Below are 57,671 nucleotides of genomic sequence, written 5' to 3' on the forward strand. Positions count from 1 at the left end.
TGCAAGAAATCAATGGTGTGCAATTTTTAGCAACCAAAGTGGATTTGGATGCCAATAGCATTAAAAATATTGCTTTTGGATTGGGGCAAAAACACCATAATTTATTTTTAGTTTTTGCAACTTCAAGTGGAAATGACAAAGCCATGATTACCTGCTATATTTCAAAAGAATTGGTAACCGAACGTGGATATGATGCTGGAAAAGTAGTGAGTGAATTAGGAAAACTCATTCACGGTGGTGGAGGTGGTCAAAATTTCTTTGCTACTGCTGGCGGAAAAAATCCTGGTGGAATTCCGAAAGTATTGGAAAGAGCAAAGGATTATTTAAGTTAGGTTTTAAACTTTTTTTTACTTTTAGTGTCTAAAGAAAATAGTTGACTTTATAGAATCGATTTGAAATAAAAAGATTAGATTTGGTTTACTGTAGGCAATTGATTATCAACAACCTAAACTATGCCCTATTTAGATACTTTTTCAGGAAACTGGACCTCAAAAGAGGCAAGGCATTTATTAAAAAGAACCTCTTTTGGAGTTACTCAAAATTTAGTTGAAACGGCAGTTTCATTAGGTTTGTCTGGTACAATCGAAAAACTTTTTGAAGAAAATTCGCTTCCAGAACCCCCTCTAAAATATCAATTAGATGGTGTTGGAGGTACCAAAATAAATGACCCTGGTGCAAATTATGGAGAAACTTGGGTGAATTCGCCTGTTTATCCTGATGCTGCTTCGACTCAAGATAGAACTCGAATCTATTTTTCTAGAAACCGATCTTTTTATGCGTGGTCTTTTTTACAGCTGCAAAATGCAGAAATGTCAATAAGAGAAAAACTTACGTTGTTTTGGCACAATCATTTTGTATCTGAAAACGCTAATCCACACAGGGAGTATTATTATATGGATGTTTTGCGAAGAAATTCTTTAAAAAACTTTAAAGAATTGGTAAAACAGATAACAGTAGATCCAAATATGCTTATCTATTTGAGCGGTTCACAAAATACAGTGAATGCGCCCAATGAAAATTATGCAAGAGAATTGTTAGAACTTTTTACCATCGGAAAAGGAAATGCTGTTGGAAATGGAGATTACACGAATTATACTGAAAATGATGTCATTGAAATTGCAAAAGTATTGACAGGATGGCGTGTTCGAAGTTTGCAAGATGCAAATACCTTGAGCTCTTTCTTTTCGAACTTTAATCATGCAAAAGGCACTAAACAATTATCACATAGATTTAACAATGCCATTATTTCAGAAAATGGGGCGAATGAATACAAAGATTTAATTGACATTATTTTTCAACAAGAGGAATGTTCAAGATTTATTGCTAGGCAATTTTATAGATGGTTTGTAAATGCTGAAATATCAACAGACATAGAAACCAATATTATTATTCCTTTGGCTACGATAATTAGAGACCATAATTATGATATTGTTCCTGCTTTAAAAGTGCTATTATCATCAAATCATTTTTTTGAAAGTACTTTTTGTATGGTAAAAAGCCCCATAGATTTATTGCTTTCAACGACAAAATCTTTACTGTTTTCAGCCCCAAAAACGTCCGTTAATGATGAGTATAATTTTGCATATATCTTATATTTAGCTGCAACAGATTTAAATCAATCTTTGTTTCATCATCCAGATGTTGCAGGATGGAAAGCCTATTATCAAGAACCATTATTCTATAAAAGTTGGATCAATAGTTATTTATTGCCTAAAAGATTGGAATACTGCAAAATTATTGTGACTGGTGGAGATTTAATTATTGATGAAAAAAAATATACAGTTCCACCATTAATTCCGGTATTAGAGGTTGCAGCAGGTATTGTAAATTCTCATGACCCCAACATTTTAATTACAGAATTATCAAATCAATTATTTAATTATCCAATTACCGAAAGTCAATTAACATCATTGAAAGAAATTTTAATTCCTGGATTACCTGATTTTGAGTGGACAGTAGAATACGCATCATATATAAACAATCCTACTGACAATGCCATGCGAATTTCTGTAGAAAACAAACTACGAAATCTTATTGCTGTTATGGTACAAATGTCTGAATTTCAAATTATGTAATGCTGATGAAGACGAACAAATTAAATAGAAGAGATTTTATAAAGCTAAGTGCTTTTGCTTCAGCTGCCTTGCCAATAACATTGAGTGGTTTTCCATTGTTTGCAAACGACAAACCAAAAGAATATCAATTTTCAGAAGACAATGAAAATATTCTAGTTTTAATTCAATTACAAGGAGGAAATGATGGATTAAACACCGTTTTTAATCTAAATCAATATGACAACCTACAAAGTGTTCGCTCAAATATTATTATTCCTGAAGCAAATTTAGTTTCCATTGATGGTGAAACGAGTTTTCATCCTTCATTATTAGGGATGAAAACCATTTGGAATCAAGAAAAATTATCAATCATTCAGAATGTAGGGTATCCAAATCAAAATAGGTCGCATTTTAGATCTACTGATATTTGGAATTCTGCATCAGCTGCAGATCAATACATTTCTTCAGGTTGGCTTGGACGCTTTTTCGATGAAAATCATGCAGCATATCCAGAAAATTATCCAAACACAAACAATCCACATCCATTTGCCATTACTTTAGGAAAAGTAGTTTCGGAAACGTGCCAAGGAACAAATTCAAATTTTTCAATGGCAATCTCTGACCCTACAAATCCAGGAACAGCTTTGGCGTCTAATACCGGTGAAATGCCTGCTAACTGTTATGGTGATTCATTAGATTTTGTTAATAAAACCATTGCTCAAACAAATGCGTATGCAGATGTAATAGTCAAAGCCGCAAATTCAGGTAATAATTTATCAACCAAATACGAAAATAGCAACAACAATAAATTAGCAGGAAAACTCAAAAATGTAGCCAAATTAATTTCTGGCGGATTAAAAACTAAGATTTATATTGTTCAATTGGGTGGATTTGATAATCATGACAATCAGGTAATTGCTGGAGATGTTACACAAGGAAAACACAGTGATTTATTAAAAGAATTATCAGATGCAATTGTTGCATTCCAAGAAGATTTAGAATTGTTAAAAATAGATCATAAAGTAATTGGATTGACCTACTCTGAATTTGGAAGAAGAATTCGTTCTAATGGTGCATTCGGCACAGACCATGGCTCTGCAGCCCCTTTGTTTTTGTTTGGTACTTGTGCAAAAAATCAAATTTTAGGTGATGCCCCTCAAATTGACACTCAAGTTGATGACCAAGAAGGTGTACAAATGCAATATGATTTTAGAAATATATATAGTACCCTTTTAACTGATTGGTTGGGTGCAACAAAACAACAATCTACCAATGTTTTATTTGATGAATTTGCTGCTTTACCACTTTTTAAAGAAGGCTGTGCTGCTTCATTATCAACCACTGATTTTATATTAAAAGAATTAGAAATTGAGGTGTATCCAAATCCAACAGTTCATACAATCAATATCCAATTTTTGGGGAATGACGAAAACATAAAAATTACATTGTATAATAGCATAGGTGCAATTGTAAAACAGGTTACAAATCAACGATTTAGTGCAATACAACACACCTTAAAAGTAGAGGTAACAAGCTTACCAAAAGGAAATTATTTTATACATTACCAATCAAAAGGAATTTCAAGAACCAAAAAGTTATTGAAGTATTAATTTATGAAACTTCAAACCAATGTTCAGTTAAAAAAACAACCTGAAAACCCAATCAATTACCAATCGAAAATAGTTTTGTTGGGTTCTTGTTTTTCTGAAAATATAGGAGCAAAATTTGATTTTTATAAATTTCAAGTGCTTCAAAATCCATTTGGAATTTTATTTCATCCAACAGCGATTGAGAAATTTATCCATCAAGTTGTTACTAAAAAAGTGTTTACAGTCAACGATGTTTTCTTTGAAAATGAACGTTGGCATAGCTTTGACGCACATTCTAGTTTGAGTTCTTCAAACAAAGAAACGCTTTTATCCAACCTAAATTCAGGAATTGAATCAACCAATTTGATGCTCAAAAATGCCACTCATTGCATCATTACTTTTGGTACTTCTTGGATATATCGTTTTTCTGAAACTGATGAAATTGTCGCCAATTGTCATAAAATTCCACAAAAGAAATTTACCAAAGAATTACTTTCCGTAAACGAAATTTCAGAAAGTGTTGAAAATATCATCTCTTCTCTGATAGCTATAAATCCTGAAATTACGGTCATTTTCACAGTTTCACCTGTGAGACATTTGAAAGATGGTTTTGTGGAAAATACCCAAAGCAAAGCGCATTTGATTGCAGCAATTCATGCCATTTCAAAAAATAAAAATGTTTTGTATTTTCCTTCGTTTGAAATCATGATGGACGAATTGCGCGATTATCGTTTTTATGGTGAAGACATGATTCATCCCAATCAAATTGCGATTCAATATATTTGGGAGAAATTCATAACTACTTGGTTTTCTGAGGAAACCATTCCAATAATGAATGACATAGAAAGCATTCAAAAAGGATTGTTGCACAAACCTTTCCATGAAAATTCAGAAAAACATCAAATATTTGTAAATAATTTGAAACAGCAAATTGCCCAAATTCAATTGAAATTTCCGTTTATAGAGTTTTAGTTTTTAGGTTTTGATTTTTTTTGAATCCTTTTAGAAATGAAATTAATTCATAAAGTTTACTCATTTATAACACAAAAAAATATCAATATTCGACCCCTATTGGGGTCGTCGTTGACAACCCAAAACCATTTGTTATAAATATGTAATCCCTAATGGGATTAAAAAAATTTATTGGTGATTAAGATGAATCCATAGGATTCAAACAATTATAGCAAATAAATATTCAGAAGGCAAAATGAATCCATAGGATTCAAATATTTATAAAAAAACGTAAAATACACCAAAATTTTTAAAAACCATCTGTAGTAAATATATAATCCCTAATAGGAATATTCAAAGGAAGATTAATTATTTTTACAAAAAAAATTATGCCTAATACCTATTCACAACTATATGTGCAAATTGTTTTTGCTGTAAAAGGAAGAGAAAATTTGATTCAATTGTCTTGGGAGGACGAATTATATAAATACATAACAGGTATTATTCAAAATAAAGGTCAAAAACTATTGGCTATAAATGGAATGCCAAACCATATCCATATTTTAATTGGTTTTAAACCCGATTGCAATATTTCAGATTTAGTTAGAGAAATCAAAAAATCCTCACATTCTTTCATAAATGAAAAGAAATTCTGTAAATCAAAATTTTATTGGCAAGAAGGTTTTGGTGCATTTTCATATAATCATTCAATGCTAAATAGAATTATATCATATATCAACAATCAAAAAAAACATCATAAAACAAAAACTTTCAGAGAGGAATACCTAGAAATCCTTCAAAAATTTAATGTTGAATTTAATCAAGCCTATTTATTTGAGTTTAATGAATAGAGAACAATTTGAAGTTATACATCATTAATGCTATTTAGCGATTATGCTATTACACCATAATAATAGTTTAATTATTAGAAATAGTATAAAAATCAAAAAAACAATTATTGCGTTTTTGAAAAATAGTAAAATGTCCTTGATTGATATTACTCCTTAAAATTTTATAAACCCTTGCAGAAAAAAAATACGACAAATTGCGTATTTGAAAACTTGCTGATTTTTTTCTTTCTTTACTGCAAAAATCAGGCATGATTAAAAATATATTTTACCCAACATCGCAAACTATTTTTATTTGGTTGAGCACCATTTACTTGTTTTTCTTATTGTATTTGGGAAAAATCAGTCCGTTAAGCATTCTTTTTGTCTATTTTTTGGAGACCATAATTATCGGAATTTTCAATGCTTTGAAAATGTTTTGCACTATCAAATTAGGCAATTCTAGTGGCTATGGAATGATTGTTTTTTTCTTATTTCATTATGGTTTTTTTGTTGCGATTCAATCCATTTTTGGGTTTGCAATGTTTAGTATTGGTGATGATGTTGTTTTTAAAGAACCTTTTCATTTGATTGATAATTACTCAAAAATTCTACAATTAGCCGACATTAAATATGCACTTCCAGCAATTGTTTTCACACACCTTGGAAAGTTTTTTACTGATTTTATTGCCAATAAAAAATACTTAAAATTTGGTATCAAAGAAATGATGGTTTCACCTTATGTGCGAATTATTATTCAGCAATTTGTAGTCATTTTATCGTTCTTTTTTATCATTTTTTCAGAAACTGGAATGGTTGCAGCCATCCTTTTAATCCTATTCCGATTTGGGATTGATTTGACATTGGAAGCCATTAAAGAAGATTCCAAAACCTTGGATTTTGTTGCCGAAAAACTAAGCAATGAAAAAACATCCAAAGAAACCATCAAAAAACAACTTATCAATTTTACGGAATAAAAAATCTACGACAAATGTCGTATGTACTGAAAATCAATATTTTATTATATTTGAACAGTAATTTTTATCTCATGGAAATTGAAAAACCACTTGTTGAATGGCAGTATTCAAAAGAAGAATGGAACGAATTTGTTGACATTGAAAAAGCCAATAAATTGGAAGATAATATCTATTTTGGAGTTGCCATTCTGATTATTGTTCCTTTTGGATTGATGTTTTACAGAAATACCAATTATTTGTTTTCGCTTTTATTTTCAATGCCTTTTGCGTTTTTAATTCCGTTTTTGCGAATGAAATTTGGTTATAAACATTTACAGAAAAACGTTTTACATCCTCATGTTTCCATTTTTAATGAGTATATGATGATTAATTATCACAAAATTGAAGTTGCTTCCAAAAAGAGAAGAATCAAAAGTTTGAAAATTATTGATGCAAAAAATCAAAAAAAATTACTGGAAGTTGATATTCAATGGGCTACCAGAAAGGGACCTACCAATGACGAGTTCCGAATTTTAATTCCCGAAAATAAACTAGCAGAAGCAGAAAAACTTATCGAAGATTTTTACAAATCAGACAATTGATTGAAAATAAGGCAGATGACGTATTTCAAAAAAAGGAAATACTTTGGACTTTTGAGGTCTTATGAAACGATTAATAACTGAAAGAGAATAAGTAGTATTTAGAAATTAACGGAGTGTGTAGCCCCCAATACACACTTCGATTTCTATTTAAATTTTTTTTTATTTAATCAATGTATTGTAAAATGGAATCATTCCTATATTTTTTAAGCTTTTTCTTGTTAATTTTTAGTATTTGGACATTTGTAAATGTTCAGAAATATCAACATGCAATTTCCCGAAAAAATACATTTTTAGAAATTGAAATTGAAAAAGAAAGAAAAAATGAAGTTGGATTGACTTCTGTTTCTGAAAAAATCAATGATTTAGAAAAAAATACTCAGCATCAATTTTTGAAAATTCGAGTTGCCATTGTAAATCTAGATTTTACATTGCAAGAAATTTTATAAATTTAAGCACTTATTTTTCACATATGAAACAAAACAGATTGCGTAATATTTTATTTAGGATTTTTTGTGTTGTTTCATTTGCGAATTTTGCGCAGCAAAAACAAATTGATGCTTTAAAAGAGCAACTTAAAAATCCTTCCATTTCAGATTCTCTAAAAATAAAGTATTGGGGCGATTTGGGTTGGTATTATTCTGGATTTTCCTCAGATTCTGCTTTTAAATATAACAAACTTGCTTTAGCACTTTCAAAAAAAACGAACAATTTGGGAGGAATTTCGCAAGCTTATAACGATTTGGGAATCATTCATTATCGTTTGTCGCAATTTGATTCTTCATTGGTTTATTATAGAAAATCATTAACTATCAGAAAAAAAATCAATGATAACGTTGGAATTGCAAGTTTGTATAATAAGATGGGGATTGCTCACAATCAATTATTTCAATTAGATTCTGCCATTCACTACGCTTATGAATCTTTAAAAATTTATGAAAAATTAGGTCAAAAAAGATTTGTAGCAGCCAATTTAAACAACATTGCAAACCTTTATAAAGACACCAAACAATTCCAAAAGGCATTTGAAAAACATCAAGAAGCACTAAAAATTAGAACTTCGCTAAACGATGAAAAAGGAATTTTAGAGTCGTTTGTAGGGATTGGAAATGTGCATATTTCCCTCAAAAATATTGATAGCGCCAAAGTGTATTATGAAAAAAGCTTAGGAATAGCTACAAAATTGAATGCTATCAATGAATTATCCACGATTTACAACAACTTAGGAACACTTTATAAAAGCGAAAACGACTTTGCAAAATCATTCGCAAACTTCAAAAAATCTTTGCAAATTCGGCAACAATTGCAAGACAATTATGGTATTGCAAGCACCTTATTAAGCTTGAGTGATTTGCAAATGAAACAAAAAAACTATGTGGAATCAGAAAGGTATTTGCATCAAGGATTGTCCATTTCAAAAACCATCAAAGCCAATGAATTGCAACAAGATGCTTACAAACAATTCATGGAGTTGAAAGCCTATTTGAAACAACCTGATAGTGTGAGTTTTTACAAAGAAAAATTCATAGAAATGCAAGAATTGTTGATTAATAATAAAGTAATTCAACAACTTTCTGAACTGGAAACCAAATACCAAACTGCGCAAAAAGAGGCTGAAATTGCAGCGCAAAAAGAAATCGTTTTAACGCAAGAATTGGCATTGAAAAACAAAAGTTTGTATGCAACCATTGTCACTTTTGCATTCCTATTTTTAGGATTGTTGTTTTTTGCAAACTACAAGAAAAATCAGTTTAAGCGCAAACAATTGCAAAAAGAAATGGACTTGAAAGACGCGCTTGCTACCATCAAAACTCAAAACAGATTGCAAGAACAACGTCTACGAATTTCAAGAGATTTACACGATAATATTGGAGCGCAACTCACTTTTATCATTTCGTCTTTGGACAATTTGAAATACCTTTCCAAAGATGCCAATAGTTCATTGAAAGAGAAATTAACAACGATTAGTTCGTTTACTTCTGATACCATTTTTCAATTGCGCGACACCATTTGGGCAATGAATAAAGCCGAAATTTCTATGGAAGATTTGCACACAAGAGTGTTGTCTTTTGTACAAAAAGCCAAAAATGCCGTTCCAGAAACAGCGTTTGACATCAATTATGATATTGACACGAACATTGGATTTTCGTCCTTGGTGGGCATCAATATTTTTAGAGTGATTCAAGAAGCGATTAACAATGCCATCAAATATGCTGACGCTACAAAAATCACGATTCATTTGTTTCAAAATGAAGACAATTTCACGGTTTCTGTTATAGATGATGGAAAAGGATTTGACCTGAAAGAAGTCGCTTTGGGAAATGGTTTGGCAAATATGGAACAGCGAATTTCCGAAATAAATGGGTCTATTTCAATTGATTCAATTCCGGAAAAAGGAACAAAAATCATCATTCAAGTTCCCTTAAAAAATTAAAATTTTTTGTATGATTTTGAAAATTTGCATTGCCGAAGACAATTATTTCTTGATGAAAACCATCAAAGAAAAGCTTTCTTTTTTTGAGGATATTTCGATAAAATTTACAGGGAATAATGGCGCAGAATTGATTGGGAAATTGGAGGAAAATCACAATATCGATGTTATTTTGATGGATATTCAAATGCCTGTGATGGATGGAATCAAGGCAACAGAATTGATCAAAAATAAATATCCACATATAAAAATCATTATGTTGACTGTTTCTGATGACGATGAGGATGTTTTCAAATCGATAAAAGCAGGTGCAAATGGCTATTTATTGAAAGAAATTGAAGCCGAAAATTTACATCATTGTATTTTAGAAGTAACAGCAGGTGGTGCCCCAATGACACCAAGTATTGCCTTAAAAACCTTGAATTTATTGAGAAATCCAGCGTTTGTTTTCTCAAAACAAGAGGAATTAGAAGAAATTCAATTGACAAACAGAGAAACAGACATTTTACTTCAATTGAGCAAAGGACTGAATTATAAAGAAATTTCGGAAAATTTGATTATTTCTCCTTCCACTGTTCGAAAACATATTGAAAATATCTACAAAAAACTGCAAGTCCATAGTAAAATGGAAGCAGTGATGTTAGCTCAAAAAAGGAATTTGATTTAGAAAAAATTACGAATTGGATATACTTAAATTTTAAAACTAATTTGCCACGAATTCACTAATTTTTATTACTATGAATTCAATAAATTCAAATTTTCATCAAAGATGAAAACAATTGTTGAGTGTCATTATTTAAAATTCGTGAATTCGTGGCAAAAAAGAATTTATGATGTAATTGAGTAAAATATCGCACTCAATACAGTACTATTTTAATTCTCTATCCACATTTTGCCAAGGACCACCATTGATAACATCTACACCATGTTGCTGCAAAAACTGAGTTGCTTGTCCACTTCTTGCGCCACTTCTACACACAGCAATGATTGGTTTTTTCCAAGATTTGATTTCGTCAATTTTTACGGGAACCAAGTTTAAAACAATGTGTTTTGCACCTTTGCTATGCCCTTCATTCCACTCTTCTTGTGTTCTTACATCCAAAATGACAGCGCCATTTTCTAAATACTCTTTAATATCTGCACTCATATCTTTTCTTTTAAACATGTCAAAAAAACCCATGTTGTATCTGTTTTTATTGTTGGCACAAAATTAAACCATTTTCAATCAATTTTGTGTAACTTTTATTACTTTTCAAATCATGCAATGCTTTTAAAATTTCATTTTGAATGGCATACTCTTTTTTGATGGCTATTTCATAGATTTCTAACAACAACAACCAATCCTTAGAAAATTTCGATTGTAGTTCATTAAAAATGAGGATTACTTTTTCTTCAGATACCAAATTTTTAGTTCGCATTTCACGCACTTGATGATACAAATTATACAATTCTCGTTCAGTAGCTGAATAGTTGATTTTATGCGTTTTTGTGTTTGACACTTTGCTCATATCATCAAATGAATTTACATCTGCAGCACCTGCATAGGCTGAAATCACTTCTTTTCCAATTGCCATGTCATAAATTCCCCATGCTGGTTGGAACAAAATTTCGTCTTTGAAAGTTACTGTACAATCATCCAAGGTGATTAATAGAATTTTTCCGCGCAAATCTCTAGTTCCAGTAATTGCTTTTCCTTTGACAACCACACCACTTTCAAACTCTAAGGTCATGAATTCTCCTTCGTAAATTCCGTATGCTTTCAAATCTCTTGGACTCATGTCTTCAATCGGTAAATTAATTCCTTTCAATTTTCCAACAGGGCTTCCAAAACCATTTGCATGATGGGATTTTCCATGACCAATCAACTCTTTATCTCTGTTTGACAACGCAGTTTCGCCCGAAGTTTGAAAATACGCAACTTTGTTATTTTTATCTTGAATTACGTTCGTAAAAACACCCGAAATTTGAATTCCTGTAGTCAATTCAATCGTTCCTAAACTCTTGGAATCTATCAATTTTTGAATCCCTTTGATTCCTCCAGTTCTTAATGCCATTGTGTTTGCAAATTCATCCAACACCAAGCTTAAATAGGCAAAATCAGGTGTTACAAACAATTGAGGTTGGGGTTTTGTGATGTCGAAATTTAGGTTTGCAGCATCTAAAGAATAGGACACTTTTTTCACTGTATCTTGCATACACCAAGCACTTTCACCAATAGATGACAACAATCCTGCACCATAAATTTTTGGATTTTCTAAGTTTCCAATCAACCCATATTCCACTGTCCACCAATGCAAATTTCTGATTTGAGCCATTTCCGATAATTCACCCATATTTTCTTGCAACCATTCTACTCTTGTTTGAGCAGCTTCAATGTCACTTTCACTTGAATTTGGGTCTTCTTTCAAAATAGACAATAATCTAATGGCTTCATACATTTCATAATCTTTGGCTGATGAAATGGCTTTGCTCCCAATCTCTCCAAATCGTCTTAAATATTCAGCATATTCAGGATTGGCAATGATGGGTGCATGACCTGCAGCTTCATGAATAATATCTGGTGCAGGCGTATATTCTATGTGATTTATCGTTCGCATATCAGAAGCAATCACCAAAACATTATACGCTTGAAATTCCATAAAAGCATTTGGCGGAATAAATCCGTCTACAGAAACTGCAGCCCAACCAATCTCTTTCAAAATCCGATTCATGCCTTCCATGTGCGGAATATTTTCGATAGAAATCCCCGTTTTTTCCAATCCCGCTAAATAAGAAGTATGCGCCACTTTGCTCAAATAATCCACATTTATTCGCATCACATAACGCCAAACAGCCTGATTTTGAGGTGTATATTCCTCATAAGGTTGTTTCACAATAAATTTGTGCAAATGTTTTGGTAGTTTTTTGGTGACTTCATTGAGTTCAAAATGGGATTCCATTGTATATTTCATAAAAATTACTTGGTAAAATTACGAATTTTGTAAATCATTCTTCAAAAAATACCTGTTAAAACTTAATGAACACTCTTTTAAATAAAATTTATTATATTTAGTTTTTTCAATATAATGGCTAAAGAAGGATTTGTTGCGCACATTTTTGATAGTATAAAAAGCGATAAAAGAAATCGTAGTTCTACTTACGAAAAAATCAAAAATTTTAAAAAAGGAAACAATATTCAAGTTTTTTTTAAGAAAAAAGCAACCGAAAGTCAACTCACCAGAATCAGAGAAAAAATTCAAGAGGAAAATAAAAAAGCGTTGCAAAAAAATATAATTCTAATTACAATTCTGATTTTACTACTCATCTACGTTATCGGTTTCGTAAAATTTTAAAAAAACCTTTGAAAACTTTCGTAATTTTACTCAATAATTTTTCAAAATGAACAAGAAAGTAATTTTAATGATTTTGGATGGTTGGGGAATCACTCAAGACCCAAAAGTATCTGCAATTTACAATGCAAAAACACCATTTATCAACTCATTATATGACAAATATCCAAATGCGGAATTGAGAACTGATGGAGAACATGTTGGTTTGCCAGAAGGTCAAATGGGAAATTCGGAAGTGGGTCACATGAATTTAGGCGCAGGAAGAATTGTGTATCAAAATCTGGCAAGAATCAACAAAGCTGTTAGAGAAAAAACGTTGGGAGAAGAAAAAGTATTGATTGACACCTTCACTTTTGCCAAAGAAAATAACAAAAATGTACATTTATTAGGATTGGTTTCTGATGGCGGAATTCATTCACACATCAATCATTTAAAAGGATTGTTGGATGTTGCTAAAGAAAACAATGTTGAAAATGTCTTTTTGCACGCTTTTACTGATGGACGTGATTGCGACCCAAAATCGGGCGCATTTTTTATCAATGAAATGCAAGAATACATGCAAAAAACTACAGGAGAATTAGCCACAGTGACAGGTCGTTATTATGCTATGGATAGAGATAATAGATGGGAACGTGTTCAAAAAGCGTACGATTGTGTTGTCAATGCCATTGGAACAAAAACGACAGATGCTGTTGCATCCATCAAACAAAATTATGCCAATAATATTACCGATGAATTTTTAGAACCCATCATCATTACTGATGAAAATGGCGTTCCAAAAACTAGCATCAAAGAGGGAGATGTCGTTATTTTCTTCAATTATAGAACTGATAGAGGAAGAGAATTGACGAATGCTTTGAGTCAGCAAGATTTTCCTGAATTTGGTATGAAAAAGCTGAATTTATATTTCACTACAATGACGTTGTATGATGATACATTTACAGGAATCAACGTGATTTATAACAATGATAATTTGAAAAATACCTTGGGTGAAGTGTTGTCAAATGCTGGAAAAAAACAAATCAGAATTGCTGAAACTGAAAAATATCCACACGTAACTTTCTTTTTTTCTGGAGGACAAGAAACCCCTTTTGAAGGAGAAAAAAGAATTCTTAGAAATTCTCCAAAAGTAGCAACCTATGATTTGAAACCCGAAATGAGCGCGTATGAATTGCGTGATGCTTTGTGTGAAGATTTAAAAACGGGTGAAGCTGATTTTGTGTGTTTAAACTTTGCCAATGGAGATATGGTTGGTCATACTGGAATTATGGAAGCTGCCATTAAAGCCTGTGAAGCTGTAGATATTTGCGCCAAAGATGTGATTGAAACTGGTTTGGCAAATGGCTATTCAACCTTGCTGATTGCCGATCATGGAAATTGCGAAACCATGATGAATCCTGATGGTTCGCCTCACACTTCTCACACTACAAATCCTGTTCCTTTTATTGTAATTGACAACGAAATCAAATCAGTAAAAAGTGGTGTTTTGGGAGATATTGCTCCTACAATTTTAGATTTGATGGGCGTGAAACAACCCGCAGAAATGACTCAAAAATCCTTGTTATCTTGATGAAAAAAAGTTTTCTTTTAGGATGTGTTGTTTGTTTCTTTGGATGTTCAACCAACAAGCCAACTATTGATAAAAAATCAACAGTTGTAACTCCTGTAATTGAAAAAAAAGAGATTATTACAAGAATTCCTTTTGAAACTATTGTAACTTCAAAAAAAGATGCTGATGGTTATTTGGTAGGCATTTCCAATAGATTTGATTTTCAGGATAGTGCTTACAAAGAATGGTTTGATAGTAGGTATCAAGAATATACCACTGACCAACAAGTGGTTAGTGAAATTTCAAAACACATTCACAAACTAACCATCAAAGCATTTATGGGAACTTGGTGCGAAGATAGTCAAAGAGAAATGCCAAAATTTTATAAGATTTTAGACCAAACAAAATTTGATGAAAATTACTTTCAACTAATTTGTGTTGACAGAACAAAAAAGCATGAAAACCTTGAAAAAGACTTGAATATCTTCAGAGTTCCAACAATTATTTTTTATAAAAACGGCAAAGAAATTGGACGATATGTTGAATATCCAAGAGAAACTATTGAAAAAGATATCTTAAAAATTGTTTCTGAGCAGCCTTATAAACATTCCTACGAAAAAGATTAACACTACCATTTATCAATAAATATAGTAACTTTGCACTTTATTTTTTGAAAATGATTGTAGTTAAAACCAAAGAAGAAATTGAAATCATGCGCGAAAGTGCATTAGTCGTTTCTAGAACTTTAGGAATGTTAGCCAAAGAAGTCAAACCAGGTGTTTCCACTTTATTTTTAGACAAATTGGCTGAAGAATTCATCAGAGAACAAGGTGCAATTCCAGGCTTTTTGGGTTTGTATGATTTTCCAAATACACTTTGCATGAGTCCAAATTCGCAAGTAGTTCACGGAATTCCCAACAAAGAACCTTTGAAAGAAGGAGATATTATTTCTATAGATTGTGGTGCCATCAAAAACGGATTTTATGGTGATCATGCATACACCTTTGCTGTAGGTGAAATTGATGCTGAAACTCAAAAATTATTAGAAATTACCAAACAAAGTTTATACGTTGGAATCAAAGAATTCAAAGCTGGAAACAGAGTGGGTGATGTTGGTTTTGCGATTCAGAATTTTACTGAAAAACATGGTTATGGCGTTGTAAGAGAATTGGTTGGACATGGTTTAGGACGTAAAATGCATGAAGATCCTGAAATGCCCAATTATGGCAAAAAAGGTGTTGGAAAAAAATTTATAGAAGGCATGACTGTGGCCATTGAACCTATGACAAATATGGGAACTCACAGAATAAAACAGCACAAAGATGGCTGGACAATCACTACTTTAGACAACAAACCTTCTGCGCATTTTGAACACAATGTGGCTATTGTAAACGGAAAACCTCAACTTCTTTCCACATTTGATTTCATTTATGCAGCCTTAGGAATTGCCTCCAATGAAGAAGACGAATTCAGAAAAAAAGACTAAAATACAATCAAAATGAATATTCTAGAAATCCCACAAAAAGAAATTGTAAAAGGCTATAAAGGCAGATTTGTGCACATGGAAACTTTTACCCTTGCTTTTTGGGAAGTGGAAGCAGGTGCAGAAATTCCAATTCATTCGCATATTCATGAACAAACCACTCAAGTTATTGAAGGTGAATTTGAAATGACGCTTGATGGTGTAACTAAAATCTACAAACCAGGAATGTTAGTTACCATTCCTTCTTTTGTAAAACACGGAGGAAAAGCAATTACTGCTTGTAAATTGTCAGATGTTTTTTGTCCTGTTAGGGAAGATTATAAATGATGTTTTTTAGACACAAATTTCACGAATTTCAAAAAAAAATAGTTTGGTCTTTTGACTAATTTGAAAGGATTATAAATGTTTTTTTAGACACAAATTTCACTAATTTCACAAAAATGAAATATGGATTCTTTACTATATAAGCAGGAAAGTTATAGCATTATTGGAGCTTGTATGGAAGTTTATAATGAATTAGGAAAAGGTTTTTCAGAAAATATTTATGGTGATGCTTTAGAAATTGAATTGATAAATACTGGTATTCCTTACAAAAGAGAGGTTAAATTTCATATTACTTATAAAGGAGATGTATTACCTCATTTTTACGTTGCTGATTTTATAATTGACAATAAAATAGTTTTAGAGATTAAAGCAATAGAAATGCTAACTAAAAGTCATGTAAAACAAACACTCAATTATTTAGCTGCTACAAAATTAAAATTAGGCATTTTAGTGAATTTTGGAGAAGATAGTTTAACCCACAAACGCATAGTTTTGTGAAATTAGTGAAATTCGTGTCTATCTTTAAAAATTAAAAAAATACTTTAATCAATAATCTTTTATTTTTGTGTAATTCGTGTCTATATTCAAATCCATTTTAAACACCGTCCCAAGACCATGGCTCATCAAAATGAGTTATTTGGTGCGTCCAATGATTGCTTTTTATTTGAAAGGAAATAAATTTACGGATCCAATTGACGGAAAAAGTTTTCGAAAATTTTTACCTTACGGTTATGGAAAACAGCGTGAAAATGCCCTTTCACCATCCACTTTATCCTTAGAAAGACACAGATTAATGTGGCTTTATTTACAGAATGAAACCGATTTTTTTTCATCTGACAAAAAATTGAAAACTTTGCACATTGCTCCTGAACAATGTTTTTTAACGTTGTTTAAAAAACAACAAAATTTAGAGTATATCACTTCAGATTTAGAATCGCCCATTGCAGATGTAAAAGCGGATATTTGCAATCTTCCTTTTGAAGACAATTCGTTTGATGTCATTTTTTGTAATCATGTTTTAGAGCACATTCCTGATGATACAAAAGCAATGCAAGAATTGTTTCGAGTGCTAAAAAAAGGCGGTTTTGGCATTTTTCAAATTCCTCAAGATATTTCAAGAGAAAAAACTTTTGAAGACAATTCAATTACCGATAAAAAAGAACGTTCCAGAATTTTTGGGCAATATGATCATGTCAGAATTTATGGAAAAGATTATTTTGACAAACTCCGTTCTGTTGGATTTTCTGTTCAAGAAATTGACTACACAAAAAAAATCGCTCCAGAAAAAGTGGAACGATTTTGCTTGATGAAAGGCGAAATATTGCCTGTTTGTTTTAAGTAAGAAGTTATTTTTGAGAGTATTTCTCAATAAAATCAGTCATTTTCTCTAGCTTTTCATTTCCAAGAATAATCAAATCATCCCTTTTCAATTGATAAGCTCCCGTATTTAATTTTACGATTTTTGATTTTCCATTATAGGAATCCGTTTGATTTTCAGCCTCAATCAACCCTCCTTTTTGGTCTATCCAATAATTCTGACCGTCTTTAATTGCTTGAGCATTGTCATTGTGAAAAGCTCCAATAAAATCAAAATCTGATTTTGTTCTTGAAAAACGACCATCAATGGAGTGCAAAAATCCTTCTAAATTATACCCTTCTTTTGCATAGATTGGATGAATTCCTCCTCCTAAATGGCCTCCAAAATAATACCACTCTTTTCCGATTTTTACCTCTCCATCATCATTAAATTTATCAATAAAATCAGCTTTTTTAAGATTTTTCAACACGATTTCTTTATCAGAAATTTTTAAGATTTTTCTTTCAATTAAATCAAATACGAAAGCTTCATTTGCGTTATTTGGGTAAGTAACCAATTTCCCATTGGCTCTTGGAAACATCACAACTCCATAATTTGTGGAAAGCATGTTAAAATCTGAAACATTGGGAATTAAAAACCCTGAGTTGTCTGTAGAATTGTAACAATATAATTTGGTTGGATTTTCAATCGCGTTTTTGAGAATAAAAAAGCCATCAAAACTAACTACATCTTTATATTCGTCCGCCTCAATCAGAATTTTTCCAACATCATTGATGAGTCCAAAAAAATCTTTTTTCTTAAATAAGGCAATATTATTTGAATTGAAATTATAAATCGTATCCACTTTTATTGAGAGCAGCTCTGCTTTCTTTATCCAAATGGCTTTTAAAGAATCTATTTTTCTATATTCTTTCTCTTTTCGGATTTTTTCTTCTTCTATTCTTTTTTTCTCAATTTGTATTTTTTCTAAGAATTCGTTTATATCAACAGAAAGTGTCAACATTTCAGTATATTCTTCACTTTTTTTATTTTTGACCAAATTAAAATAATACCCGGAATATTTTTTGGCTTCTTCATAAATTTTTAGCTCATAATATATGAAGGTTCCAAGTCTTGCAACTTCTGGAGTGTTGATAGAATCCATATATTTCATGGCCTTTTCAAAATGATTTTTGGCAATTTCTACATCAAAATTATTCAGACTTTCGTTGGCTCTTTTTATATAAACCCCAGCAATTTCTATATTTGATTGCGCATTTGATTGCAGAAAACTAAGAAGGCATAAAAGGAAAATTAACTTTTTCATGATGATTATTTTTTTAATTTTTAGCAATTTATAAAAAATGTAAAACAACTAAAATCAAAATTATTTAATTTTTAGTAAATGTATCAAAAACTTGCACATTTTTAGCATCATCACTATAAATGAGAATTACTTTGACATGCGTATTCTTTTCTAAAAATAGTTTGGCTTCTTCAAAACCCATAGCCATAAAAGCAGTAGCATACGCATCAGCATCTGCACAATCTGATTTTACAAATACAGAAGCACTTAACAAATTACTTTCTGTTGCCAAACCCGTTTTTGGATTGATGGTATGAACATACTTTTTTCCGTCATCAGTTACTCTAAATTTCCTGTAATTTCCTGAAGTTGCCATTGAAATATCAGCAAGTTTTAAAATTGTAAATCCATTTTCATCTTGAGCATTTGATGGATTTACGATTTGAATTACCCAAGGTTTGTTGTCTTTTTTGGTGCCTTTGGTTCTGATTTCTCCACCAATTTCAATCAAATAATTATCCATTTTTTTTGAATCAAAAAAACGGGCTACAATATCAATGGCAAAACCTTTCGCAATGGAATTGAAATCCAAGTAAACAGCAGGATTATCCTTGATGATTTTTCTATTTTGTAGCGATATTTTTTCGAAACCAACGGATGTCATTAGTTGATTGACAATAGAATCTGAAAGATTTACGTGACTTTTTTCAGGACCAAATCCATAAGCATTGACCAAATTCCCAACAGTGGGATCAAAAAAACCATCAGTCTCTTGATGAATTCTTTTTGATTTTTCAAAAACTTCTACAAAAAAATCATCCACTACAATTGAGGTATCTCCATCATTTATTTTACTAATATCCGAAGTTGGAATATAGGTTGATAATGATTGATTAAACGCTAAAAATAAACTGTCAAGTGATTTTTGATAGTTTTTTGATGCATTTAAATAGGTAATTCTGTATGTTGTGCCAAAAACTTCCCCTTGTAAAACGAAGTCTTGTTTTTCAACTTTTGAATTACAGCCTGAAAAAAATGCTAAAAAAACAATAATTATGATAGTAATTTTTGATTTCATGAAAAAGACGATATTTACAACAAAAATAGTGTTTAAAATTTTCATAAAATAAAGAATAAACACCTATTTATAGCGAGTTTTTGTTAAATTTGCATACTGAATTTAATATGTAAATCATGAAAAAAATCATTATCGTATTCGTAACTGCTATTCTTGTTAGCTCTTGCGTAACAAAAAAAGAATTTGTTGAATTGCAAGCTAAACATGACAAAGCTCAAACTGAGTTGGTTGATGTAAAAGCAAATTTACAAAAGTGTTTGATTGAAAAAGAAAAAGAAGATTCAAAAATGTTTGCTTTGACTGAGCAAGTAAAATATCTTCAAGAAGATAAAAAAACGGCTTTAAAACAAGTTGAAAACTTGACTGTTTTAACGCAATCTTCTTCAGATAATATTAAAAATGTAATTTCTCAATTGAGTGAAAAAGACAAATATATCAATGGAATCAGAAAAGCAATGACTGCAAAAGATTCTTTGAATTTAGCGATTAAATATCACTTAACTAAGAATTTAACGGATGGAATTCAAGACAAAGACATTGAAGTAAACGTTGAAAAAACGGTGGTAATGATTTCTATTTCTGACAAATTTTTATTCAAAAGTGGAAGCTACAACATTTCTGAAACTGCTTACACTGTGTTAGAAAAAATCGCCAAAGTAATCAATGATCAACCTAAAATGGAAGTGATGATTGAAGGTCATACTGATTCAACGCCAATGAAAAAAGATTTGATTCAAGACAACTGGGATTTATCAGTATTGAGAGCTACTTCAATCACAAGAATTTTACAAACAAAATATAGCGTAAAACCTGAGAGATTAATTGCTGCTGGAAGAAGTGAATACATTCCATTAGCGCCAAATGATACCGCTGAAAACAAAGCTAAAAACAGAAGAACAAAAATTATTATCATGCCTAAATTAGACCAATTTTTCAGTCTATTAGAGCAAGATGGAAAATAATTTTTAATCCATTTTACCTTAAAAAACCATCTGAAATTCAGATGGTTTTTTTATGGAATTGATTTTATCAAAATTAAATTAAAAATTATGCTGTTAAAAAAGTAAAAATAGTTACATTTATTTTTGAATAATACCTTCAAAATCAATTTAATTTATATGCAAAAAGGTCGTGTTGAAGCTTTTAGTGACGGGGTTTTAGCCATTATCATTACCATTATGGTATTGGAAATTAAAGTGCCTCATGGAGACAACTTTACTGATTTGATTCCATTAATTCCCGTAATTTTAAGTTATGTATTGAGCTTTATTTATATCGGAATTTACTGGAACAATCATCATCATATGATGCAAACTGTAAAAACCGTCAAAGGCACTATTCTTTGGGCGAATCTTCACTTGCTTTTTTGGCTTTCCTTAATACCTTTTGTGACAAGTTGGATGGGCGAACATCATTTTAGTTCAAAACCTATGGCACTGTACGGTTTTGTATTACTGATGGCAGCAATGGCTTATTTTATGTTGCAAAACGAAATTATCAAAAGTCAAGGAGAAAATTCTATTTTAGCGAAAGCTGTAGGAAAAGATTTTAAAGGAAAAATATCTCCGATTTTATATTTAATTGGAATTGGTCTTAGTTTTGTTCATTCTTGGTTGGGAGGTGCCATCTTTATTTTAGTCGCTTTTATTTGGCTTATTCCTGACAAAAGAATAGAAAAAAGTTTGTAAAAAGACTAGCCTTTTATCATTCCAAAACCTTCACAAAATCCTCAAAAGCCACATAGTAAGGTTGGTCTTTAAAAACCGGATTTTCAACACTTTCTGCATTGGCAATTCCAACACCAGCAAACCAAACTTTGGCATTTTGTTGTTTGGCATGTGAAACAAAAGTTTCCATCCAAAACACATCATATTCATTGGGATTTTGCAAATTATTAGTCGCTTTTACCAACACAAAAATGGTGGGTTCACCTTTTTTGAACAATACAAACTGTGGATGTCTTTTCAATTGACTATTGATTGCTTGAAATTCATAGCCCATTTCCACCAATTTTTCTCCCACAATATTCATTGCCAAATTATGCAATTCTTGCTGCGTTAAAATCTGCATTGCTATTTCTTATTTCGTTTGTTGTAGTTCTTATCCCCTCTTGTTTTGGGTTTTTTATATTTTTTGGCAATTTCTCTGCGATATGAACCACCTAAATTTACTTTGCTGTTTTTCTCACTTTTCTCGTGAAAAGCTTCCCCAGGAACATATTCAATGCCTGTTCTGTTTTTGGATTGTTCATGCTCTTCTTTTGGACGCTCATCTTCCGTTAACATTTCTGAAATGGCAACTTCTTGTGGAAGTTGAAGCAAGGGAATCTTGTAATCCATCAAGGTTTCAATTGCCTCTTTGAATTTTTGTTCTTTTTCTGTGGACAATAAAATGGAATTTCCTTGTTTTTCAGCACGTCCTGTTCTACCAATTCTGTGCATGTAATTTTCCGGAAAATCGGGCGTATCAAAGTTGATGACATGACTCACATTGTCAAAATCCAACCCACGTGCCATCACATCTGTAGCCAATAAAATTCGGTTGAAACCTTCATCAAATTGCCTAATAGAACGAATTCTATAATTCTGTGTTTTATTGGAGTGAATCACACAAGATTCGTTTCCAAAAACAGGCTCTAAATGTTTGAATAACAAATCTGCGGTTCGTTTATAGGCAACAAAAATTAGTACTTTATGAAAGGTAGTTTTGTCTTTTAATAGATGATGTAATAAATTTACTTTGGTGAAAAAATTAGGAACATGATACGAAACTTGCGATATGTTTTCCAATGGTGTTCCACTCACAGCAATGGAAATCTTCTCAGGATTTTTGAAAAAATCATCTATTAAAAACGAAACATCTTCCGTCATTGTTGCGGAAAATAAAATGTTTTGTCTTTTTTCTGGTAGCAAATCAAAAATATTCATCAATTGAAATCGGAAACCCAAATCTAACATCACATCCACCTCGTCAATCACCAATTTTTGAATGGTTTTTAGTTTCAATACATTGCTCAACGCCAAATCATACAAACGCCCTGGAGTTGCCACAATAATATCTTGACCTAGCGCAATTCCTTGTTTTTGAGTATTGATATTGACACCTCCATAAACCCCTAAAACACGTATATTGAGATATTTAGCTAATTTTTCAACATCTTCTACTACTTGAAGTACCAATTCACGAGTGGGCACCAAAATCAACACTCTAGGATGTTGCGTTTTTAAAAAATTCAAATCTCTTAAAATCGGTAATAGATAGGCAATTGTTTTCCCAGTTCCAGTTTGTGCAATTCCAACCACATCTTTTCCTGATCTGATAATGGGAAATGCTTCCTGTTGAATGGGTGTGGGCGTTTTAAATCCTACATCGTCAATGGCATATTGCAATTGGTTGGAAAGGTCGAAATCTGCAAAAGTCATGGTTCCTATTTTTTGCAAAGATACGTTTTTAAAATATGGGTTTCAATAGTATTCTACATTGGTTTTTAGTAGTTTTGCTGATGAAAATTAATTGAAAAAATGATTACGGATACACATACTCACCTCTATTCAGAACAGTTTGACGAAGACCAAAAAGCGATGATGCTACGTGCAAAAAATGCGGGTGTTTCTCGTTTTTTTATTCCAGCAATTGACTCAACCTATACTAAAAGAATGTTTCAACTAGAGAAAGATTTTCCTAAAGATGTTTTTTTGATGATGGGTTTGCATCCAACGTATGTCAATGAAAATTATTTGGAAGAATTGGCGCATGTAAAAAATTGGATTCACAAAAGACACTTTTATGCCATTGGCGAAATTGGGATTGATTTGTATTGGGACAACACTTTTTTAACCCAGCAACAAGAAGCTTTTAAAACGCAAATTCAGTGGGCAAAAGAAAAGAAATGGCCTATTATCATTCATTGTAGAGAAGCTTTTGACGAAATTTTTGAAGTATTAGAATCTGAAAAAAGCGAAGATTTATTTGGGATTTTTCATTGTTTTACAGGAACAAAAGAACAAGCTGAAAAAGCAATTTCCTATAATATGAAATTGGGAATTGGTGGTGTTGTTACGTTTAAAAATGGTAAAATTGATCAATTTTTACATGAAATAGATGTAAAACATATTGTTTTAGAAACAGATTCCCCGTATTTAGCGCCCATTCCCTACAGAGGAAAAAGAAATGAAAGTGCCTATATTACACACGTTATTGATAAATTAGCCACCATTTATGGACTTCCTTTTGATGAAATTGCGGCAATAACCACACAAAATTCTAAGGATATTTTTGGCATTTAAATGACAAACGAAACTGCTTTTTTAGAAACTCCTATTGGAACCGCAAAAATTGTTGGTGATGAAAATGGCATTCAATCTGTGACTTTTTTGGATGAAAAAATACCAACTTCCATCGAAATTGCCCCTTGTTTGCAAGAGTGTGTTTCGCAATTAACCGACTATTTTGAAGGAAAAAGAACCGAATTTGAGTTGACACTCCATCCAAAAGGAACTTATTTTCAAGGGAAAGTATGGAAATCTTTATTGCAAATTCCTTTCGGAAAAACGACTTCTTATTTGGAACAAAGTACGCTTTTAGGTGACCCAAAAGCCATCAGAGCTGTAGCTTCCGCCAATGGAAAAAACCCAATTTTAATCATCATTCCTTGTCACAGAGTGATTGGTTCTGATGGTTCATTCACTGGTTTTTCAGCAGGAATTTGGCGTAAAAAATGGTTATTAGCGCACGAAAATCCTGTAAAACAGGAAACACTTTTTTAAGCTGAAAAACGGGAATGAAAGGAAGAAATGTGTATGCGTTTTAGATTGAATAACCAAAGGGCAGATTTGCGATCCGCGCCAATCCTAAATACCAATCTATACATAAATCACATTCACTATAATCCTGTGAAACAAAAAAGAGATAGGGCAAGATGATTATTAGGTAAGGATTGCAAAAAATAGGGTTGTGAGTAAGGATTGCAAATGCTCGCAAACGGCTATTGAAAAAATTACACAACACATCTCTCATTTGACAGGAAATGACATTGAAAAAAGTTACCTATAAAAAGTAAGGTTTTTTTATAAAATTTGATAAATTTAAAAAATTTTATAAAATACAATCTTTACTATATAAGCATTTAAAAAATGAGACTTTAATTTTATTTTTGTAGTACATGAAATTTAAATTAAAAATTAATAAAAACGGGAAGTTAGCTATACTATTCTCAGCAATATTATCACTATTTGCTGTAATTACCAATAATATGGCTACTTCAAATTTTAACTTATTTTTGATTTTTCCAAGTTGGCTATTAGTATTTAATTTTCTTTTAGTTGCATGGTACTTTAATTCAATTATTACAAACCTGTTTCTTTTCAAGTATAAAAAATGGAACCATATCATTAAAATTTTTATTATAATTTTTTCAAATAGTCTGTTATTAGTATTATTTATTTTTTTGAGTGCTTTTATTTCCCAAACCTTCCATCTTGAAAAAGAATACAATTACCTGTTATTGATAGTCAGGGGTATTATAAGTATATCCATAATATACCTTATTCAATATACGTTGAACATGAACGCAAAAAACCAGGCTGTTCTATTGCAAAATCAAATGCTTAAAACTGAAAATATTCGAGCACAATTTGAGATTCTAAAGCAGCAAATTAGTCCCCATTTTTTATTTAATTCTCTTTCCTCACTGCGTTCAATGATACGCTCATCAAATAAAAATGCAGAGAATTTTCTAATAAAGTTATCCGATATTTATAGGTTGTTATTAGCAAACAAAGAAATAGTCACCATTACTTTGAGAGAAGAACTAGAATTTATTGAAAATTATTCGTTTTTGCTATTTGCTAGGTATGAGGACATGTTACGCATAGACATTGAAATTCCTCAAGATGTATTGAATTTTAAAATCCCAACTTTTACATTGCAGTTGCTTTTGGAGAATTGTGTAAAGCATAATATCGTTTCCAAAGAAAATCCATTGAATATAAAAATTTATGAATCAGGAGCTAAAAGAATCACTATTGAAAATAATTTACAACAAAGAATAAGCATAGGGGAGGAATCTGGCATTGGTCTGCAAAACCTTACTAAAAGATACGATTTATTGGGTGTTTCTGATGGTGTTCAAATATTTTCTGATGAAACTGTTTATCGAGTAAATATTAAATTGCTTGACTCATGAAGATTTTAATCATTGAAGATGAGCCACATAATGCTCAAATATTGAGTGAAATTATTGTGCAGTTAAAACCGAATTCAATTATTCTTGAAACTCTAGAAAGTGTTGAACAAGCAGTAAAATATCTTTCTAATCATAACAATACACCCGATTTAATTTTTTCCGATATTCAATTGGCAGATGGGCTTAGTTTTGAAATATTTTCAAAAATTAAGATAAAGTGTCCGATCATTTTTTGTACTGCTTACGACCAATATACCCTACAGGCATTCAAAACCAATGGCATAGAATACATTTTAAAACCAGTAAAAGAGGAAGATATAGAGGCTGCATTTATAAAATACGACACATTAAAAGAATCGTTAAAGCCTGACAATGAAATTGTTCATCTTTTAAAAAAAACATTCAGTGAAAAGAAAAATTATAAAACATCAATCTTAGTTCATTACAAGGAAAGTTTTATACCTATTGCTGTTCATAAAATTGCTTTTTTCGTAGTTGAAAATGAAATCCTTTATATTCAAACATTGGATACTCAGCGATATCCTGTTTTTAAAACGATTTCCGAAATAGAGTCCTCTATTGACCCTTCCTTGTTTTTTAGAATTAACCGACAAGTTTTACTAAATAAGAATATTATCAAAGAGATTCAACCTTATTTTAATCGAAAAGTTATCATCATTACGGATAAAACAATCACAGAACAACTCATTGTAAGTCGATTAAAAGTAACCGAATTTATGAATTGGATTGAACAATCCTAGCGCAGTTCAATTCACCCTTCAATTTGTTCAATTCACACGTTTTTCATTTTTAACCACTTATTGGGTATTTAACTTTGTGTTAAAATTAAAATGCAAAGATGATGAAACACTTAGTACTGTTATTGTTACTAGTTGGCACATTGAATACTATTCAAGCCCAACAACAATCTGATAAAATTATTGGTATTTGGCTCAATGAGGATAAAACCAATAATATAGAAATTTACAAATTAGGGGATACCTATTCCGCTAAAATTGTTTGGCTTTCAAAAATGGAAAGCAATCCTAACCTGCAACCAAAAGATAAAAAAAATCCCAATAAGGATTTACGCAATAGGAATATTTTGGGGATGGATATTATTACGGGTTTGAAATTTTCTACCAACAAATGGGTTAATGGCAAGATCTATACTCCAAAAAAAGGAATGTACGCAGACTGTGAAATAGAACTACAATCCAATGGTCAACTGAAAATTATTGTTTCAAAATCTGGTTTTACAAAAACCCAAATATGGACACGAAAATGAAAAAGATAGTAAGCTTGTCATTTGTCTTAATTGCCTCGATAAGTTTGACAAAAGGTCAAAATACATTTCGTTCATTAAATGAGATTTGGTCTTATTCACTAAAAAATAACCCAGACAATTCGGTGTACCAATTGCAAGTAGAAAAAGCTTTAAAAGATAATTTGACTGCCAAAAGCTATCTGTATCCTAAAATAAATGCAGGATTTTCAGGGCAATATAACATGGAAATACCCGAAACTCCAATACCAGGCGAAATTTTTGGAAGACCAGGAGAAACCATTTTTGCCGAATTTGGGCAGACCTACAATTATACAGCAGGTCTTAGTACAAGTATCACATTACTGAACTGGCAATCGAAGTTTCAGTCAAAAATTGCGCAATCCAATGTAAATCTTGCAAAAGCAGAAAAGGATTTGTTTGAGCAGAACTTAAAACAACAACTAGCACAGGTATATTATGCAGTATTAACTTCAAAAGCAGCTGTTGATTTGTCTGAAAAAAATTTATCACTAGCCGATTCTACCCTAGTGCTAACTATAAACAGGTTTCAACAGGGATTAATTGACAATCTAACATTAAATCAGGCGAAAATTAATAAAAACAATGCTTTTGACAGATTGGAACAAAACAAGCAATATCTCTTTGAGAATGAAACCAATCTGAAAATCCTTTTAGGGATGCCCCCAACTGATACCTTTCTTTTGACCGAACAAATCCAATTTGATGAAAATGTCACTTTAGAAACTATTTCACCAAACGATTTAAATTTAACCCTTTATAAGATTCAGACTGAAAACGCTGTCTTTGCTAAAAAACAAGTCTTTTCTCGCTTTATACCTAAATTGGATATCGTTACTTACTTAGGTGGCATACAATATCAGGAAGATTTTAAATTTTCATTGAATTCAAAAGACTGGCAACCCAATAGATATATAGGTGTAAACCTTTCCATCCCAATATTTACCGGTTTTACCACCAAAAATCAATACCAATCTGCAAAGATTACCCAAAATATCGCCCAGATGAATTATGAGGAAGCGCAACGAAAATCGTCATTGAATGACAGCATTTTGTTTAACAACTATATCAATGCAAAGCATTCGGTGGAAACGGTAACTCAAAATTTGAAATTAGCAAATGAAAATGTGCAACTTGCTTACAGCAAATATTCAGAGGGGATTATAGGTCTTGATAATTACTTATCAGTATTTGACGATTATCTCACTATTGAAAACCAATATTTCAGCCGTCTGTCTGATTATTTTATAAATAAAGGAATCATTTTATCACGAAACAAATAACTAAAAATGAAAAAAGTACTCATAGTTTCGATTGTATTAATTACCATTTCTATTACTGGTTGTAAACAACAAGGATCAATACAATTATCAAAAAAAAATATTGTTGAAGCTGTTTTTGCTAGTGGTAATATTACCACAGAGCACCAATATATTGTTACATCTCAAGCAGATGGCTATTTAAGTGTATCATTTTTCAATGAAGGAGACTCTGTGAATGCAGGACAAATTTTATTCCGTATTGAAAATGAAGCACAGCTAGAGCAGCTAGAAAATGCGGAAGCAAATTATCAATATGCTAAAACAAATGTCGGTAATAATTCACCTGTTGTGGAACAATTGATAGCACAAAGAAGACAACTGAAAAACAAACTGACAACAGATTCGCTAAATTTTGTCAGGTATCAAAAGCTTGTCAAGACTGGAGCAGTAAGCCAGGTTGATTATGAAAAAGCAACAGTAAGTTATGAAAACGCTAAGCAGGACTTGGTGTCAATAAACAATCAGATTTCGGATACAAAAAACAAGCTGCAACTAGAAGTAAGCAAAAACAAAGCAAATTTAGCAGTGCAACAAAATTCATCATCGTTTTACGAAATCAATACCGAAGTGAATGGAGTGATTTTTCAAATCCAAAAGAAACAAGGAGAGTTGATAAAACGAGGAGAGTCTATCGCTGAAGTTGGCTCGGGTAAATTCATTGCAAAACTTTTTATTGTAGAAGAAGACATTAACAAACTAAAACTAGGGCAAGAAGTGTATATTGAGTTGAATACCGAGAGAAAAAAAAGCTATAAGGCTTATCTTTCAAAAATATACCCCTATTTTGATAATAAGGAGCAATCTTTTATTGCCGAAGCAACATTCAATGAACCTGTTGCGCAATTAAAATCGGGAACGCAACTTCAGGCAAATATAAAAATTAATGAAAAGGTTGATGCGATAGTACTACCAACAGAATATCTTTTACCTGGGGATTTTATCATGGACAAAAAAAATGGAAAGGTGAAAGTTACAGTGGGCATCCGAACTACAGATTGGGTTGAAATTCTTTCAGGTGCTGATAATTCTACCACCATTTTACTTCCAAAATAAATAAATTAGGATGTCAAAAACAACAAATATTCAAATTGCAAAGGTTCACCTGACCTCAAAGATATGGCAAACCTTTGTAGCTGTTTTAGGGGTAACCTTCGGGGTTTCTATGTACATCTTCATGAACAGTTTTATGAATGGTGTAAATAATGCTCAAGACGATCTGGCATTTAGTGCATTATCCCATATCCGTATTTATAATTTGGATAACAAGAATGATTACAATCCAATAGAAAGCCATTATAAAGATTCAAAAACACTCGTTACTATTCTTAACAGAAAGAATATTCAATACACTACTGGTCTAAATAACTCATCAGCTATTGTTTCATCTGTTATGAAACAACCAGAAGTAGTGGCAATTGCTCGTCAAGTGAATGCCAATGTTTTTTTCAGAGGAGGTTCAAAACAAGTCAATGGAATTATTTCTGGTGTAGAACTCAAATCTGAGGATGAATTGTTTAATACCGCCGAAACCGTTATTCAAGGGGAATGGAATAATTTATTGACCTATAAAACAGGGATTATTTTAGGAAAATTGCTGGCCGAAAAACTAGGACTCCAAATCAATAATAGTGTTAATGTGTTGACCTCTGATGGGGTTTCTAAAAATTATATTATTGTAGGCATTTTTGAAAGCAACTTAAAAACAATGGACGAAACAAAAGCCTATTTGAATATTACTGCAGCTCGTCAATTGGTGGGCAAAAATTCTGATTTTGCCAGTGATATTATGGTCAACATTAAGGACAGAGACAATACAGCATCGTTCATTCAAAAAATAGCCTCAATGATTCCTTATCAAATAGAATCGTGGCAGGAAGCTAATGAACAATTGGTAGCTGGTTCGGAACTCAGAAACATTATTGCTGTTGCAGTTTCGCTAACCATTTTATTGGTAGCAGGCTTTGGAATTTACAATATTATGACAATGACCATCAATGAGAAAATTAGAGAAATTGCCATCCTGAAAGCACTTGGTTTTTCTGGCAATGACATCATGACCATATTTTTAACACAGGCTACTGTTATTGGGCTTTTGGGTGCGCTTGTTGGAGCAATTATGGGATATGGAATCTCTTTATTGATCAATATGATACCATTTACCATTGCAGGAATGGAAACGTTGCCGATATTTTTTCGGGCTCAAGACTTTCTACTTGCAATAGTTTTTGGGATTTTAACAACACTCATTGCTGGTTATTTACCGTCTAGAAAAGCGTCAAAAATTGACCCAGTAATTATCATTCGAGGATAACATGGAAAAAACAATATCAATAGAAATCAATAATCTAATTAAGTATTTTTATGAACCTGAAAAATTTCAGGTTTTAAAAGGTCTTTCATTTACAGTACAAAAAGGAGAGTTTCTGTCTATTGTCGGAAAATCGGGTTCGGGAAAGTCAACTCTCTTATACGTGCTTTCTACTATGGATACCGATTATGAAGGAACACTGAAAATAAATGGAGATGTACTTACCGGAAAAACACAAAATCAGTTAGCTGCTTTCCGAAATGAACATATTGGTTTTGTGTTTCAATTTCATTATCTCTTGCCCGAATTCACAGCGTTGCAAAATGTAATGCTTCCTGCACTAAAATTGGGCAAACTTTCAATCGAAGAAATTGAACACAAAGCCTACGAGAGTTTAAGATTGCTTGATTTAAAAGGTCAGGAACTGAAAAATGCCAAAAGACTCTCTGGTGGGCAGCAACAAAGGGTCGCTATTGCCCGTGCACTTATTAATAGCCCATCTGTCATCATGGGCGATGAACCTACAGGAAATCTTGATACAAAAAACTCAAGGGCTGTTCAGGATATCTTTAAGCAATTGGCACAAGAGCATGGACAAACTATTATTTGCGTAACACACGACCCCGATTTTGCCAATAATACAGACAGGATTATTGAAATGCAAGATGGGCTTATTCTATCTTAAAATGGCTGTTTGCCTGTTTTTTAAGCAGCTCTTTTTTATGATATCAAAAAAAAACAAGTGAATCGATTTCAAATTATTCTTTTGGTACTACTCAGTGTACCTCTTTGCAATATAAGTAATGCTCAAGAAAGCAATGTTTTAGCCGATAAGTATTCAGTGACAATTCCAGATAATTATCAGAATCAAGGAAAATCCTATTCTTTAATTGTATATTATAAAGACAAAGCTATAGAAAGTCTATTGCAACAATATGCAAATACGAATCAAACCATCATTTTGCAATTGAACGATAGTGCAGTAAGTACTTGGGTACCCGATACTCTAAAAGTAATCATTCAGAAAACAATACATGATTTTTCAATAGCTAGAGATAAAATTTACTTATTGGTAGTGAACGAAAACATAGAAAAAACAGTAGAAATACGTAAGTCACTCAACTACTATTTTGCGGCAACTACCTATATTACCAGCAATCAGCGCACTTTCAATTTTTTTAAAGATCGCTTAAAACTAAATGACAGCGTTAAACTTTATTTTTTTGATGTCATAGATTTCAATGTTTTGGTCACCATACACCAACATTTTCTCGATAATTACTTATGGGCAATTGATATAAAAAAAGTATCAGAAGATGCCATCAGGTTTAATTTTGACAAATCCAATGACAAAGAAAATAAAAACCAGCTATCGCTAAGTTATGGTCAATGGTATTTTGATAATGCTGCCAAATCCAACAATAATACTCTTTTAGAAATTCCTAATAACATAGGTTTTTGGAATTTGTCCTTTGCAAGATACCTTTCAAAATCATTGACAGTAAAATGTAAAGTAGGAATAATCACAAAAAAGATAGAACCTCCTCGTCCCGATTTTTTTTCAGTCATTAATGGAGTCAATGTAAATATTGAAGGAGGTGGCATATTATTAATGCCAATAAGTGTTGGTATGGATTCCTATTTTTTAAAAAAACGCTTTCGTCCATTTGCGGGCTTTAGTGTAGGGATAGTCCCTACTATGTATAAATATGTTGAAGCGAAAGGGAATATATCTAATGGAATCATCAGAAATGAAATTGAATTTAATAGTAACGCACCCTTTGTTGAAGTATCAACTGGTTTTATATATCGCACAGGAAAAAATATTCAGATGGGATTAAATGCCGACTATAATCAATCAAAAGAATTTAATGAAAATATTGGCGGATACAGGGAGTTTAGTGGATTTAAAATATCGATGTTATTTTCAGTCATGTTTTAGTGATTGATGTCTCTCCGAAAGCAAGGATTTGAGCCTTAAATCCGATATCGGAGTCATTTGATATAAGACCTCATTTCACAACCTGTGTAATCACTTCACCAAGAATTAAACTAAAAATCCTATAAAACAAGAAACACTCTTTTAATTTTAACGCCTAATAAACTTAAAATCCTATTTTTACGTTCATTAGATAGGGTTTTTATATGTTTCAAAAAGTACTATTTTTTACTGTTTTATTTGTTGGATTTTCTATCCAATCACAAACGATTTCTAGCGATTTTAGAACAAAAACTTTTGAACTCAAAAAAGACAGCCTTCAACTGGATTCTGTTGCCATCAATCCTCAAAAATTCTTGGTGTTGGACAGCTTGAAAAAACCAATTCCTACTCTTGAATATGTTATTGATTTTAGCAAAGCTTTATTAATTATCAATTCAAAAAAATATTCAATAATCACCGTGAGTTATTTCAGAATTCCTGATTTTATCACCAAAATTTATTCCCCTTTTGATGAAAATCGCATTTTGCCAAACACCAATAATAATGGCATTTTATACAGTGTAACCACCAATAAAAAACAAGAAGAAGTGGTCCTTTTTGAAGGTTTGCAAACTCGTGGTTTTATCACAAGAGGCATCACTTCTGGAAACAATCAAAATGCAGTGACAAATGCTTCTCTGGATTTAGAAATCTCAGGAAAATTGTCAGAAAACACCAGTTTAAGAGCGAAAATTTTTGACACCAATATTCCCATTCAACAAAATGGATATTCTCAAAATTTGACAGATTTTGACCGAATTTTCATTGAAATGTACAGCAAAAATTGGCGTGTAAAAGCGGGCGACATTGCACTCGAAAATACCGAAAGTATGTTTATGCCCATCAACAAACAAATTGCTGGTTTGCAGGTAGAAGCGAACATCAATGAAAATTTTAAAATTGCGGCTTCAGGGGCTGTTGTCAGAGGAAAATTTAACAACTTTCGTTTTACAGCTGTGGAAGGAAATCAAGGTCCGTATAAACTTTTTGGTGCCAATAATGAAGCCGCGATTTTGATTATTGAAGGTAGTGAACGCGTATTTGTAAATGGAGTTCAAATACAAAGAGGAGAAAACAAAGATTTCATCATCAATTATAATTTGGGAGAAATTATTTTCAACACCAAATTTCCCATCACCAATGACATGCGAATTGTGGTTGAATTTCAATATGCGGAACGAAATTACACACGATTTGTGACATTTGAAGAAGCTGTTTATAAAGGCGAAAAGTTTGAAATCAGTGGATTTTTCTATTCTGAAAATGACGCAAAAAATCAACCTTTACAACAAAGTTTGACAAATGAACAAAAGGAAATTTTAGCAAATGCAGGTAATGATACAGATGCCATGTTTGCAGAAAGTGCTTTTATAGACACGTTTGATGACAACAAAATTTTATACAAAAAAACGATTCAAGGAACTACTGAAATTTTCGAATATTCTCAAAATCCGAATGACGAGTTGTATTTTGTGAGTTTCTCAAATGTGGGTCAAAATAATGGTGATTATCAGTTAGATAGAACCACTGCCATTGGAAGTATTTTTGTGTTTGTGGGCACAAATCAAGGTGATTTTAGTCCAATAATCAAATTAATTCCCCCAAATAAATTTCAAACATTTGTGGTGAAATCAGCATATCAAGCTTCAGAAAAAACACAAATCAATACTGAAATTGCCATTTCTAACAATGATAAAAACTTATTTTCTAGCAAAGATGACAACGAAAATGTGGCTGTTGCAGCAACAATTGGCTGGCAACAAACCTATATTGATAAAAAATGGCAATTGAAAAGCAACCTCAATCATCAATTTGTGCAACGTAATTTCTTGACGATTCAACGTTGGGAACCAATTGAATTTAACAGAGAATGGAATATTTTGACAAATTTGCCTACCAAAAACTTCTTTCAATCTGAAATTATTTTGCAAAAAGCAGCACAACATTTTTTGTCCTATAAATTCCAAAATTTGCAATATACAGATGCTTATAAAGGAAATAAAAACGAAATTCTGGCAAAATTCAATCTAAAAAATACGACTTTTTACGCCAATGGAAGTTTTTTAACAAATACCTCAACACTTGAAGACAATGCGTTTTATGTGGCAAAAGCGAAAGTAGAACATCGTTTTCAAAAATCTTGGGTTGGTGCTTTTGTGAATTTCGAAAACAACTCACGAAAAGACATTACAACCAATCAATTTGTCAACACCAGTCATCGTTTTAAAGAATATGAAACCTATATTGGCATTGGAGATACTGCAAAGATTTTTAGTAAAATTGGTGTGAATTTTAGAAATAATGACAGTATAAAATCGAATCAATTTGCAGAAATCAATAACCGAAAAACGTTTTATATAGACAGCAAACTCATCAAAAATAAATTTACAAATTTGAGTGTTTTTGCCAATTATAGAATCACCCAAAATAATTTTACGGAAGATGAAAAAACATTGAATTCACGAGTGGTTTTCAATCAAAAATTGTTTGATAATTTCGTGAATGTAACGACCATTTATGAAACTTCTTCTGGAAATGTTGCCAGACAAGATTATGTGTATGTAAAAACGGAACCTGGTTTGGGTTTTTACACTTGGATTGATTATAATGAAGACGGAATTCAAGATTTTAACGAGTTTGAAATCGCCTTATTTCAAGACCAAGCTGAATATTTGCGCTTGCCAAAACCGAATTTGCGATTTATTGCCACTCAAAGAGCTAGTTTTCAGCAAACTTTAACTCTCAATCCAAAAAATTGGGCTGAAAAAACAGGGCTGAAAAAGTGGCTTTCTCATTTTTACAACAGCACTTTTTTAACGGTTGAAAACGAGCAAGAAAGAGTTGGAAATTCGTTTCAATTGAATCCTTTTGATGTGAATAGCAGTGCTTTGATTGGATTGAATTATAACTTCAAAAACAGTTTGTTTTATCACAAAGATTTGCAAAATCACAGTGTAACGTTTACCTATGGAGATTCGCAATTAAAACAACAGTATTTTATTGGAAATCAAGAAAATAAAATCAATTTGCATCAATTGGATTATGCGCATAAATTCGCTGATTTTTGGCTGATTGATTTGATGGGGAAACTCACAAATATTGATTTAATTACAGAAAATTTTGACGACAGAAATTATGAAATTGATTCCTATGAAATAGCACCAAGAATTAGTTTTTTATATAGCAAAAACAATCGTTTTTCAGCATTTTATCATTACAATAACAAGCAAAATAATCTTCCAAATTTAGAGCAATTGAAACAGCAGAAATTCGGAATTGAATACTTTTATTTGGGTGAAAATAGCAATCAAATTTCAGCCAATGTAACCCTGTTTTTGAATGATTTTCAAGGAAATGTAAATTCGCCAGTAGCGTATCAAATGTTAGAAGGTTTGCAAGCTGGAAAAAATTATACTTGGAATGTATTGTTTAATAAAAAATTGAATGCATTCTTAAATTTGCAATTAAATTATTTGGGAAGAAAAAGTGAGAATTCGAAAACAATCCATACTGGAAATGTGCAATTACGTGCGATTTTTTAGTTAAATTAACACAAACAATCATTATTATTCAATTATATTATTTAATTTTGAACCCGAAATGATAAGAATAATTGCAATTTTATTATCAAACTTAGTACTTCTACAAAGTTTGCACATTGATTTTAAAGATATTAACAAAGTTAGTGCCTTAATTGATCATGCGCAATTTCATCAAGAAAAATATGGTGATAGTTTCGTTGAATTTTTATACGATCATTATATTGATCAAGAAATTGCATTAAATCAAAATCATAAAGAACATCAAGACCTCCCTTTTAAACAAGGTGTTAACCATTTTAATCACTTAGTTTCCATTTTGGAAATAAATCCAACTGTATTTAAATTAAGAATACCTAACAATTCCTTTTCAAAAAAGAATTTTTTTTATAAGGAATCTTACTCTGAATCCGTAAAACCCGCCATTTTCCAACCGCCCAAATTCGCATAATTTATTTTAGAAAAAGGAACCTGTAAAATAATTCGGGTTATATTTATATCTATTATTTATTATCAATTATGTTAGAAAAAATTATCAAATTCAGCTTACAAAATAAGCTGATCATATTCATATTTATTGCGTTTGTCATTGGTTTCGGGATTTTTTCATTGACCAAAATTCCAATTGGTGCTGTGCCTGATATTACCAATAATCAAGTGCAAGTAATTACCACTTCACGAAATCTTTCTACGCAAGATGTAGAACAATTTATCACCTATCCAGTTGAATTGGAAATGGCAAATTTGCCTGGCGTTGAAGAAATTCGCTCGGTTTCAAAATTTGGTTTATCAGTAGTAACCATTGTTTTTACGGATGAAATTGGCACGTATTTGCCAAGGCAATTGATTGCTGAAAAAATAAAATCTGCCACTGAAAAAATTCCACAAGGATTTGGAACACCAGAAATGGGGCCAATTACTACAGGTTTGGGAGAAATTTACCAATATATTTTGGATGTAAAACCGGGTTACGAAAATCGCTATTCAACAGCAGATTTACGCACACTTCAAGATTGGATTGTAAAGCGTCAATTATCGGGAATTCCGGGTGTTGTTGAAATAAATACTTGGGGTGGGCATTTAAAACAATACGAAGTTGCCATCAATCCTGAAAAATTGACTGCGATGAAAATTTCTGTTTCAGAAATTTATGATGCACTTGAAAAAAATAACAGTGTTGCAGGTGGAGGTTATATCGAAAAAACCAATGAAACCTATTTTATTAGAGGTGAAGGTTTGGTAAAAAGCTTGGAGGATGTTGGAAATATTGTAGTAAAAAATGACGGAAATCCAATTTATATTAAAGATGTTGCCAAAGTAGGATTTGGAAGTGCCACTCGTTTTGGAGCCATTACTGGAAATGGTGAAGGTGAAAAAGTGTTGGGACAAATCATGATGCTGAAAGACGGAAACTCAAAGCAAATTATTGATGCTGTCAAAGAACGAGTTGCCGAAATTCAAGGTTCTTTGCCTGAAGGCGTTTACATCAACGGATTTTTAGAACGAAGCGAATTGATTGCAAAAACTACTTTTACAGTTTCCGAAAACTTGATTTTGGGTTCGTTGATTGTGATTTTTGTGGTGGTCTTATTGCTCGGAAATTTTCGTTCAGGATTGGTGGTTGCTTCAGTAATTCCATTGAGTTTATTATTCGCAATTTCGTTAATGTATCTTTTTGGAGTTGACGCCAATTTGATGAGTTTGGGTGCAATTGACTTTGGAATTATCATTGATGGAGCTGTGATTATTGTGGAGTTTATTGCCTTTCGGATCATGAGGGAAAGTGAGAAACTTGGCATTCTTTCTAAAGAAGCAAAACAAGATGAAATAGATGCAATTACGCTAAAAAGTGCTTCAAAAATGATGAACTCTGCGATTTTTGGACAATTAATCATCTTAATCGTATTTATTCCCATTTTATCTTTAAGTGGTGTTGAAGGAAAAATGTTCAAACCAATGGCAATGACTTTTAGTTTTGCTTTGATTGGTGCTATGATTTTTTGTGTGACCTATGTTCCTGTATTTTCCGCTTTGTTTTTAAAACCTGAAAAACCTAGTGATAAAAATATTTCAGTTCGATTGATGAAAATTTTATACACCTTGTATAAACCGTCAATTCATTGGGCATTGCTAAACAAAAAAATAGTAGTTGGTTTGGCAGCCTTTATGTTGCTTTCAAGTGTTTGGTTATTCAGCAGAATGGGAGGCGAATTTGTGCCGACTTTAGATGAAGGAGATTTTGTGATTCAACCCGTTTTAAAAACAGGAACATCCTTAGGAAAAACCATTGAGATTACCACAAAAATCGAACAAATTTTATTGAAAAATTTTCCGGAAGTTGACCAAGTTGTGAGTAGAATTGGTGCTGCAGAAGTGCCAACAGACCCAATGTCTATGGAAGAAAGTGATGTAATTATCAAACTAAAACCCAAAAAAGAATGGACAAGTGCTGCAAGTAAAGACGAATTGGCAAACAAATTTAAGGAGGCTTTATCTGTAATTCCTGGGTTGGAAATCGAATTTACACAACCTATTGAAATGCGTTTCAATGAATTAATTACAGGAGTTAGAGCAGATGTTGCTGTGAAAGTTTTTGGAGAAGATTTGTCAATTTTGGCAAAAAAAGCGGATGAAATCAAGAAATTAATTCAACATGTAGCAGGTGCTTCCGATATTATTGTGGAAAAAGTGGAAGGTTTGCCTCAAATGAGTGTTCACTATCATCGTAGTAAAATAGCAAGATATGGATTGAATATTGCTGACATCAATCAACTGATTTCTATGGGATTTGCAGGGCAAGTTGCAGGCAATGTTTTTGAAGGTGAAAAACGGTTTGATTTGGTGATGCGTTTTGATGAAAATCATCGAAAAAATTTAGAAAGTTTACAAAATTTATATGTTGATACGCCTACTGGAAACAAAGTTCCTTTGAGTGAATTGGCTAGTATTCAATACACGACAGGTCCTGCAAAAATTTCAAGAGATGATACCAAACGTAGAATTGTTGTCGGAATTAATGTGAGAGATCGTGATTTACAATCGGTAGTGGATGATGTTCAAAAAATACTTGATGAAAAATTGAAATTGCCTGTAGGTTATAGTGTTACGTATGGAGGGCAATTTGAGAATTTACAAAGTGCCAAAGCACGTTTGATGGTGGCTGTTCCTATTGCTTTGACATTGATTTTTTTACTGTTATATTTTGCATTTGGTTCCGTAAAAGAAGCATTGTTGGTGTATTCTGCCATTCCACTTTCGGCAGTTGGCGGAATTTTGTTGTTGTGGTTGCGTGATTTGCCCTTCAGTATTTCTGCTGGAGTTGGATTTATTGCGCTTTTTGGAATCGCAGTTTTAAACGGAATTGTATTGATTGAACATTTCAAAGAACTCAAAGAAGAAGGTATGGAAGACATTGAAGAACGGATTAAAAAAGGCACCAAAGAACGTTTGCGTCCTGTGTTGTTAACAGCTGCTGCTGCTGCTTTAGGATTTTTACCCATGGCTATTTCAACCAATGCTGGTGCAGAAGTGCAACGTCCGTTAGCGACTGTAGTTGTTGGAGGTTTGATTTCTGCAACTGTGTTAACGATGATTGTTTTGCCAGTTTTGTATGCTTGGTTTGAAGAAAAAAAATCAATAAAAGTGAATAAAAATCTACTGTTACTTTTCATTGGATTTTGCTCGTTTTTCCCAATAAATGCCCAATCAAAACTGACAATTGATGAAACGCTCCATTTGGCTTTAAAAAATAATGCCCATTTAAAAGCTGCATTTTCAAAAGTGAATGAAAATAAAGCATTGATTACGAGTGCTTTTGAATTCGATAAAACATCCATTTATTATAGTTTTGATGAGAATAATTTAGCTGTAAATGATTTGCCAATCAGAGTTTTTGGAATTGCACAAGATTTCAAATTCCCCACTTTTTATTTTGCAGATAAAAAAGTAAAAAAAGCACAATTGAGTATGGAGGAAACCAATTATAACATTGCTTTTCAACAACTGCAAAAAGAAGTGTATGCCAATTATTATCAATTGAGTTATGCAAAAAACAAAGCAAAAACCTATCAGTATTTAGATAGTTTGTATCAAGATTTTGCAAAAAAATCAGAAAGAAGATTTGAATTGGGCGAAACCAATTATCTAGAAATGATTACTGCAACATCAAAACAAAAACAACTAGAAACGCTTTACAAACAGGCTTTGCAGGAAGTAATTCTGTCAACAGAAAAGCTGAAAAGCGTGGTGCAAGTTGATACCGTAGAAATTGCAGATGGAATATTACAAAAAATTCCATTGCAGCAATTGACAATCAATGAAAATTTGGGGGTACAATATTTTGAAAATGCCAACAAATTTCAAAATGCTTTGTACAAAAAAGAACTCCAAAATTTATTGCCAGATATCAGTTTAGAATATTTTCAAGGAATCAATAAGCAATTGAATACTTCATTGAGAGGGTATCAAGTTGGCTTGAAAATTCCGTTGTTTTTCTCAGGAAATGCTTCCAAAATCAAAGCTTCCAAAATTGCTCAAAACACCATTTTTGAACAACAACAAGATTATAAAGTGAAATTGAACAGCAAATACAACTCACTTTTGGCAACCTTGAAACAGCATGAAGAAGCCATTCATTATTATGAAACGCAAGGAAAAAATCTGACAAAAGAAATCATCAAAACTGCCAATCGGACTTTTTCTGAAGGCGAAATTGATTTTTTTCAATACATCCAAAGTTTGGAAACTGCCAAAGATATTGAATTGTCTTATTTAGACAATTTAAACGCTTATAACCAAACCGTTATCAACATTAATCACCTTATTTTAAACCTATTTTAACGATGAAAAACACACTCATTTTCTTACTTTCTTTGGCATTTTTTGCTTGTGGAAAAAAAGAAATCAAAACAGATACAACTACTGAAAATTCAGCAATCAGCAATCAAATTGTCATTAACAAGCAACAATTTGAAAACGAAAAAATGGCATTAGGAACGTTCATTGAACACGAATTTATTTCATTTGTAAAAGCAAATGGAATGATTGATGTTCCACCAGAAAACAGAGCAATTGTAAGCACTTTTGTAGGTGGTTATGTTTCTAAAATTCCATTATTGATTGGAGATTATGTAAAAAAAGGGCAATTTGTAGCGAGTTTAACAAACACCGAATTTGTTGAAATTCAACAAAATTATTTAGAAATTTCGTCACAATTAAGTTTCTTGAAAAACGAATTTGAGCGACAAAAAACCCTTTATAACGAAAAAATTTCCTCTCAAAAAAACTATCTAAAAGCAGAAAGTGAATACAAAGGTAATTTGGCAATTTACAATGGTTTGCGAAAAAAATTGGAGATGATGCACATCAATCCATCAGAAGTTGAAAAAGGAAATTTCACTTCAAATATCAATATTTATGCGCCCATTGAAGGATTTATCAGCGATGTAAAAGTAAGCAATGGCGCTTTTGTTTCTTCAGCAAGTGAATTGATGGAAATTGTAAATACAAAAGAAATTCACTTAGAATTGAACGTATTTGAAAAAGATATTTTGAATATCAAAAAAGAACAAAAAGTCAAATTCAAAGTGCCAGAAGCCTCTGAAAAATATTTTGATGCGCGTGTTCATTTGATTGGAAATACCATTACAAATGACAGAACTGTGAATGTGCATTGTGATATTGATGAAAAAAATCAAAATTTTATGCCAGGAATGTTTGTGGAAGCAAAAATTATTTTTGAGAACAAAAATGAAATGGCGCTGCCAAATTCAGCCATTATTACTGAAGAACATCAATCGTATATTTTAGTGGTTAAAGAACAAAAAAATGAAGAAATTACGTTTGAAAAAATACTAGTTTCTATCGGTAAAAAAGACGAAGAATTTTCACAAATTATCAATTTTGAAGATTTTAAAGAGAAACAAATCCTTGTAAAAGGTGGATTTATGTTGTAAAAAAAATCATTTAAAAATAGTATTATCTAAACTTTTAGTATGTTTGTTTTTAAATTTAAACCTACATATATAAGATGAAAAAATTGATTTTTGCATTGGCATTGAGTTTTTTAACGCATTGTTTTATGGCACAAGAAAAAGAAGAATTCCCTCAAGACATTGATAAAAAAACAGAATTCAAAATAAATGTATTAACACTTATAGCTGGACCTTGGTTAGATGTTTCTTATGAAAGATTAATTGACGAAGAATCATCTTATGGTTTAGCCGTAACTTACAATACAAATACAAATGAAAGTAGCCTAAATTATGCTATAACACCTTATTATAGAAGATATTTTTCAGGGAAATTTGCGAGAGGTTTTTTTATAGAAGGATTTGGTGCATTATTTTCTGCAAATGAAGATGCTTTTTTTTACAATAATGATTTTGAAACTAATTTCGCAATGGGAGTATCTGTTGGAGGAAAATTTGTTTCTAAAAAAGGATTTACTACTGAGTTGTTATTGGGAATTGGAAGAAATTTAGTGAGAAATACCAACTATGAAGGATTTCCAAGAATAGGAATTTCAGTTGGATATCGATTTTAGTAAGAATCTATTTTAGTACATTTGTCATATAATTTAAAAAACATGAAAAAAATATTTTTAGCAATTACAATCTTAATAAGTTCATACGGATTTTCACAACAAGAAATCAAATTAGACATTGCTGACGCATTGATTATTAGAAGTTTAGAGTTTTCTTATGAAAAATATTTGACAGAAGAATCTTCTATTGGTGTTTCTGCATTATTTAATCTAACAAAACAAGACGTTGGTTTTCGATATAATGAAAACACTATGATTACACCTTATTATCGTCACTATTTCACTACAAATGCACAATGGAATTTCTTTGGAGAGGGTTTTTTAGGAATCAATTCAGGAAAGAAAGAAAGCATTAAAAATTCTGGAGATTATGATATAAAATATACTGATGGTGCTCTAGGAGTTGCTATTGGTATGAAATATATTGCAAAAGGCGGTTTGGTGATTGATGTATATGGTGGACTTGGAAGAAACTTATTTGGTTCAGATTCTCCAGTAATTGTCCCAAGAATTGGATTGAACGTTGGTTGGAGATTTTAGATGTCCTTAGGTAAAAATATAAAAAAGTCAAAAACGATGTTTTTGACTTTTTTTTTATTAATTTTATTGGGAATTTAAATTACATTATTATGAAAAAAAACATGGGCTCAACAGACAAAATCATTCGTATTTTGATTGCGATTGTGATTGCAGTATTATTTTTTACTGGAACAATTTCTGGGACTTTAGGAATGATATTACTCGTTTTTGGCGGAGTTTTTCTAGCAACAAGCTTTATCAGTTTTTGTCCATTATATCTTCCTTTTGGAATTTCAACTTGCAAAATGAAGCAAAAATAACTCATAAAAAAAGCATCTTTTTCAAGATGCTTTTTTTATAAATCTATTGAGTTTACATTTTCTGCAACCACGTTTTAACATCAACTTCTGCTTTGATAATTGCTTTCAATTCAGAAATTGCTACACGTTTTTGTTCCATTGAATCTCTATGTCTGATGGTTACAGCATTGTCTTGCAACGTTTCATGATCAACTGTGATGCAAAAAGGTGTTCCATTCGCATCTTGTCTTCTATAACGTCTTCCAACGGCATCTTTTTCGTCATAATCAACATTAAATTCCCATTTCAAATCCTCAAAAATTTCACGCGCAATTTCTGGCAATCCATCTTTTTTTATCAATGGCAAAATGGCGGCTTTGAAAGGTGCTAAAACTGCAGGCAATCTTAAAACGGTTCTTGTTGTTCCATTTTCCAAGGTTTCTTCTTGCAAAGAATTGGAGAAAACAGCCAAAAACATTCTGTCCAATCCAACAGAAGTTTCAACCACATAAGGCACATAACTTTTGTTTTCCTCAGGATCAAAATATTGTAATTTTTTTCCTGAATATTGTTCATGTGCTTTTAAATCGAAATCTGTTCTTGAGTGAATTCCTTCTAATTCTTTAAAGCCGAAAGGAAATTTGAATTCAATATCTGCAGCTGCATCCGCATAATGAGCTAATTTTTCATGATCGTGAAAACGGTAATTTTCTGCGCCCATTCCTAAACTCAAATGCCATTTTAAGCGAGTTTGTTTCCATTGTTCATACCACTCTTTTTGTGTTCCTGGCTTGATAAAAAACTGCATTTCCATTTGTTCAAACTCACGCATTCTGAAAATAAATTGTCTTGCAACAATCTCATTTCTAAAGGCTTTTCCTGTTTGAGCAATTCCAAAAGGGATTTTCATTCTTCCAGATTTTTGAACATTTAGAAAGTTCACGAAAATTCCTTGAGCGGTTTCAGGACGCAAATACACTTGTGTTGAATTTTCTGCAGAAGCTCCAATTTGTGTTCCAAACATCAAATTGAATTGTTTTACTTCTGTCCAATTTTTTGAACCAGTTAAAGGATCTACAATTTCCAATTCTTCAATCAAAGCTTTTACATCTGCTAAATCTTCAGTCGCCAAGGATTTTGACATTCTTGACAAAATAGCATTGATTTTCGCTTGATATTCCACCACTCTTTGATTGGTTGAAAGAAAGGTTTTTTTATCAAAAGCATCTCCAAAACGAGTGGCAGCTTTTTCCACTTCTTTATCGATTTTTGCTTCAATTTTTGCACAAAAATCTTCAATCAAAACATCAGCTCTGTATCTTTTTTTAGAATCTTTATTGTCAATTAATGGATCATTGAACGCATCAACGTGACCAGAAGCTTTCCAAGTTGTTGGATGCATCAAAATTGCAGCGTCAATTCCAACAATGTTTTCGTGCATTTGCACCATTGCTTTCCACCAATAATCTCTGATATTTTTTTTCAGCTCAACACCATTTTGAGCATAATCGTACACCGCACTTAAACCATCGTAAATTTCAGATGATTGGAATACATATCCATATTCTTTTGCGTGCGATAAAACTTTTTTAAAGTGATCTTCTTGTATTGCCATAATGAGCGCAAAGATAAACGTTTGACGGTTTTTTTCAAGAAAAAAATAGCCTAGTTTATTGAGAAACAATATCATTCTTTTAAAAAATCCTCTTTTGTAATTTTTTTAGTATTTTTAAACAAAAAAAATGCAACAAAATGAAAATTCTTACAGACTTATTCCGTCTATTTTATCCTGAAATGTGTTGTGGTTGTGATGAACAATTGATTCAAAACGAACAACTCATTTGCACCAATTGTAGGCATGATTTGCCATTGACATACTTTACAAGCCTGAGTGAAAACGACATTACACAATCATTTTATGGAAGAGTGAATGTAGAAAAAGGCTATTCATTATTATTTTTTAGAAAAGAGGGCATTACACAAAAAATAATTCACGAACTAAAATATCGTGGAAATGAACAAATTGGAACTTTTTTTGGAAATTGGTTGGGCGAAATTCTTCTCGAAAAAAGAGAATTTACGGACATTGATTGTATCATTCCTGTGCCTCTTCATCCTAAAAAATTGCAACAAAGAGGCTATAATCAAGTCACTAAATTTGGAGAAAGTTTAGGAAAACACTTGCAAATTCGGTTTTTAGAAAATGAATTGGTTCGTGTTTCTTCCACAAAAACGCAAACTTTCAAAGCTCGTTTTGAGCGATTTAGTAATGTGGATACCAAATTTTTATTGAAAAATCCTGAAATTTTCAATGACAAACATATTTTATTGATTGATGATGTCATCACTACAGGAGCCACATTGGAAGCCTGTGCGAATGAGTTTCAAAAATCTGAAAATTGCAAAATTAGCATGGTAACCATGGCTTGTTCTAATTTGATTCAGTAATATTTTCAAAAAATTGATGAAGAATTCCTGTTTTTACATTTAAAATTCCTAGAATAAATCGTTAATTTGTGACAAAATTCAGTTTTTGTGAAAATAGTTTACAGAGTCATTTTACTTTTTATGAGTGTCGCTTTTATAGCAAATTGCGCCAGAACAGGAAGACCTGAAGGTGGTCCAAAAGACGAAAATGCACCTTTATTTGTAAATTCAATTCCACCTTATAACACCGTAAAATTTGATAAAAAAGTTGTCAAAATCAATTTTGATGAATTTGTTACGTTGAAAGATTTGAACAAGCAATTGGTGATTTCTCCACCTATGAAAAATCCACCTTTAATTTCGCCTCAAGGTTCGCCTAGCAAAGAAATTAAAATTCAGATTTTAGATACATTGAAAGAAAATACCACCTACATTTTCAACTTTGGAAACGCAGTTCAAGACAACAACGAATCCAATGTTTTGGAAAATTTTAAATACGTTTTTTCCACAGGAACTTATATTGATTCTTTAGAAACAAAAGGAACCATCAATGATGCTATTTTACAAGAAATCCCAAGAAGCGTAAATGTATTATTGTATAGAATTGATACGGCTTACAAGGATTCTATCATCTATAAAAAGAAACCAAATTACATCACAAATACCTTGGATACAACCAATTTTAAATTCACCAATTTGAAAGAAGGAAAGTATTTTGTAGTGGCTTTGAAAGAAGAAGTGAGTGATTATTTATTCAATCCGAAAACCGATAAAATTGGATTTTTGACAGATACCATTCAACTACCAAAAGATAGTATTTTGGTAAAACCCATCACACTTTTTAAAGAAATTCAACCTTATAAATTTGTCAGAGGAAGAGAGGTTTCTAAAGGAAAATTGCAGTTTGCTTTTGAAGGAAAACAAAAAGACATGAAAATTCAAGTGACTTCAAAAGTTCCTGAAAACTTTAAAAGTGTTTCCAAATTCGAGAAAAACAAAGATTCATTGAATTATTGGTTTACGCCTTTTGAAGCGGATTCTTTAAACTTTATAGTGACCAATGATTTCTTTTCAGATACTTTGACGGTAAAATTGCGGAAAGAAAAAATGGATTCTTTATCCATTGATATTTCTCCAAAAAACGTGTTGAATTTTAGAGACACTGTTTTTGTAAGTAGCAATCATCCAATTATGAAGATTGATACCACTAAAATAAATTTGGTTGATAAAGATACGTTAGCGGTCAATTTCACCACCCTCTTTTCTGAAAAAGAAAATAAAATTGCACTTATTTTTGACAAAAAACCTTCTGAAAAATACACTTTAACAGCATTTCCCTCTGCATTTCAAGATATTTATGCTTTTAAAAATGACACTATTTCTGTAAAATTTGGAACAAAGAAAGTAGATGATTATGGTAAAATTACCCTGAATGTCAATAATTTCAACAATGAAAATTTGATTGTAGAATTGCTTTCGGGAAACAAACAAGACATTCTTGTAGAGCGCCAACTCATAAACTCGTCAACAAAAGTTATTTTTGATTTGTTAGAGCCCAAAAAATACACCATCAAAGTCATTATTGATAGCAACAAAAACAATGAATGGGACACAGGAAATTTCTTAAAAAAACAATTTCCTGAGCGAATTCTTTATCACAAAGAGCTCACAAATTTTGAATTGAGGGCCAATTTCTTTTTAGAAGAAACTTTTGATGTTGAGTAAATACTATTTTTGTAATAAGAATTAAGTAAACTTTTTAATTAGTTTTCCAACGGTCAATCCTTGAACTAAAATGGAAAATACAACAACAATATAAGTAATTACTAAAAACAAATCACGATACATATCTTGAGTTAAACTCAAAGCCAATGCAATGGAAATTCCTCCACGCAAACCTCCCCAAGTCATGATTAAATTTGTTTTTGGTACAAAACCTAGTTTTTTAGCGTATAATTTTATGGGTAATAAAAGTGATAAATAACGTGCAATCAACAAAAAAGGAATCACAATAAATCCTGCTAAAACGTAGGTGGTTTCTAGCGTTAACACTAAAATTTCCATTCCAATTAGTACAAATAAAATGGTGTTTAGCAACACATCAATCAACTCCCAAAATTTATCTACATATTGTTGTGTTATTTTACTCATTGAATTTTTCTTTAAGGAATCTTCTCCAATCAATAATCCTGCTGTAACCATTGCTAAAGGAGCAGAAACGTGCAATTTTTGAGCAAGTAATGAACCACCCATAACAACTGCCAATGTGATGATCACTTCTGTATCATAATCGTCTATTGATTTCATTAATCGATAACTTATCCAACCAATCAGCAATCCCAAAGCAAGTCCACCAACAACTTCTATCAAAAATAATTGAGTAATATCGGCAATAGAAACTGCTGTTGCACCTTTTGCAATTTGATAGATTGTTAAAAAAATAACGACTCCAACTCCATCATTGAATAAAGATTCTCCCACAATTTTGATTTCTAAATTTTTTGGAGCACCCACTTTTTTCATAATTCCTAAGACTGCAATAGGATCTGTTGGAGAAATTAAAGCACCAAATAACAAGCAATAAATGAAATCAACAGGGAAATCAATCAGTTGTAAAAGATAATAAACAAAAATTCCTGAAAGAAATGTTGAGATAAGAATTCCCAATGTTGCAAAGGCAATCACAGGTTTTCTTTGCGCTTTCAATTCAGCAAAATTGGTATGCAAAGCACCTGCAAAAAGCAGAAAACTTAGCATTATATCCAATAAAACTGTCTTAAAATCAATACTCGAAATAAATTCTTTTTCTTGTTGCAAAAGTGTATCATCAAAAAAACTAATGATTACTACTGATAAGGTAAAAAGAATTGTTATCAGCATCAATCCAATAGCACTTGGTAATTTTATAAATCGTTGATTGATATATCCAAAAATGGAAGATAGCACAATCAACACTGTTGCAATTGAAAAAATATCCATGGTTTATACTAATTTTTTAATCGCTCTAATAATGCCATAATGAATGCCTTCGTGAAAATTATTGAAGGCAATTGCTTCTTCAATAGAATGAATCACAAAGCCTGTACTTGTGGGATATTCTGAATAATTTTCGAAAATACCTGCTTCATAATCTTCTTGTAATGTATCTGGCAAACCTGCAAAAAGTTCTTTTACTTCCTCAAATTCCTCTTCTGTAAAAGTAACTGTTGGCGAAGTTCCTTTTTTATGAGTTTCAATCAAATCATCAGGACATAAACAGTTCAAATCTGATAATTTATAGTGTAATAATTGCTGCGTAACCAATACATGAGCCACATTCCAAGCAATATGATTCTTAAATCCTTTTGGAATTGTGTGCAATTGTGCTAACGATAATCCTTCTAATTCATTTAAAACAAGTTCTCTCGATTTTCGTAAAATATCAAAGTGTGTTTTCATTTTTAATTGTAATTTTGAAGTGTAAATATACTCCATAAATATGAAGAAAGTTTATTTTTTACAAACTTGTGACACTTGTCGTCGAATTTTAAAAGAGGTAAATCTAGAAGGTTTTGAGCTGCAAGAAGTGAAAGCAAAACCCATAAATGTAGCTCAATTAGAGGAATTGTATGCACATACAAAAAGCTATGAGGCGTTGTTTAACAGACGTGCAAAGTTGTATAAAGAGATGGATTTAAAGAATCAAAACTTATCTGAAAAAGACTACAGACAATTTATTTTGGATGATTATACGTTTCTAAAACGACCTGTTTTTATGGTTGACAATGAGATTTTTGTAGGAAATAGTAAAAATGTGATTGATGATTTGAAGGAGAAAATTGGCTAAAAATCAATTTGATTGATACATCTTCATCAATTCATTGGCTTCTTTTTCAGCACTCCAATTTTTGAGAATTTCAATTCTTGCTTCTTTTCCCAAAAATGGAATTTCTTTAGAAATTAATCTTTGTAAAATTATAGCAAGTTCGTCTGATTTTCCAGCTTCAAATAAGTAACCATTTTTTTCGTGAGAAATTAAATCATCATGAACTCCCACATTTTTTGTAGCGATTACAGTACATTCGCATGACATTGCTTCAGCTGTTACCAATGAAAATCCCTCTGAAAAACTAGGCACAACTGCTATTTTTGCAGCTTGATAATACCCAATAATTTCACGAGTTTCATCAATAAAATAGACTTGATTTTCAATACTGTGTTTTTGAGAAATGGCTTTTAATTCTGTCAAAAATTCAGGTTTATCAACTTTTCCAACAATCACTAAAGCCCAATCTTGATGGTTTTTTACTATGCTTGCAGCTTCCAATAAAATGAGTTGTCCTTTTGCTTTTCTAACTCTTCCTGCACATAAAATAATGTTTTTTTGCGCAATTTCAGAAATTGATTTTGAATGATTTGGCACAAATTCTTCCACATTTACACCATGAAAAACAAGGTCATTTTTTATTCCCAAATCTTGACTCATACTTGGAATTAAAGTGATGACTTTATCCGCTTTTTTTAATAAAAAAGAGGTCATTTTTGATGGTTTTGTGGCTGAATGACGCGTTGCAATCAATCTAAATTTTGCCCCCAAAAATCGAAAAAATAACATTCTGATGATTTCATTATTTCGGTGACAATGCACCACAATTTTTCTGTCAGAAAACAGCAGTTTTATGAATTTTGATGTTTTTATGAAATTTCCATCAATCGTATTTCCATACACATAGGTTTCAAAATTCGTTGAAAAAAAAGGCAATACATTTTCAATGCTTCTTGTTACTCCTGTTTTTCGGTGATGAAAATGTATATGGATTAAAATTGGTTTCAAAAATCAGTTTTTTAAGCAAATTTACGAGCAATAATCTCTAAAAAACGAATTTCCAACGCTTCCTGTTCTTTCCAATTGTAATCTGGTTTGACTACTTTTTCAATGAATTTTTTAGCTTCTTTTTCAGTTTCATACGAATTGAGTTGAGAAATTACTCTGTTAAAATCCTCTTGTTCGCCATTGAAAAGGTGTTTTACAAATGCAATTCTATCATTCAAACCAATTTGAATGCTGTTTACCAAACGATCATTCAAAGATTTTGGTGGCACATTTTCAAACAAATCAGCCATGATATCTACTGAAATAGTGTCTTGCAATTCGTCTTCTAAAGTTGAAATTTTACGCTCATCCATCAAAATTTTATCACTTTCAACTTCAGTTTCAGTTGTTTTTTCGGAGAAAATCATTTCCTCCAATTCATCAAAAGGTTGCTCAATAATTGGTTCAGAATGTGTGATTTCAGTTTCTTCCACTGTTGAAATTATTGAAATTTCTTCGATTGTTTCTATCACTGGTGTTTCTTCAATTGGAACAATTTCTTGATTTTCAGGCATTTTTTCGGCAACGAAATTGGACTCTTTCAACTCAAAAGCCTCTTCAAAAGTTTGAATTAATTCCTCTTTGGTAGTTTCCAAATTAGGGGTTGTATTTACATATTCCTCTACAAAAGCTAACATAGAAATGCGTTCAAAAACGGCTCTTGATTTTTCTTTCAACGCAAAAATATCATCACGATTTTTCATTTTGAGAATATCGTGCGCCAAACTGATTAAATCTTTTTCTAATTTTTTGTGCATAAGTTGTTTGTTGAAATCCATTTTTCAGTGTAAATATTTATAAATTTGTTGAAATTCAAAGTAAAATAAAATTATAAAACTAGAACGCTTAAAATTACAAAATGTTTCTTGAAAATACCGTAAATCATACAGAACAATTTGGTTGGATAGAAGTCATTTGTGGTTCTATGTTTTCTGGTAAAACAGAAGAATTAATCCGACGTTTAAAACGCGCTCAATTTGCAAAACAGCGTGTTGAAATCTTTAAACCAGCCATAGACACTCGTTATGATGATGATGAAGTGGTTTCGCACAATGACAGCAGAATTCGCTCAACTCCAGTCCCTGTGGCATCAAACATTCGTTTGTTGGCCAACGATGTAGATGTTGTTGGCATTGACGAAGCACAGTTTTTTGATGATGAAATTGTGGCAGTTTGCAATGATTTGGCAAATAGAGGAATTCGTGTGATTGTTGCAGGTTTGGATATGGATTTCAAGGGAAATCCATTTGGACCCATGCCTGCTTTGATGGCAACTGCAGAGTATGTTACGAAAGTTCATGCCGTTTGCACACATACAGGGAATTTGGCGCATTATAGTTTCCGAAAATCGCCCAATGATAAATTGGTAATGCTTGGAGAAACCGAAGAATATGAACCTTTGTCTAGAGCAGCTTACTACAAAGCAATAAAAAATCAACAACAAAATAGCCTAAAAAAAGACAGTTCTTCAGATACTGAAACAAGTGCAACATCTTATGAATAATCACGTAACTGTTCTAGAAATTGACGGAAAAGCACTAGAACACAATCTCCATCATTTTAAGAAAAAACTGAAACCAACAACCAAAATTTTGGCTGTTGTAAAAGCATTTAGTTATGGAAGTGATGATGTATTGGTTGCACAATTTTTACAAGACAAAATTGATTATTTTGCTGTTGCTTATGCACATGAAGGTGTTGCTTTAAGAGAGGCAACTATTCAAAAACCCATTTTGGTTTTACATCCTCAAATTGCAAATTTACAGACGGTTATTGACTATTGTTTGGAACCCAATTTGTATAGCTTTGAGATTTTAAATGCCTTTTTACAAATGGCAAAAGAAAATTCTTTAACAGCATACCCAGTTCATCTAAAGTTCAATACTGGATTGAATAGATTGGGATTTTTACCTTCGGATGTACCAAAAATAATTGATGAATTGAGAGGGAATCAGCATGTCAAAATTCAGTCGTTATTTTCGCATTTGGTGGCTAGTGAAGATTTGAATGAAAGCGTTTTTACACATCGCCAAATAGAAAGTTTTAAAAATATTGTTCAGGAGTTTGACGCTTTTTTAACGTACAAACCCATATTGCATATCTCAAATACCTCTGGAACAATTAATTATCCTGAAGCTCAATTTGATATGGTTCGCATTGGAATTGGATTGTATGGTTTTGGAAATGATGCTATTGAAACATCGCAATTGAAAAATACGCACAATTTGGTTTCTATCATTTCTCAAATTCATGAAATTGAACCTGGAAATTCTGTAGGCTATAACCGAGCATTTATTTCTACAAAAAAAACTCGTTCCGCCACAATTCCTATTGGTCATGCTGACGGAATTTCAAGAGCGCTAGGAAATGCGAAAGGTTTTGTAACTATCAATCATCAAAAAGCACCCATTTTAGGAAATGTTTGTATGGATATGATTATGGTGGACGTTACCAATATTGACTGTAAAGAAGGTGATACAGCAATTATTTTCAATCATCAAAAAACGATTCAAGAATTGGCAGATGCTGCAGGAACCATCACTTACGAGATTTTAACTGGAATTTCTCATCGCGTTAAAAAAGTGCTAAAGGATTGAAAATAATTGTTATTTTAGCGAAATCAACAATTTAAACTAATTAATTATGGGAATGCTTAAAGAATTTAAGGAATTTGCAATGAAGGGAAACCTCATTGACATTGCAGTTGCCTTTGTAATGGGTGCTGCTTTTAACAAAGTAGTGAGTGCTTTTACTGGTGGAATTGTCTCACCATTAGTGGGATTGATTTTTAAAGCGGATTTTAAAGATTTAAAATGGACAATCAAAGAAGGAATGGCTGATGCTTCAGGAACAGTTGTTGGTGAAGTGAGTGTAATGTATGGTGATTTTATTACCAATTTGATTGATTTTGTGATTGTAGCTTTCGTGATGTTTATGATTGTAAAAGGAGTAAATAGTACTAAGAAAAAAGAAGCTCCTGCACCTGCTGCACCAAAAGGACCAAGTCAAGAGGAATTGTTGGCTGAAATTAGAGATTTGTTGGCAAAAAAATAAGATTATTATTTATTGAAATAGCCTAAAATCCTGAGAAAAACTCAGGATTTTTTATTTAAAAAAACGAAAATCCAATTCCAAAAGAAACACTGTCTAGTCTGTTGTTTTCAAAACCAACAATTCCTTTTCTGTGAAAATCGATTCTAACAATAGTATTCCAACGACTTTCTCCAGCAATTTGCCAACCCAAACCAACACCATAATAATTTCCATTGGGATAATTATTAGAAGGACGCCACATTTTTCCATAACTCGTTTCTACAAAAAAGGCATCTCCTTCATTTTCAGTGATGTTAAAGCGCAACGTTCCATAAGTTGGGAAAGCGCTTGTGGCATAATTCCAATGAAAATCAAAACCTGCATTGACACTTAGTGCTACTCTATTAAAAAATTCATAGCCAAAACCTGCTCTAAAAAAAATAGCAGAAGGTTCTAAAAAAGTTTCATCATCGTCATTAAACAATGTATAATTTTCATTAATTCCAAGAGTTAAATTGGCTGAACCTGTAAAAAAAGGTCTTCCTAACTTTCTAGTATTTTCTTGAGAAAATGTCGTAAATGATGCAACAAAAAGGAGTAAGAGTAATTGTTTTTTCATAAAAAAGGTTGATTTTTCAACCGAGAATCAAAAACTATTCCGCAGTTAATTTTTCGATAAAACTTTCTACAGAAAAAGCATTATCCACTGAAAAATCACCAATTTTTGTTCTTCTTAATGCTGTTAAATGCGCTCCAGAATTCAACGCTTTTCCAAAGTCAAAAGCCAATGAACGAATGTAAGTCCCTTTGCTACAAACCACTCTAAAATGAAGGTTTGGTAAGTCAATTTTAGTAATTTCAAAATCGAAAATGGTAATTTCTCTTGATTTAATTTCAGCAGTTTCTCCTTTTCTAGCAATGTCATACAAACGCTTTCCTTCGTGTTTGATGGCCGAAAAAATAGGTGGTTTTTGTTGAATTACTCCTATAAATTGCTTGGTTGTTTCTTCAATTAAATGAGGAGTTATGTGCGAAATTTCGAACGTTTTATCAATGGAAGTTTCCAAATCGTAACTTGGAGTGGTTGCGCCAACTGTAAAAATTCCTGTATATTCTTTGATTTGCGCTTGATAAGAATCAATGTTCTTGGTTTCATTTCCTGTACACAAAATCAATAATCCTGTAGCAAGCGGATCTAAAGTTCCTGCATGACCTACTTTGATTTTTTTTAATTTAAATCGTTGTTTTATATGCCAACGCAATTTATTGACAACTTGAAAAGAAGTCCATTCCAAAGGTTTATCAATCAATAAAACTTGACCATTTTTGAAGCTTTCTTCGGTCATGAAATTCGTTAGAGAGTTAATTTGTAGACGAAAAAATGAATGAATAATAGTAAAATCCCAAAGAAAATTCGATAATATCCAAAGAGTTTAAATCCTTTTTTACTCAAATAATCAATAAATGATTTGATGGCGATTAACGCAACAACAAAAGCAACAATATTTCCAACTATTAAATAATTGATTTGATCAGCAGAAAGTTCAAAACCTGCTTTGTAATAATCGTAACTTTTCTTTAAAGTTGCTCCTAACATTGTAGGAACAGCTAAAAAAAACGAAAATTCAGCCGCTGTTTTTCTGTTGATTTTTTGCGTCATTCCACCTACAATACTTGCACCACTTCTTGATGTTCCTGGAATCATGGCCAAACATTGAAAAAATCCAATTTTTAAGGCTGTTAGATATGAAATTTCAGTATGAGCAGTTGGATTTTCAGCATCAAATTCTTCATTTGCTTTGAACCAATCATCCACTTTCAACAAAATAAATCCACCAATAATTAAGGATATTGCTACCGTAATTGGACTTTCTAACAAATTATCAATGACATCATTCAACAACAATCCTAAAACAACAGCAGGAATAAAGGCAACTGCCAATTTGAAATAGAAATCAATACTTTGAAAAAATCGTTTCCAATACAAAACCACCACTGATAAAATGGCACCTAATTGAATGACAATTGTAAAAAGTTTGGTGAAATCGTCTGTTGCAATTCGCATAAAAGAGGAGGCAATAATCATGTGGCCTGTTGAAGAAACTGGTAAATATTCAGTAATTCCTTCAATTACAGCTAAAATAATGGCTTCAATTAAATTCATTTTTATTTTTTTGGATTGACTAAAATAGCATAAATTTCAATTCCCAAACCAATAATAACCAATGTTGGTGCCAAACGAATGCGTTGCCAATTGTAAATCTCTTCATTAAAAACGTTTGGGTCATCACTACCTCCACCTGCCATAAAAATAAATCCTAGCGCAATGAATATAATGCCAATCATCATAAAAATATAGTTTCTTTTTCCAAAAAGGAATTCTTGTTGGGGAGTTGTTTCGTTTTTCATAAGTATTTTAATAATAAAGTTCGTCTGTTCGTAAATTCAAAAATCGCTGTGTTGCTAAAAATGTACTTATTAAAGTGATGATAAATGCCGTTAAAATTACACCAAGAGATAAAATGGATAAGGTTGCATAATCCTCTAAAATAGCTAAACTTGGGATGAATTTATCCACATAATAGACCACAAAAGCCAATGCAATCAATGCTAAAAAAGCACCAATCAACCCTAATTTTATACTTGTTAAAATAAAAGGTTTTCTGATAAAACTTTTTGTAGCGCCCACCATTTGCATGGTTTTTATGGTAAATCTTTTGGAATAAATAGTCAATCTAATTGCGCTATTGATTAAAATTGTAGCAATAATTGCAAAAAAACTACTCGCCACTAACAACCAAAAACTGATTCTTTTAATATTTTCCGTTAATAAATTAATCAACGGTTTGTCATAAGAAACGTCTGCAACAAAAGCATTTTTTAGGAATTTTTCTTCCAATTCTTGCATTTTTTCCGGAGTTACAAAATCGGCTTTTAGATAAATATCAATACCGTTTTTCAATGGATTCTTGCCTAAAAATTCTAAAAAATCCTCTCCAATTTCTTCACTATATATTTTTGCAGCATCTTCTTTACTTGTATAAATTGCACTATTTGTAAATGGTTCTTCTAAAAGATAGGCTCTAAAAGTAGCTATTTGCTCATCAGAAATTCCATCTTTTAAAAACAAAGTAATAGCCACTTGTTCTTTTACAATATTGGCAACTTTGGTTGATTTTAATAAAATCAATCCCAAAATTCCGACCATAAATAATACTAAAGCAATACTAACTACTACTGAAAAGTAAGAAGACTGTAAACGTCTTTTTTGATACGAATCAAACTTATTTGGCATTGTTTTTTCTAATTATAAACGCTTGCAAGATACAAAAATTTGATGGTAGATTTTTGTCAGATTTTAGCGTAAATTTTAAACTGTTATTGGATTTCTTGACACAATTCAATCAAGACTCCATTCGTTGTTTTTGGATGCAAAAAAACAACTAATTTATTATCTGCTCCTTTTTTGGGTAAGTCATTTAAAACAACAAAACCTTCATTTTTTAATCTTACAATTTCTGCATGAATATCTTGAACCAAAAAAGCAATATGATGAATTCCTTCACCTTTTTTTTCGATAAACT

General features: G+C 31.7%; 59 protein-coding genes (2 of these 59 cut by a window edge). 42 read left to right on the top strand and 17 right to left on the bottom strand.

Translation table 11 applies throughout. The features are described 5' to 3' along the window. The 10 genes from alaS to IU405_RS03700 form a co-directional block, all read left to right on the top strand. Positions 1-332: the 3' end of an alanine--tRNA ligase gene (gene alaS, locus IU405_RS03655; protein WP_197437251.1), read on the top strand. The gene continues 2,284 nt to the left of window position 1, outside the view; 332 of the gene's 2,616 nt are visible here — the last part of the coding sequence; the start codon falls outside the window, past its left edge; it ends in the stop codon at positions 330-332. Positions 333-452: 120 nt separating this feature from the next. Next, positions 453-2,075: a DUF1800 family protein gene (locus tag IU405_RS03660; protein ID WP_197437252.1), complete on the top strand. Its 1,623-nt coding sequence runs from the start codon at positions 453-455 to the stop codon at positions 2,073-2,075. 5 nt (positions 2,076-2,080) lie between these two features. Then, positions 2,081-3,664, top strand: a complete 1,584-nt coding sequence (locus IU405_RS03665; protein WP_197437253.1) for a DUF1501 domain-containing protein — start codon at positions 2,081-2,083, stop codon at positions 3,662-3,664. A gap of 3 nt (positions 3,665-3,667) precedes the next feature. Then, positions 3,668-4,615 (top strand): GSCFA domain-containing protein, encoded by a 948-nt coding sequence (locus tag IU405_RS03670; RefSeq protein WP_197437254.1) that lies wholly within the window; start codon positions 3,668-3,670, stop codon positions 4,613-4,615. 368 nt (positions 4,616-4,983) lie between these two features. Next, complete coding sequence (tnpA, locus tag IU405_RS03675) at positions 4,984-5,445, top strand: IS200/IS605 family transposase (RefSeq protein ID WP_197437255.1); 462 nt, start codon at positions 4,984-4,986, stop codon at positions 5,443-5,445. A 248-nt stretch (positions 5,446-5,693) separates the two neighbouring features. Beyond that, positions 5,694-6,398 carry a DUF6498-containing protein gene (locus IU405_RS03680; protein WP_197437256.1) on the top strand — a complete coding sequence of 235 codons (705 nt, stop codon included), beginning with the start codon at positions 5,694-5,696 and terminating at the stop codon, positions 6,396-6,398. Positions 6,399-6,469: 71 nt separating this feature from the next. Further along, positions 6,470-6,979, top strand: coding sequence for a hypothetical protein (locus IU405_RS03685; protein WP_197437257.1), 510 nt, complete (start codon positions 6,470-6,472; stop codon positions 6,977-6,979). Positions 6,980-7,161: 182 nt separating this feature from the next. After that, positions 7,162-7,425: a hypothetical protein gene (locus IU405_RS03690; protein ID WP_197437258.1), complete on the top strand. Its 264-nt coding sequence runs from the start codon at positions 7,162-7,164 to the stop codon at positions 7,423-7,425. A gap of 23 nt (positions 7,426-7,448) precedes the next feature. After that, the gene (locus IU405_RS03695; RefSeq protein ID WP_197437259.1) at positions 7,449-9,410 is read left to right on the top strand and encodes a sensor histidine kinase; all 1,962 of its coding nucleotides are present in this window, start codon (positions 7,449-7,451) and stop codon (positions 9,408-9,410) included. A gap of 10 nt (positions 9,411-9,420) precedes the next feature. Next, positions 9,421-10,074: a response regulator gene (locus tag IU405_RS03700; RefSeq protein WP_197437260.1), complete on the top strand. Its 654-nt coding sequence runs from the start codon at positions 9,421-9,423 to the stop codon at positions 10,072-10,074. Positions 10,075-10,275: 201 nt separating this feature from the next. Here the strand turns inward: IU405_RS03700 and IU405_RS03705 are convergent, their stop codons facing one another. Both IU405_RS03705 and IU405_RS03710 read right to left on the bottom strand, forming a co-directional pair. Next, the gene (locus IU405_RS03705) at positions 10,276-10,554 is read right to left on the bottom strand and encodes a rhodanese-like domain-containing protein (protein WP_197437261.1); all 279 of its coding nucleotides are present in this window, start codon (positions 10,552-10,554) and stop codon (positions 10,276-10,278) included. 46 nt (positions 10,555-10,600) lie between these two features. Continuing rightward, on the bottom strand, positions 10,601-12,346 hold the full coding sequence (locus IU405_RS03710; protein ID WP_197437337.1) for an aromatic amino acid hydroxylase: 1,746 nt from the start codon (positions 12,344-12,346) through the stop codon (positions 10,601-10,603). A gap of 126 nt (positions 12,347-12,472) precedes the next feature. Between IU405_RS03710 and IU405_RS03715 the strand changes: the two genes are divergently transcribed. From IU405_RS03715 to IU405_RS03745, 7 genes are all read left to right on the top strand, one after another. Then, the gene (locus IU405_RS03715) at positions 12,473-12,739 is read left to right on the top strand and encodes a hypothetical protein (RefSeq protein WP_197437262.1); all 267 of its coding nucleotides are present in this window, start codon (positions 12,473-12,475) and stop codon (positions 12,737-12,739) included. 46 nt (positions 12,740-12,785) lie between these two features. Then, complete coding sequence (gene gpmI / locus IU405_RS03720) at positions 12,786-14,306, top strand: 2,3-bisphosphoglycerate-independent phosphoglycerate mutase (RefSeq protein WP_197437263.1); 1,521 nt, start codon at positions 12,786-12,788, stop codon at positions 14,304-14,306. Then, on the top strand, positions 14,306-14,911 hold the full coding sequence (locus IU405_RS03725; protein WP_197437264.1) for a thioredoxin family protein: 606 nt from the start codon (positions 14,306-14,308) through the stop codon (positions 14,909-14,911). The genes gpmI and IU405_RS03725 overlap by 1 nt, the downstream gene beginning before the upstream one ends. Positions 14,912-14,961: 50 nt before the next feature. Continuing rightward, the gene (gene map, locus IU405_RS03730; protein ID WP_197437265.1) at positions 14,962-15,771 is read left to right on the top strand and encodes a type I methionyl aminopeptidase; all 810 of its coding nucleotides are present in this window, start codon (positions 14,962-14,964) and stop codon (positions 15,769-15,771) included. Positions 15,772-15,783: 12 nt separating this feature from the next. After that, complete coding sequence (locus IU405_RS03735; protein ID WP_231749515.1) at positions 15,784-16,095, top strand: cupin domain-containing protein; 312 nt, start codon at positions 15,784-15,786, stop codon at positions 16,093-16,095. A 120-nt stretch (positions 16,096-16,215) separates the two neighbouring features. Continuing rightward, positions 16,216-16,590: a GxxExxY protein gene (locus IU405_RS03740; protein WP_197437266.1), complete on the top strand. Its 375-nt coding sequence runs from the start codon at positions 16,216-16,218 to the stop codon at positions 16,588-16,590. Between the two features lie 130 nt (positions 16,591-16,720). Beyond that, positions 16,721-17,434 (top strand): class I SAM-dependent methyltransferase, encoded by a 714-nt coding sequence (locus tag IU405_RS03745; RefSeq protein WP_197437339.1) that lies wholly within the window; start codon positions 16,721-16,723, stop codon positions 17,432-17,434. Positions 17,435-17,438: 4 nt separating this feature from the next. Here IU405_RS03745 and IU405_RS03750 read toward each other — a convergent pair whose 3' ends face one another. Beyond that, positions 17,439-18,716, bottom strand: coding sequence for a hypothetical protein (locus tag IU405_RS03750; RefSeq protein ID WP_197437267.1), 1,278 nt, complete (start codon positions 18,714-18,716; stop codon positions 17,439-17,441). 64 nt (positions 18,717-18,780) lie between these two features. Continuing rightward, the gene (locus IU405_RS03755) at positions 18,781-19,773 is read right to left on the bottom strand and encodes an FAD:protein FMN transferase (RefSeq protein ID WP_197437268.1); all 993 of its coding nucleotides are present in this window, start codon (positions 19,771-19,773) and stop codon (positions 18,781-18,783) included. Between the two features lie 116 nt (positions 19,774-19,889). Between IU405_RS03755 and IU405_RS03760 the strand changes: the two genes are divergently transcribed. Both IU405_RS03760 and IU405_RS03765 read left to right on the top strand, forming a co-directional pair. Beyond that, the gene (locus tag IU405_RS03760; RefSeq protein ID WP_197437269.1) at positions 19,890-20,735 is read left to right on the top strand and encodes a flagellar motor protein MotB; all 846 of its coding nucleotides are present in this window, start codon (positions 19,890-19,892) and stop codon (positions 20,733-20,735) included. 156 nt (positions 20,736-20,891) lie between these two features. Further along, positions 20,892-21,461 (top strand): TMEM175 family protein, encoded by a 570-nt coding sequence (locus IU405_RS03765; RefSeq protein WP_197437270.1) that lies wholly within the window; start codon positions 20,892-20,894, stop codon positions 21,459-21,461. Between the two features lie 16 nt (positions 21,462-21,477). Here IU405_RS03765 and IU405_RS03770 read toward each other — a convergent pair whose 3' ends face one another. Continuing rightward, positions 21,478-21,843, bottom strand: a complete 366-nt coding sequence (locus IU405_RS03770) for a Na(+)-translocating NADH-quinone reductase subunit F (protein ID WP_197437271.1) — start codon at positions 21,841-21,843, stop codon at positions 21,478-21,480. 2 nt (positions 21,844-21,845) lie between these two features. Next, entirely contained in the window at positions 21,846-23,195 is a 1,350-nt protein-coding gene (locus tag IU405_RS03775; protein WP_197437340.1) for a DEAD/DEAH box helicase, read from the bottom strand. A gap of 99 nt (positions 23,196-23,294) precedes the next feature. Between IU405_RS03775 and IU405_RS03780 the strand changes: the two genes are divergently transcribed. From IU405_RS03780 to IU405_RS03860, 17 genes are all read left to right on the top strand, one after another. Further along, positions 23,295-24,059, top strand: coding sequence for a TatD family hydrolase (locus IU405_RS03780; protein WP_197437272.1), 765 nt, complete (start codon positions 23,295-23,297; stop codon positions 24,057-24,059). After that, on the top strand, positions 24,060-24,539 hold the full coding sequence (locus IU405_RS03785) for a methylated-DNA--[protein]-cysteine S-methyltransferase (RefSeq protein ID WP_197437273.1): 480 nt from the start codon (positions 24,060-24,062) through the stop codon (positions 24,537-24,539). It abuts the gene before it with no gap. A gap of 797 nt (positions 24,540-25,336) precedes the next feature. Next, the gene (locus tag IU405_RS03790) at positions 25,337-25,957 is read left to right on the top strand and encodes a sensor histidine kinase (RefSeq protein WP_197437274.1); all 621 of its coding nucleotides are present in this window, start codon (positions 25,337-25,339) and stop codon (positions 25,955-25,957) included. Then, positions 25,954-26,718 carry a LytR/AlgR family response regulator transcription factor gene (locus IU405_RS03795; RefSeq protein ID WP_197437275.1) on the top strand — a complete coding sequence of 255 codons (765 nt, stop codon included), beginning with the start codon at positions 25,954-25,956 and terminating at the stop codon, positions 26,716-26,718. Before IU405_RS03790 ends, IU405_RS03795 begins: the two co-directional genes overlap by 4 nt. Before the next feature lie 101 nt (positions 26,719-26,819). Beyond that, positions 26,820-27,245, top strand: a complete 426-nt coding sequence (locus IU405_RS03800; RefSeq protein ID WP_197437276.1) for a DUF2147 domain-containing protein — start codon at positions 26,820-26,822, stop codon at positions 27,243-27,245. Further along, a complete protein-coding gene (locus tag IU405_RS03805) occupies positions 27,242-28,546 on the top strand; it encodes a TolC family protein (protein WP_197437277.1) in 1,305 nt (434 codons plus the stop codon). Before IU405_RS03800 ends, IU405_RS03805 begins: the two co-directional genes overlap by 4 nt. Before the next feature lie 6 nt (positions 28,547-28,552). Next, entirely contained in the window at positions 28,553-29,638 is a 1,086-nt protein-coding gene (locus IU405_RS03810) for an efflux RND transporter periplasmic adaptor subunit (RefSeq protein ID WP_197437278.1), read from the top strand. Between the two features lie 10 nt (positions 29,639-29,648). Beyond that, on the top strand, positions 29,649-30,896 hold the full coding sequence (locus IU405_RS03815) for an ABC transporter permease (RefSeq protein WP_262894630.1): 1,248 nt from the start codon (positions 29,649-29,651) through the stop codon (positions 30,894-30,896). Position 30,897: 1 nt separating this feature from the next. Beyond that, positions 30,898-31,578: an ABC transporter ATP-binding protein gene (locus tag IU405_RS03820; protein ID WP_197437280.1), complete on the top strand. Its 681-nt coding sequence runs from the start codon at positions 30,898-30,900 to the stop codon at positions 31,576-31,578. Between the two features lie 57 nt (positions 31,579-31,635). Continuing rightward, positions 31,636-32,835 carry a hypothetical protein gene (locus tag IU405_RS03825; protein WP_197437281.1) on the top strand — a complete coding sequence of 400 codons (1,200 nt, stop codon included), beginning with the start codon at positions 31,636-31,638 and terminating at the stop codon, positions 32,833-32,835. A gap of 203 nt (positions 32,836-33,038) precedes the next feature. Further along, a complete protein-coding gene (locus IU405_RS03830) occupies positions 33,039-36,416 on the top strand; it encodes a hypothetical protein (RefSeq protein ID WP_197437282.1) in 3,378 nt (1,125 codons plus the stop codon). A 58-nt stretch (positions 36,417-36,474) separates the two neighbouring features. Beyond that, a complete protein-coding gene (locus IU405_RS03835; RefSeq protein WP_197437283.1) occupies positions 36,475-36,864 on the top strand; it encodes a hypothetical protein in 390 nt (129 codons plus the stop codon). A 68-nt stretch (positions 36,865-36,932) separates the two neighbouring features. Further along, the gene (locus IU405_RS03840; protein ID WP_197437284.1) at positions 36,933-41,252 is read left to right on the top strand and encodes a CusA/CzcA family heavy metal efflux RND transporter; all 4,320 of its coding nucleotides are present in this window, start codon (positions 36,933-36,935) and stop codon (positions 41,250-41,252) included. A 2-nt stretch (positions 41,253-41,254) separates the two neighbouring features. Continuing rightward, on the top strand, positions 41,255-42,367 hold the full coding sequence (locus tag IU405_RS03845; protein ID WP_197437285.1) for an efflux RND transporter periplasmic adaptor subunit: 1,113 nt from the start codon (positions 41,255-41,257) through the stop codon (positions 42,365-42,367). A 74-nt stretch (positions 42,368-42,441) separates the two neighbouring features. Further along, positions 42,442-42,957: a DUF3575 domain-containing protein gene (locus tag IU405_RS03850; RefSeq protein WP_197437286.1), complete on the top strand. Its 516-nt coding sequence runs from the start codon at positions 42,442-42,444 to the stop codon at positions 42,955-42,957. A gap of 42 nt (positions 42,958-42,999) precedes the next feature. Continuing rightward, positions 43,000-43,497 carry a DUF3575 domain-containing protein gene (locus tag IU405_RS03855; RefSeq protein ID WP_197437287.1) on the top strand — a complete coding sequence of 166 codons (498 nt, stop codon included), beginning with the start codon at positions 43,000-43,002 and terminating at the stop codon, positions 43,495-43,497. Positions 43,498-43,586: 89 nt separating this feature from the next. Next, entirely contained in the window at positions 43,587-43,796 is a 210-nt protein-coding gene (locus IU405_RS03860; RefSeq protein WP_197437288.1) for a DUF2892 domain-containing protein, read from the top strand. 52 nt (positions 43,797-43,848) lie between these two features. On the opposite strand, the gene IU405_RS03865 is transcribed toward IU405_RS03860, so the two are convergent. Then, positions 43,849-45,390: a glycine--tRNA ligase gene (locus IU405_RS03865; RefSeq protein WP_197437289.1), complete on the bottom strand. Its 1,542-nt coding sequence runs from the start codon at positions 45,388-45,390 to the stop codon at positions 43,849-43,851. A gap of 137 nt (positions 45,391-45,527) precedes the next feature. On the opposite strand from IU405_RS03865, the gene IU405_RS03870 reads away from it, so the two are divergent. Both IU405_RS03870 and IU405_RS03875 read left to right on the top strand, forming a co-directional pair. Further along, positions 45,528-46,223 (top strand): ComF family protein, encoded by a 696-nt coding sequence (locus IU405_RS03870; RefSeq protein WP_197437290.1) that lies wholly within the window; start codon positions 45,528-45,530, stop codon positions 46,221-46,223. Positions 46,224-46,310: 87 nt separating this feature from the next. Further along, complete coding sequence (locus IU405_RS03875; protein ID WP_317193344.1) at positions 46,311-47,927, top strand: Ig-like domain-containing protein; 1,617 nt, start codon at positions 46,311-46,313, stop codon at positions 47,925-47,927. Positions 47,928-47,948: 21 nt separating this feature from the next. On the opposite strand, the gene IU405_RS03880 is transcribed toward IU405_RS03875, so the two are convergent. Beyond that, complete coding sequence (locus IU405_RS03880; RefSeq protein ID WP_197437291.1) at positions 47,949-49,181, bottom strand: cation:proton antiporter; 1,233 nt, start codon at positions 49,179-49,181, stop codon at positions 47,949-47,951. Between the two features lie 3 nt (positions 49,182-49,184). After that, positions 49,185-49,640 carry a DinB family protein gene (locus IU405_RS03885; protein WP_197437292.1) on the bottom strand — a complete coding sequence of 152 codons (456 nt, stop codon included), beginning with the start codon at positions 49,638-49,640 and terminating at the stop codon, positions 49,185-49,187. A 40-nt stretch (positions 49,641-49,680) separates the two neighbouring features. On the opposite strand from IU405_RS03885, the gene IU405_RS03890 reads away from it, so the two are divergent. Further along, positions 49,681-50,028 carry an arsenate reductase family protein gene (locus IU405_RS03890; protein WP_197437293.1) on the top strand — a complete coding sequence of 116 codons (348 nt, stop codon included), beginning with the start codon at positions 49,681-49,683 and terminating at the stop codon, positions 50,026-50,028. 3 nt (positions 50,029-50,031) lie between these two features. Here the strand turns inward: IU405_RS03890 and IU405_RS03895 are convergent, their stop codons facing one another. Further along, positions 50,032-51,015, bottom strand: coding sequence for a glycosyltransferase family 4 protein (locus IU405_RS03895; RefSeq protein WP_197437294.1), 984 nt, complete (start codon positions 51,013-51,015; stop codon positions 50,032-50,034). An 11-nt stretch (positions 51,016-51,026) separates the two neighbouring features. Beyond that, positions 51,027-51,833 carry a hypothetical protein gene (locus IU405_RS03900; RefSeq protein ID WP_231749520.1) on the bottom strand — a complete coding sequence of 269 codons (807 nt, stop codon included), beginning with the start codon at positions 51,831-51,833 and terminating at the stop codon, positions 51,027-51,029. 80 nt (positions 51,834-51,913) lie between these two features. Here IU405_RS03900 and IU405_RS03905 point away from each other — a divergent pair, with 80 nt between their 5' ends. Genes IU405_RS03905 through mscL form a run of 3 tightly spaced genes read left to right on the top strand, consistent with a single transcriptional unit; the run spans position 51,914 to position 54,108 of the window. After that, on the top strand, positions 51,914-52,558 hold the full coding sequence (locus IU405_RS03905) for a thymidine kinase (RefSeq protein WP_197437295.1): 645 nt from the start codon (positions 51,914-51,916) through the stop codon (positions 52,556-52,558). After that, a complete protein-coding gene (alr, locus tag IU405_RS03910) occupies positions 52,551-53,651 on the top strand; it encodes an alanine racemase (protein WP_197437296.1) in 1,101 nt (366 codons plus the stop codon). The genes IU405_RS03905 and alr overlap by 8 nt, the downstream gene beginning before the upstream one ends. A 52-nt stretch (positions 53,652-53,703) precedes the next feature. Beyond that, complete coding sequence (gene mscL / locus IU405_RS03915) at positions 53,704-54,108, top strand: large-conductance mechanosensitive channel protein MscL (protein WP_197437343.1); 405 nt, start codon at positions 53,704-53,706, stop codon at positions 54,106-54,108. Positions 54,109-54,163: 55 nt separating this feature from the next. Here the strand turns inward: mscL and IU405_RS03920 are convergent, their stop codons facing one another. The 6 genes from IU405_RS03920 to mce form a co-directional block, all read right to left on the bottom strand. Next, the gene (locus IU405_RS03920) at positions 54,164-54,706 is read right to left on the bottom strand and encodes a hypothetical protein (RefSeq protein ID WP_197437297.1); all 543 of its coding nucleotides are present in this window, start codon (positions 54,704-54,706) and stop codon (positions 54,164-54,166) included. A 34-nt stretch (positions 54,707-54,740) separates the two neighbouring features. Next, positions 54,741-55,433 carry a tRNA pseudouridine(55) synthase TruB gene (gene truB / locus IU405_RS03925; protein ID WP_197437298.1) on the bottom strand — a complete coding sequence of 231 codons (693 nt, stop codon included), beginning with the start codon at positions 55,431-55,433 and terminating at the stop codon, positions 54,741-54,743. An 8-nt stretch (positions 55,434-55,441) separates the two neighbouring features. Then, complete coding sequence (locus IU405_RS03930) at positions 55,442-56,251, bottom strand: undecaprenyl-diphosphate phosphatase (RefSeq protein WP_197437299.1); 810 nt, start codon at positions 56,249-56,251, stop codon at positions 55,442-55,444. 2 nt (positions 56,252-56,253) lie between these two features. After that, entirely contained in the window at positions 56,254-56,496 is a 243-nt protein-coding gene (locus IU405_RS03935) for a DUF3098 domain-containing protein (RefSeq protein WP_197437300.1), read from the bottom strand. A gap of 7 nt (positions 56,497-56,503) precedes the next feature. Beyond that, positions 56,504-57,382 carry a cell division protein FtsX gene (locus IU405_RS03940; RefSeq protein ID WP_197437301.1) on the bottom strand — a complete coding sequence of 293 codons (879 nt, stop codon included), beginning with the start codon at positions 57,380-57,382 and terminating at the stop codon, positions 56,504-56,506. 83 nt (positions 57,383-57,465) lie between these two features. Further along, on the bottom strand, positions 57,466-57,671 hold the 3' portion of the coding sequence (gene mce / locus IU405_RS03945) for a methylmalonyl-CoA epimerase (protein ID WP_197437302.1). The gene runs 196 nt beyond the window's last position; 206 of the gene's 402 nt are visible here — the last part of the coding sequence; its start codon lies off the right edge, out of view; the stop codon is at positions 57,466-57,468.

The sequence above is a fragment of the Polaribacter sp. BAL334 genome (assembly GCF_015767435.1).
In the GTDB taxonomy this organism is placed as follows: Bacteria; Bacteroidota; Bacteroidia; order Flavobacteriales; family Flavobacteriaceae; genus Polaribacter.

What these genes read in the sequence shown, in the direction of transcription:
- mscL (WP_197437343.1), top strand. Translation starts at nt 53,704, where the DNA reads ATGCTTAAAGAATTTAAGGAATTTGCAATGAAGGGAAACCTCATTGAC.
- map (WP_197437265.1), top strand. Translation starts at nt 14,962, where the DNA reads ATGATTGTAGTTAAAACCAAAGAAGAAATTGAAATCATGCGCGAAAGT.
- IU405_RS03900 (WP_231749520.1), bottom strand. Translation starts at nt 51,833, where the DNA reads ATGGATTTCAACAAACAACTTATGCACAAAAAATTAGAAAAAGATTTA.
- IU405_RS03850 (WP_197437286.1), top strand. Translation starts at nt 42,442, where the DNA reads ATGAAAAAATTGATTTTTGCATTGGCATTGAGTTTTTTAACGCATTGT.
- IU405_RS03940 (WP_197437301.1), bottom strand. Translation starts at nt 57,382, where the DNA reads ATGCCAAATAAGTTTGATTCGTATCAAAAAAGACGTTTACAGTCTTCT.
- IU405_RS03795 (WP_197437275.1), top strand. Translation starts at nt 25,954, where the DNA reads ATGAAGATTTTAATCATTGAAGATGAGCCACATAATGCTCAAATATTG.
- IU405_RS03725 (WP_197437264.1), top strand. Translation starts at nt 14,306, where the DNA reads ATGAAAAAAAGTTTTCTTTTAGGATGTGTTGTTTGTTTCTTTGGATGT.
- IU405_RS03935 (WP_197437300.1), bottom strand. Translation starts at nt 56,496, where the DNA reads ATGAAAAACGAAACAACTCCCCAACAAGAATTCCTTTTTGGAAAAAGA.
- IU405_RS03785 (WP_197437273.1), top strand. Translation starts at nt 24,060, where the DNA reads ATGACAAACGAAACTGCTTTTTTAGAAACTCCTATTGGAACCGCAAAA.
- IU405_RS03765 (WP_197437270.1), top strand. Translation starts at nt 20,892, where the DNA reads ATGCAAAAAGGTCGTGTTGAAGCTTTTAGTGACGGGGTTTTAGCCATT.
- IU405_RS03705 (WP_197437261.1), bottom strand. Translation starts at nt 10,554, where the DNA reads ATGAGTGCAGATATTAAAGAGTATTTAGAAAATGGCGCTGTCATTTTG.
- IU405_RS03710 (WP_197437337.1), bottom strand. Translation starts at nt 12,346, where the DNA reads ATGGAATCCCATTTTGAACTCAATGAAGTCACCAAAAAACTACCAAAA.
- IU405_RS03685 (WP_197437257.1), top strand. Translation starts at nt 6,470, where the DNA reads ATGGAAATTGAAAAACCACTTGTTGAATGGCAGTATTCAAAAGAAGAA.
- IU405_RS03690 (WP_197437258.1), top strand. Translation starts at nt 7,162, where the DNA reads ATGGAATCATTCCTATATTTTTTAAGCTTTTTCTTGTTAATTTTTAGT.
- IU405_RS03890 (WP_197437293.1), top strand. Translation starts at nt 49,681, where the DNA reads ATGAAGAAAGTTTATTTTTTACAAACTTGTGACACTTGTCGTCGAATT.
- IU405_RS03755 (WP_197437268.1), bottom strand. Translation starts at nt 19,773, where the DNA reads ATGAAATCAAAAATTACTATCATAATTATTGTTTTTTTAGCATTTTTT.
- IU405_RS03920 (WP_197437297.1), bottom strand. Translation starts at nt 54,706, where the DNA reads ATGAAAAAACAATTACTCTTACTCCTTTTTGTTGCATCATTTACGACA.
- IU405_RS03760 (WP_197437269.1), top strand. Translation starts at nt 19,890, where the DNA reads ATGAAAAAAATCATTATCGTATTCGTAACTGCTATTCTTGTTAGCTCT.
- IU405_RS03800 (WP_197437276.1), top strand. Translation starts at nt 26,820, where the DNA reads ATGAAACACTTAGTACTGTTATTGTTACTAGTTGGCACATTGAATACT.
- IU405_RS03905 (WP_197437295.1), top strand. Translation starts at nt 51,914, where the DNA reads ATGTTTCTTGAAAATACCGTAAATCATACAGAACAATTTGGTTGGATA.
- gpmI (WP_197437263.1), top strand. Translation starts at nt 12,786, where the DNA reads ATGAACAAGAAAGTAATTTTAATGATTTTGGATGGTTGGGGAATCACT.
- IU405_RS03745 (WP_197437339.1), top strand. Translation starts at nt 16,721, where the DNA reads ATGAGTTATTTGGTGCGTCCAATGATTGCTTTTTATTTGAAAGGAAAT.
- IU405_RS03775 (WP_197437340.1), bottom strand. Translation starts at nt 23,195, where the DNA reads ATGACTTTTGCAGATTTCGACCTTTCCAACCAATTGCAATATGCCATT.
- IU405_RS03815 (WP_262894630.1), top strand. Translation starts at nt 29,649, where the DNA reads ATGTCAAAAACAACAAATATTCAAATTGCAAAGGTTCACCTGACCTCA.
- IU405_RS03870 (WP_197437290.1), top strand. Translation starts at nt 45,528, where the DNA reads ATGAAAATTCTTACAGACTTATTCCGTCTATTTTATCCTGAAATGTGT.
- IU405_RS03820 (WP_197437280.1), top strand. Translation starts at nt 30,898, where the DNA reads ATGGAAAAAACAATATCAATAGAAATCAATAATCTAATTAAGTATTTT.
- IU405_RS03740 (WP_197437266.1), top strand. Translation starts at nt 16,216, where the DNA reads ATGGATTCTTTACTATATAAGCAGGAAAGTTATAGCATTATTGGAGCT.
- IU405_RS03860 (WP_197437288.1), top strand. Translation starts at nt 43,587, where the DNA reads ATGAAAAAAAACATGGGCTCAACAGACAAAATCATTCGTATTTTGATT.
- IU405_RS03715 (WP_197437262.1), top strand. Translation starts at nt 12,473, where the DNA reads ATGGCTAAAGAAGGATTTGTTGCGCACATTTTTGATAGTATAAAAAGC.
- IU405_RS03880 (WP_197437291.1), bottom strand. Translation starts at nt 49,181, where the DNA reads ATGGATATTTTTTCAATTGCAACAGTGTTGATTGTGCTATCTTCCATT.
- IU405_RS03805 (WP_197437277.1), top strand. Translation starts at nt 27,242, where the DNA reads ATGAAAAAGATAGTAAGCTTGTCATTTGTCTTAATTGCCTCGATAAGT.
- IU405_RS03780 (WP_197437272.1), top strand. Translation starts at nt 23,295, where the DNA reads ATGATTACGGATACACATACTCACCTCTATTCAGAACAGTTTGACGAA.
- IU405_RS03660 (WP_197437252.1), top strand. Translation starts at nt 453, where the DNA reads ATGCCCTATTTAGATACTTTTTCAGGAAACTGGACCTCAAAAGAGGCA.
- IU405_RS03680 (WP_197437256.1), top strand. Translation starts at nt 5,694, where the DNA reads ATGATTAAAAATATATTTTACCCAACATCGCAAACTATTTTTATTTGG.
- IU405_RS03930 (WP_197437299.1), bottom strand. Translation starts at nt 56,251, where the DNA reads ATGAATTTAATTGAAGCCATTATTTTAGCTGTAATTGAAGGAATTACT.
- IU405_RS03750 (WP_197437267.1), bottom strand. Translation starts at nt 18,716, where the DNA reads ATGAAAAAGTTAATTTTCCTTTTATGCCTTCTTAGTTTTCTGCAATCA.
- IU405_RS03855 (WP_197437287.1), top strand. Translation starts at nt 43,000, where the DNA reads ATGAAAAAAATATTTTTAGCAATTACAATCTTAATAAGTTCATACGGA.
- IU405_RS03700 (WP_197437260.1), top strand. Translation starts at nt 9,421, where the DNA reads ATGATTTTGAAAATTTGCATTGCCGAAGACAATTATTTCTTGATGAAA.
- IU405_RS03845 (WP_197437285.1), top strand. Translation starts at nt 41,255, where the DNA reads ATGAAAAACACACTCATTTTCTTACTTTCTTTGGCATTTTTTGCTTGT.
- IU405_RS03770 (WP_197437271.1), bottom strand. Translation starts at nt 21,843, where the DNA reads ATGCAGATTTTAACGCAGCAAGAATTGCATAATTTGGCAATGAATATT.
- IU405_RS03840 (WP_197437284.1), top strand. Translation starts at nt 36,933, where the DNA reads ATGTTAGAAAAAATTATCAAATTCAGCTTACAAAATAAGCTGATCATA.
- IU405_RS03735 (WP_231749515.1), top strand. Translation starts at nt 15,784, where the DNA reads ATGAATATTCTAGAAATCCCACAAAAAGAAATTGTAAAAGGCTATAAA.
- IU405_RS03830 (WP_197437282.1), top strand. Translation starts at nt 33,039, where the DNA reads ATGTTTCAAAAAGTACTATTTTTTACTGTTTTATTTGTTGGATTTTCT.
- IU405_RS03885 (WP_197437292.1), bottom strand. Translation starts at nt 49,640, where the DNA reads ATGAAAACACACTTTGATATTTTACGAAAATCGAGAGAACTTGTTTTA.
- tnpA (WP_197437255.1), top strand. Translation starts at nt 4,984, where the DNA reads ATGCCTAATACCTATTCACAACTATATGTGCAAATTGTTTTTGCTGTA.
- IU405_RS03790 (WP_197437274.1), top strand. Translation starts at nt 25,337, where the DNA reads ATGAACGCAAAAAACCAGGCTGTTCTATTGCAAAATCAAATGCTTAAA.
- truB (WP_197437298.1), bottom strand. Translation starts at nt 55,433, where the DNA reads ATGACCGAAGAAAGCTTCAAAAATGGTCAAGTTTTATTGATTGATAAA.
- IU405_RS03835 (WP_197437283.1), top strand. Translation starts at nt 36,475, where the DNA reads ATGATAAGAATAATTGCAATTTTATTATCAAACTTAGTACTTCTACAA.
- IU405_RS03865 (WP_197437289.1), bottom strand. Translation starts at nt 45,390, where the DNA reads ATGGCAATACAAGAAGATCACTTTAAAAAAGTTTTATCGCACGCAAAA.
- IU405_RS03665 (WP_197437253.1), top strand. Translation starts at nt 2,081, where the DNA reads ATGAAGACGAACAAATTAAATAGAAGAGATTTTATAAAGCTAAGTGCT.
- IU405_RS03695 (WP_197437259.1), top strand. Translation starts at nt 7,449, where the DNA reads ATGAAACAAAACAGATTGCGTAATATTTTATTTAGGATTTTTTGTGTT.
- alr (WP_197437296.1), top strand. Translation starts at nt 52,551, where the DNA reads ATGAATAATCACGTAACTGTTCTAGAAATTGACGGAAAAGCACTAGAA.
- IU405_RS03810 (WP_197437278.1), top strand. Translation starts at nt 28,553, where the DNA reads ATGAAAAAAGTACTCATAGTTTCGATTGTATTAATTACCATTTCTATT.
- IU405_RS03670 (WP_197437254.1), top strand. Translation starts at nt 3,668, where the DNA reads ATGAAACTTCAAACCAATGTTCAGTTAAAAAAACAACCTGAAAACCCA.